Genomic DNA, 57,671 nt, shown 5'->3' on the forward strand with positions numbered 1-57,671 from the left:
GCGGGGGCCGGATTTGAACCGACGACCTTCGGGTTATGAGCCCGACGAGCTACCAGGCTGCTCCACCCCGCGTCCGTGGATGCGCACTATACTCGGATAGGTTTGTGATGCAACCCCTTTTTCACATAAATCATTAACTTTGTATGTAAATTGAACGGCGCTGCGACATTTGGACTATTTTTTGCTCAGAATTTGCCAAAGGGCATGCGATCGCATTTCATTAGCCCTGGCGGTTTGTTATCTTCATCACGCGGAAATGGGCAACTTAAAGACGAGATATAATGAAAGGACGTTGGGCGAAGTATCTGATGACGGGTGCAATGGTAGCCATTCTTGCAGCCTGCTCTTCTAAACCGACCGATCGCGGTCAACAGTATAAAGACGGGAAATTATCCCAGCCTTTCTCCTTAGTTAACCAGCCTGATGCTGTTGGCGCACCGATTAACGCCGGAGATTTCTCCGAGCAGGTCTATCAGATCCGCAATGCGTCACCGCGCCTGTATGGCTCACAAAACAACGTTTACAGCGCAGTACAGGAGTGGCTGCGCGCGGGTGGTGATACGCGCAATATGCGCCAGTTTGGTATTGATGCCTGGCAGATGGAAGGGGCGGATAACTACGGGAACGTCCAGTTCACGGGGTATTACACGCCAGTGATTCAGGCGCGGCACTCTCGCCAGGGCGAATTCCAGTATCCAATTTATCGTATGCCGCCAAAACGCGGCCGCTTGCCGTCCCGTGCGGAAATCTACTCTGGTGCGTTGAGTGAAAACTACGTCCTGGCTTACAGCAATTCACTGATGGATAACTTCATCATGGATGTTCAGGGCAGCGGTTATATTGATTTCGGTGATGGTTCGCCGCTTAACTTCTTCAGCTATTCCGGTAAGAACGGCCATGCTTATCGCAGTATTGGTAAGGTGCTGATCGATCGCGGTGAAGTGAAGAAAGAAGATATGTCGATGCAGGCGATCCGCGAGTGGGGCGAAAAACACAGCGAAGCCGAGGTGCGCGAGCTGCTGGAACAGAACCCGTCGTTTGTCTTCTTTAAACCGCAAAACTTTGCTCCGGTGAAAGGGGCGAGCGCTGTACCGCTGATTGGTCGTGCGTCGGTGGCATCGGATCGTTCAATTATTCCTGCTGGCACTACGCTACTCGCGGAGGTGCCTCTGCTGGATAATAATGGCAAATTTAACGGTCAGTATGAGCTACGTCTGATGGTGGCACTGGATGTGGGTGGGGCGATTAAAGGCCAGCACTTCGATATCTATCAGGGGATTGGTCCGGATGCAGGACACCGTGCCGGCTGGTATAACCACTACGGACGCGTATGGGTGCTCAAAGCAGCATCTGGCACCGGAAACGTATTCAGCGGTTGATTGTGGTATTCTGAGTGCAATACGGATTCATGTTCAGGGTGAGGAGAAACCTCACCCTTTTTACATCTGAGGTTTTATGTCAGTGGTAATCAGCGATGCCTGGCGTCAGCGTTTTGGCGGTACGGCACGTCTCTATGGTGAAAAAGCCCTGCAGCTGTTTGCGGATGCGCATGTCTGCGTCGTGGGTATTGGTGGTGTCGGTTCCTGGGCGGCAGAAGCGCTGGCAAGAACCGGTATTGGCGCAATCACGCTGATTGATATGGATGACGTTTGTGTCACCAACACCAACCGTCAAATCCATGCCCTGCGTGATAACGTCGGTCTGGCAAAATCTGAGGTCATGGCGGAGCGAATTCGTCTGATCAACCCGGAATGCCGGGTGACGGTAATTGACGACTTTGTGACAGCCGACAACGTCGCGGAGTATATGAATAGAGGCTACAGCTATGTGATTGATGCCATTGACAGCGTACGCCCTAAAGCCGCGCTGATCGCTTACTGTCGTCGATACAAGGTTCCTCTGGTTACCACCGGTGGCGCGGGAGGGCAAATCGACCCCACGCAGATCCAGGTGGCCGATCTGGCGAAAACCATTCAGGATCCGCTGGCCGCTAAGCTGCGTGAACGCCTGAAAAGCGACTTCAATGTGGTGAAGAACAGCAAAGGTAAGCTTGGCGTTGACTGCGTGTTTTCTACAGAAGCGCTGGTCTACCCGCAGGCTGATGGTTCTGTCTGTGCGATGAAAAGTACGGCGGAAGGGCCAAAACGTATGGATTGTGCCTCAGGCTTTGGTGCGGCCACCATGGTGACCGCGTCCTTCGGTTTTGTGGCGGTATCCCACGCCCTGAAGAAGATGATGGCGAAGGCAGAACGTCAGGCCTGAGCCTGACGTGCCGCATCCTGCACCGCTTCGCTGAGCGCGATCAGACCCTGGCCGCGTGAGGCGCTAAGCTGCGCCCGCAGCCCAAGCTCATCAAACAGCGCCAGCGGCGAGCGAGTCAGCAACTCCGCCGCGCTTTTCCCCTCGATGGCGGTTAACAGTACCGCCAACAGCCCGCGTACAATACGCCCTTCGCTGTCACCAAAGAAATGCAGCTTCTCGCCAGCAACGCTTACGCCCAGCCAGACGCGGTTCTCGCAGCCAGCGATCTCTTTTGCCTGCGCTTTTAGTTCGTCAGACAAGGTCGGTAACTGTTTACCGAGAAGGATCAACTGGCGATATTTATCTTCCCATTGTGAGAGAGGGGCGAAGGTCTGTTTTAAGGTCTCTTCTGTGATCACCGTGCCAAACGGATGTCCGGCTAAAGCAGCGCTAGTCATTAATCCACCAGTATTTCAAGGGCGCGGTCGACGGCGGCGACCAGCGCATCAACATCGCTTTGCGTATTATAAGGCGCAAACGAGGCACGCAGCGTGCCACTTACCCCCAGCGCCGCCAGAAGCGGTTGGGCGCAATGCTGTCCGGCACGCAGGGCAATACCATACCCGGCCAGCAGCGTCACCATGTCGCTATGATGAACGCCTGCAAAATCGAAGGCGAGCAGGCTCGAGTCTTGCACACGAAATGATCGGAAACCCGGGCGCTTTTTGAGTTCTTCCTCCGCCAGCGTTGCCAGACCGCGGCTCCAGTTTTCAGCCTGAGCAGTGTCTGTTTCAGCAAGCCATTCGAGAGCGGCACTCAGGCCAATGACGCCGGCAACGTTTGGCGTACCGGCTTCAAGGCGATAGGGAATCTCCTGGGTTTTAAAGCCGTCGAAGGTCACTTCGGTAATCATTTTGCCGCCACCGAGCCACGGCGTCATTTGCGCCAGCAGTTCCGGCTTACCGTACAACGCGCCGATGCCGGTTGGGCCGTACAGCTTGTGTGCAGAGAAAGCGTAAAAATCAATATCCAGCTTTTGCACATCAGCAGGGAAATGCACGATCCCTTGTGCGCCATCGACCATCACCACCATGCCGCTGGCATGGGCGATGCGAATGGCCTGAGCCAGATCCGGACATCCCCCCGTGACGTTCGACATCTGCCCGAGTGCCAGAATGCGGCTGCGCGAGGTAATCAACTCAGGCAGATGAGCTACGTCGGGCAGGAGATCTGGTCCCAGTGGGAGTTTCACAATACGGGCCCCCGTTTGCTCGGCCACCATCAACCACGGTACCAGGTTGGCATGGTGCTCTGCCTCACTGACGATGATCTCATCTCCGGGCTGGAGCAACGGACGTGCGTAGCACTGGGCCACCATATTGATGGCTTCGGTAGTGCCCCGCGTCCAGACGATGTTTTTCCCGCTTTCGGCATTGATCAAACGTGCGACCTGATCGCGTGCAGCTTCATAGCGCGCGGTTAAGCGCTGTGCTTGCGCAAACTGACTGCGATGCACGTTACCGGCACTCATGCTGTAAAACTGCTGCGTCGCTTCAATAACCGCCTGTGGCTTCAGGGTGGTGGCAGCGCTATCAAGATAAATACCGGCATCAGCCAGCGCCGGAAACTGTTCGCGAAAATGTGCGGGACTGAAAGCGTTCATGGGATTCCTCATTTCAATAGCAAGATCGTCGCGCAATTTCAGCGGCAGGGCAAGGAGGTTGATATCTATCAGATTCGTCTGCTTATCCTGATGCCCCTGAAAAAGCAGGTTATGCTAAATAGTGTTAGGCGAATGTTTAAGCCTGTTTTAAATCGAGGTTTGAGTAGCATTAATTGCTAAAGGAGAAGAATCATGAAAAAGACAGCTGCAATCATTTCGGCCTGTGTGTTTACCCTTGCTCTGAGCGCCTGTTCCGGTAACAACTACGTGATGCATACCAATGATGGTCGCTCCATCGTTTCGGAAGGGAAACCGTCAACTGATAATGATACCGGGATGATTTCATACAAAGATGCCAACGGGAACAAGCAGCAGATCAACCGAAGCGATGTTAAAGAGATGGTTGAGATTCAGCACTAAGATCGCAGGCGAAAAAAAAGCACCGCAAATTGGCGGTGCTACATTAATCACTATGGACAGACAGGGTAAATGTACAGGAAGTGAAAAATTGGTAGCGTTGCTACCGTGGTCTGAATCGCAGACCAATTGCAAACACAACAACACAACATCACAACCGTAAGCCAAAAGCCCTTCAGAACACGCATTCCAAAAAAAGCTCTTCGTTCCGGCTCAGGAAGTGCCGCCACTATAGGTATTTGCTGGTAGTTCCTCAACGGACAAATTATAATGTCTCAGATAAAAAAAACTAATAGGTTAAACGTTGTTTCCTGTTTGTTAAAATCCGTTAACATCTAAGCCAGATAACCATGTCGAAGCGATTGCCACCCCTTAATGCATTACGTGTTTTTGATGCAGCAGCACGTCACCTGAGCTTTACCCGTGCAGCAGATGAGCTTTTTGTGACACAGGCCGCAGTAAGTCACCAAATCAAGTCCCTGGAGGATTTTCTGGGCCTTAAGCTGTTTCGTCGACGCAACCGTTCGTTGCTGTTGACCGAAGAGGGGCAGAGCTATTTTCAGGATATTAAAGAGATTTTTTCCCAGCTCACGGAGGCCACGCGTAAGCTGCAGGCCCGAAGTGCAAAAGGTGCTCTGACTGTTAGTTTATTGCCCAGTTTTGCCATTCAATGGCTGGTGCCAAGACTCTCAAGCTTTAACTCAGCTTATCCGGGGATCGACGTTCGAATCCAGGCGGTGGATCGTCAGGAAGACAAGCTGGCAGATGACGTAGATGTCGCCATTTTTTATGGTCGCGGTAACTGGCCGGGCTTGCGTGTCGAGAAATTATACGCAGAATATCTCCTGCCGGTCTGTTCGCCTCTGCTATTAACGGGCGAAAAGGCACTGAAAACACCTGCTGACCTGGCGCAACATACACTTTTACATGATGCGTCACGCCGTGACTGGCAAACTTATACCCGTCAATTAGGTCTTACTCATATAAACGTGCAGCAGGGACCCATTTTTAGCCACAGTGCGATGGTGTTACAGGCTGCTATTCACGGGCAGGGCGTAGCGTTGGCGAACAACGTTATGGCGCAGTCCGAAATTGAGGCAGGCCGCCTGGTTTGCCCTTTTAATGATGTTCTGGTCAGCAAGAATGCGTTTTATCTGGTTTGTCATGACAGTCAGGCAGAACTGGGTAAAATAGCCGCTTTCCGGCAGTGGATACTGGCGAAAGCGGCAAGCGAGCAAGAAAAATTCCGCTTCAGGTATGAACAATAACGTTTGTGTGCCGGGCACGCATCAATTCAGGACTTAAACATGACCAGCCGATTCATGCTGATTTTTGCCGCGGTGAGTGGCTTTATTTTTGTTGCACTGGGCGCTTTTGGCGCACATGTATTAAGCAAGTCTTTGGGCGCAATAGAGATGGGCTGGATCCAGACCGGCCTTGAATATCAGGCATTCCACACACTGGCTATTTTTGGGCTGGCGGTGGCGATGCAGCGCCGTATCAGTATCTGGTTTTACTGGAGCAGCGTCTTTATGGCGTTGGGCACCGTGCTTTTCAGTGGCAGTCTCTACTGTCTGGCACTTTCGCATTTGCGCCTGTGGGCGTTTGTTACACCTGTCGGTGGCGTCAGCTTCCTGGCGGGTTGGGTATTAATGTTTATCGGAGCTATCCGTCTGAAACGCAAGGGCGTTGTTCATGAATAAGGTTGTTTTATATTGTCGCCCGGGGTTTGAGAAAGAGTGCGCCGCGGAAATTACCGATAAAGCGGCGAAACGCGAGGTCTTCGGCTTTGCGCGCGTTAAAGAGAATGCAGGCTATGTGGTATTTGAATGCTATCAGCCTGAAGACGCGGATAAGCTGGCGCGTGAACTCCCTTTCAGCTCATTGATCTTTGCCCGCCAGATGTTTGTCGCGGGTGAGTTGCTGAAGGATCTTCCGCCGGAAGATCGCATCACGCCCATTGTCGGCATGCTGCAGGGCGTGGTCGAGAAGGGCGGGGATCTGCGCGTTGAAGTGGCGGATACCAATGAAAGCAAAGAGCTGATGAAGTTCTGCCGCAAATTTACCGTACCGCTGCGTGCGGCACTGCGTGATGCGGGGATTCTGACGAACTATGAAACGCCTAAACGTCCGGTGGTGCATATCTTCTTTATCGCACCGGGCTGCTGCTATACGGGGTATTCATACACCACTAACAACTCTCCCTTCTTTATGGGCATCCCGCGTTTACGCTTCCCGGCCGATGCACCGAGCCGTTCAACGCTGAAGCTGGAAGAAGCCTTCCACGTCTTTATCCCTGCGGATGAGTGGGACGAGCGTCTGGCAAACGGCATGTACGCCGTCGATCTTGGTGCGTGCCCGGGCGGCTGGACCTACCAACTGGTGAAACGCAACATGTGGGTTTCATCTGTTGATAACGGCCCGATGGCACAAAGCCTGATGGATACCGGGCAGGTTACCTGGCTGCGTGAAGATGGTTTCCGTTATCGTCCGAACCGTAACAACATCTCCTGGATGGTGTGCGATATGGTTGAGAAACCGGCAAAAGTGGCCGCGCTGATGGCTTCCTGGCTGGTGAACGGCTGGTGTCGTGAGACGATCTTCAACCTCAAGTTGCCAATGAAAAAGCGCTACGAAGAAGTGTCGCAGAATCTGGCTTATATTCAGCAGCAACTGGATGAGCATGGCATTAACGTGGAGATCCAGGCGCGTCAGCTGTATCACGACCGCGAAGAGGTGACGGTGCATATTCGTCGCTGGTGGGCCGCTGTTGGTGGACGTCGCGACGAGCGATAGTGCGTGCTTTGTTTTGCCCGGTGGCGCTGTGCTTACCGGGCCGACAAATCGCGAAATGTTTTAACGTTCCAGCCTTAACTGCTGCAAATTCCCGTCCAGCTGTAAACTCGTTTGTAACGTCGCTACATCACGGCAGATAAAGGCCATCTCTTTATGTGCTTCAAGCTTCTTGCGCCATTTTTCCGGCACCTCATCCAGCCTGGTGTAAATCCCTTCCAGATTCTGAAAATCCGTCAGCAACTGAGCGGCACTTTTTGGCCCTATACCCGCGACGCCCGGAACCTTCGAGCTGCTGATCCCCGCCAGCCCCCAGTAATCTGGTAGCTGTTCAGGCGAGACGCCAAACTCACTGGCAATGAAAGGGGCATCAAGCCAGCGTTTCTGGAAGTAGTCACGGATGCGGATCGTAGGCGAGAGCAGCTGGCAGTAGCCTTTATCGGTTGAAACAATCGTCGCCTGATGCCCGGCGCTGGCAACTTTAACCGCAAGTGTTGCCGCCAGATCGTCAGCTTCATTGCCATGCGCGCCCCAACAAGGGACACCGCGCTGTTCAAAGGCGGCACGAATGGTGGGCATCTCGGCGTGCAGGTCGTCCGGCATTGGGGCGCGTCCGGCCTTGTAATCAGGAAGGCGCTGGTGACGCCAGCCAGTGTTACGCGCTTCGTCGTCAAACACAGCCACAACATGAGTCGGTTCGCTATGGCGGATAAGTTGCTCCAGTGCATGCAGGCAAGTGTCTTTACAGGGTGTGCCTTGTACCGCATGGATCCGGCGAATCAGGTTGAGTGCGTCGACAATAAGCAAATGAACAGCCACAGAGATTCTCCCTTAAATCTGATGGGTAAAGGGTAACACTGTCGGCAGGATGAAACGAATAGTGTGAGGGGAAACAGGAAGAAGCCTCGCAAAACGAGGCTTCCTGAGAGGCTTAATCGCAGGTAACGATCTTCATCGCCAGACCGCCGCGAGAGGTTTCGCGGTATTTGGCGTTCATATCTTTCCCGGTTTCGTACATGGTTTCGATAACTTTATCGAGACAGACGCGCGGTTCGCTGGTACGACGCAGGGCCATACGTGCTGCGTTCACCGCTTTCACGGAAGCGATCGCGTTACGTTCGATACACGGCACCTGTACCTGTCCGGCAACCGGGTCACAGGTCAGCCCCAGGTTATGTTCCATGCCGATTTCTGCGGCAATGCACACCTGCGTCGGGCTTGCACCCAACAGCTCAGCCAGACCCGCCGCCGCCATAGAGCAAGCCACACCGACTTCACCCTGACAGCCAACTTCCGCACCAGAAATGGACGCGTTCATCTTATACAGGGAACCAATCGCACTGGCGACCAGCAGGTAGCGCGCCAGAGAGTTAGCGTTCACTTCGCGGATAAACTTGTCGTAGTACGCCAGCACGGCCGGAACGATACCGCAGGCACCGTTGGTCGGCGCAGTGACCACGCGGCCACCTGCGGCGTTCTCCTCGTTTACTGCCAGCGCGAACATGTTGATCCAGTCCACTACTGCCATTGGGTCTGTTGTCGTTTTGTCGGTGCTGACCAACATACGGCGCAGCGCTGCTGCACGACGTGGCACGCGAAGCTTGCCAGGCAGAACGCCTTCGGTGGTGATCCCGCGCTCAATACCGCCGCGCATCACTTCCCAGACGTTAGCAAAGTGCTGTTCCAGCTCCGCTTTGCTGTGAAGCGCCAACTCGTTTTTCATCATCAGGCCGGAGAGGGAAAGTCCTGTCTCCTGGCAGTGACGCTGAAGGTCCGCCGCAGTTTTGTACGGATAAGGCACATCGACCGAAGAGTTACTGGTTTGACCAAAGTGGTCTTCGTCGACGATAAAACCGCCGCCGATAGAGTAGTAAGTCTGGCTGTATACCGCTTTGTCGCCGGCCAGCGCAGTGATACGCATACCGTTTTCGTGCAGCGACAGGTTGTCAGCATGGAAATTCATGCAGCGATCAACCGGGAATTCCACTTCATGTTCGCCATTTGCCAGCAGCAGGCGACCGTGGGTATTAACGTCCTGGATGAAGCCAGGGATCGCGTCAATATCAACGGTATCCGGCAGGTTTCCCGCCAGGCCCATAATAATGGCGATATCGGTATGGTGGCCTTTCCCGGTCAGGGAAAGAGAACCGTAAACATCAACAACCACGCGGGTTACGTCGTGCAGGATGCCGCGTGCAATCAAGTCATCCGTGAACTGCTTACCGGCTTTCATTGGTCCGACGGTGTGAGAGCTGGAAGGACCAATACCGATTTTGAAAATATCGAATACGCTAATCATGATGCGTCCATTGCTTTCAGTCAGAGAGGAAGAATGCGCCGCCCGAGGACGGCGCAGGAGGTATTAGCTGAACAGTGAGAAGAAAATCGCGGAGATGGCAATCAGACCCATCACAACAACGAAGACGTTGCTGATGTGGCCGCTGTATTTACGCATCGCAGGCACTTTCTGAATCGCGTACATCGGCATCAGGAACAGAATCATCGCGATAACCGGGCCACCCAGGGTTTCAATCATGCCCAGGATGCTTGGGTTCAGAGTCGCAACTGCCCAGGTGGTGATCAGCATGAACAGAGCTGTGATTTTGTTCAGCTTGCTGATTTCAATGCTCTTGCCTTTACCGCGCAGAGATTTGATCACCATACCGTTGAAGCCTTCACGTGCGCCCAGGTAGTGGCCGAGGAAGGATTTGGTGATGGCGATAATCGCGATGATAGGTGCCATCCACGCAATGACTGGTGCGTTAAAGTGGTTCGCCAGGTAAGACAGAATAGAGATGTTCTGCTCTTTCGCTGCCGCCAGATCCGCCGGGGAGAGGCTCAGTACGCAGCTGAAGACGAAGAACATCACGGTCAGTACCATCATGATGTGCGCACGTGCCAGGATGCTGGAGCATTTCTTCTCTGCACCGTTGCCGTACTCTTCACGCTTCGCTACTGCGAAGGAGGAGATGATTGGGGAGTGGTTGAAGGAGAAGACCATCACCGGAATCGCCAGCCACAGGGTCATCAGCAGGCCGTTACCGGTCGCAGATGCGCTGCTCAGGGACAGGGTTTCCAGTGCTGCACCGTTCCACTGTGGGATCAGGTAGCAGGCCAGTACCATCAGAGCAATCACGAACGGGAAGACCAGTACGCTCATTGCTTTAACAATCATCTGCTCACCGAAGCGCACGATAGTCATCATGCCTACGATCAGGATCAGAGACAGAATTGCACGCGGAGGCGGCGTCATGTGCAACTGGTGCGTCATGAAGCTTTCTACGGTGTTGGTGATCGCCACGCTGTAGACCAGCAGAATTGGGTAAATCGCGAAGAAGTAGAGCAGAGTAATTAATTTACCTGCGCCAATACCGAAGTGCTCTTCAACAACTTCAGTGATGTCTTCGCCCGGGTTTTTACCGGACAGCACGAAGCGGGTCAGACCGCGGTGTGCAAAGAAGGTCATCGGGAAAGCAATGATGGCCATGATGATCAGCGGGATCAGACCGCCGACGCCTGCGTTGATAGGAAGGAACAGTACACCAGCGCCGATTGCTGTGCCGTAAAGGCCAAGCATCCACATGGTATCCGTTTTGCGCCAACCACTTCGGGATTCAATCGAAGCAACGGTGCTGGTTTGAGTGGTTTCCATCTGTATCTCCTGGAGGAAGCGAATTGTCAGGTTTTAAGTCAAATCCGATGAAAAAGTGCCTGACGGTAATATGAAATTCGTTCAGTGACGGTTTTTTAATAATTTTCACCCGTAACTATTGGCGGGCGGAAAGATACATTCTCGTTATGAATCTATCAGTGATCGTGATCTCAAATGCAATAATCCACTTATGATGTGGGCATCTTTAGACCATTTATCTGTTAAAAAAACATCAAATAGAATTTACGGGCGCGAAGGCTACCACCAACAACATGCAGGCTGAAAGAGAGGCCCGTGATATACGAGTCTTACGCTGTAAAGAAATGGGTTTATAGGATTTTATGGCAGGTAAGTTAGATTAAGGCTGATAATTTACGGTTGTAAAATCAAGGTAATCGTTTGCGTTAAGGTGTGATTTGTAAAAGACATAAGCGATCTCTATGAATTATTTCGGTAATAAAAAAGCCGGGACGCGTTGTACGACGACCCGGCTTTTAAGAGTAGACGCTAGGCGTTAAGTGCAGATTTCGTAGCAAGGAATGTAGGCTGAGCCTGGAAGCTTCATGCGGTGTTGGGCGACAAAGCCTTGCAGCATGTCATCCATACGACGCATCATCTCCCGGTCACCGTGAATTTTGTACGGACCATATTGCTCAATTGCGCGGATGCCCATCTCTTTCACGTTCCCCGCCACAATCCCGGAGAAGGCACGACGCAGATCGGCTGCCAGCACTTCCACCGGTTGATCCGGGTAGAGTTTCAGGTTCGCCATATTCTCGTGCGTAGGTTCGAATGGGATCTGCAGGTCCGGAGCAATACGAATTGACCAGTTGAAGCTGTAAGCATCGCCGGTATCACGACGATTCTCTTTCACCAGCGGCATCGCTTTTTTCATCTGACGAGCCACTTCTGCTGCATCATCAATGATGATGCGATAGTGACGACGTGCGGATTCCCCCAGCGTATGCACGATGAACTCGTCCAGTACACGGAAGTAGTCGGCGCTCTCTTTTGGTCCGGTCAGGATCAATGGCAGAACCTGATCTTTGTTGACCGGGTTCATCAAAATGCCCAGCAGATAAAGCAACTCTTCCGCTGTCCCCACGCCGCCCGGGAAGATGATTATGCCGTGGGCGATACGGACAAACGCCTCAAGACGTTTCTCGATATCCGGCATGATAATCAGCTCATTAACCAGCGGGTTAGGTGGCTCAGCAGCGATGATTGACGGTTCGGTCATACCGATAAACCGCCCCTCTTTGTAACGCTGTTGCGCATGCCCAACCGCGGCACCTTTCATTGGCGCTTCCATTGCTCCTGGGCCACAGCCCGTACAGATATTCAGTTCACGCAGGCCGAGTTGCGTTCCCACCCGACGGGCATAAAGATATTCGGTTTCGTTAATGGAGTGACCACCCCAGCAAACGACCATGTTCGGTGCTTCGCCGACGTGCAGGGCACGAGCGTTTCGCAAAATTGAGAACACCAGGTTGGTGATATGGACAGAGCTTTCCAGATCGAGATGCTGGAAACGGCCCGCGTTGTGGATCTGCCCGTTAACAAACAGGATGTCACGCAGCACGGCAAACAGGTTGGCCTGAAGTGAGCGAATAATGCGCCCGTCGACAAAGGCGTCTTCTGGCGGGTTAATCACTTCAAGTTTCACGCCACGCTCACGGCGCAGCACGTTGATATCAAAGCTTTCGAAGCGGGACAGTAGTTCTTTACTATTATCTGTCAGGCTTCCGGAGTTCAGTACGGCAAGTGAACAGTTACGAAACAGTTGATAAAGATCGCTGCTGGCCGTGCGTTTAAGCATGTCCACTTCCAGCTGCGACAACATATCCATTGAGCCAAGCGGGCTAATATGTGTAATCAAGTGAGCTCCTTACGGGACGATTATCGTCTTTCCCTGTTGATTACAATAGCCCTGGCTTATGAGATTTCACAACACTTCGGGCGGAATACCGCCCGCATATTATGAAAATATTTATGTTACTGACGCACCAGACGGCCAGTCGCAGGCACAAAATCGGTATTGGTGCGCCACGGGTTAATATCCAGCCCACCACGGCGGGTATAACGCGCGTAAACACTCAGCGTCTCAGGATGACAGAAACGCTGAATATCATTGAAGATGCGCTCCACGCACTGTTCGTGGAATTCATTGTGATGGCGGAACGACACCAGATAGCGCAGCAGTTTTTCCCGGTCAATTTTCGGGCCTCGATACTCGATCTGCACGGAACCCCAATCCGGCTGATGGGTAATCAGGCAGTTGGACTTCAGCAAATGGCTGACCAGAGTCTCTTCGACCACTTTTCCGCTCGCCGCGTTTTCGAGGTAATCAGTGCTGAATTCGTAGCTGTTCACCTCGATATCCTGATCGTCGATGCAGCTACCGTTGAAGTGGGCAATCGGCTGCCCTTCGAGTTCATCGAGGCGATACAATGAAACGCTCACCTTGCCCTGCGCGCAGGCAGTTAAATCACGTTCCAGGGTGTGCTGAACGTCGTCCCAGCTGTTGAATTTTGTCTGGTTAAAACTGTTGAGATAGAGCTTAAAGCTTTTGGACTCAACGAGATTAACGCTGGCGTAATCCAGCTCAACATGGCCCACCGCCACCTGCGGCAAACCGCGAGCATTTAGCCATGAGAGTTCGTACAGCGTCCAGATATCTCCGCCGACAAACGGCAGTGCATCCGCATGCAAACCCAGAGGATCGCGATTCAGGCTGCGCGGCACACCCTGCAGCAGGCTTGCATCGTAGGTGTCGCGGTAATCGGTCGATTTACCCAACGTTAAGCCGGTTAACGCCTGATGATTTTCGTAAGACATGTTTCATAGCCACTTTACAGGTACACTTATGGCCTGAGTTTATCCTGTCTTACAAGAAGAGAGAAATCGGTGGACATCGAAACTGCAAATGCCCTCACTACCTTCACGACCCGTTATTGCGATGCATGGCATGAAAAGCACGGCACATGGCCGCAAAGTGCTGATTTATACGGCGTGCCATCGCCGTGCATTATCTCTTCTCAGGATGATTACGTGATCTGGCAGCCGAAGCCCAACACCGGTGAGCAAAATGTAAATGCGGTTGAACGGGCAATGGATATTGTGATACAACCTGCCGTTCATGCGTTTTATGCCACGCAATTTGCAGGGGATATGCCTGCACGCTTTGCTGATATTACGTTGACCCTGTTGCAGACCTGGAGTGAAGACGATCTGCAGCGTGTTCAGGAAAACCTGATTGGTCATTTGGTTACGCAAAAGCGCCTTAAGCTTTCTCCGACACTCTTTATTGCCACGCTGGATAGCGAACTGGATGTGATATCCGTCTGCAACCTGTCTGGTGAAGTGGTTAAAGAGACAATCGGAACCCGCAATCGCGAGATCCTCGCCCCCTCTCTTGCGGATTTCCTTACCCGAATTGAGCCACTTCTGTAATCCGTGATGCTACAGCGCGTGTGAGAGATCTCTTACAAGGTTTGTGAGAGATCGCTGGAACATTCAGTATTACCTTATTAAATTAAGATTAATATCACTCTGTTTTTCAATGAATTACTTGTTCATTGCATTACTTATAGTGCTTTCTTACGGCTTACACAGCGGACAGGGTGGGTTGTAAGACGAAGCGGAATAGCGGATTCTATCTCTGTCGACAGGACGCCGACACGAGAAACGAACATCAGGATGATGGCGTTTCTTACTCAGGACACGTCAGGATGGCGCTGCAGGAAGGCTTCAGGATGAAGCAAAAGGATAACGCAGGATGCGTAAGGGACACCTCCAGGAAGGAGAATGAGAGCCGGTCAGGATGAGCGGTGGGTCAGGAAGGCCAGGATGTTTCAGGATGAAACAAACATATCAGGACGATATGTGCAGGATGCATCGGTTTACGGATGACCAGGCCTTCGGGCATCAGGAAAAGTTGTCACGGATGAGCAGGGAGCACGAATTGTAGCTGGAATGCTGCGAAACGAACCGGGAGCACTGTTTTTACAGTGCTCCCTTTTTTTATTTCTGCCTTCCGCAATGCTATGCTGCGCGCCGTTCACTTTTTCAGTTGAGGTTACTATGACGCAACACGATCGCGTTCGTGCCCGGTTGCACGCCATTGAAGCCCTTTTGCGCCAACATCAGCTGTGGCAGGAGACTGCGCCGCAGCCAGAAGCGTTCGCAAGCACCCAGCCATTCTGCCTGGATACACTGGCACCGTTCGAGTGGCTCCAGTGGGTATTAATTCCGCGTATGCACGCACTGCTGGAAGGCGGTCATCCGCTGCCACAGGCGTTTGCTGTCTCTCCCTATTATGAAATGGCGCTGGAGGCGACGCACCCTGCGCGCGACGTGATGCTGGTCGAACTGGAAAAACTGGATGCCCTGTTTGCCGGTGAAGATGCATGACGCTTGAGATCCTCTATCAGGACGAGTGGCTGGTGGCGGTGAATAAACCCTCCGGCTGGCTGGTGCACCGAAGCTGGCTGGATCGCGACGAGAAAGTCGTGGTGATGCAAACCGTGCGCGACCAGATCGGCCAGCATGTTTTTACTGCCCATCGTCTCGACAGGCCGACCTCCGGCGTTCTGCTGATGGGGCTGTCCAGTGAGGCAGGCCGCCTGCTGGCGCAGCAGTTCGAACAGCACCAGATCCAGAAACGCTACCACGCGATTGTCCGTGGCTGGCTGACGGAAAGTGCCACACTGGACTATCCGCTGGTGGAGGAGCTGGACAAAATTGCCGATAAATTTGCTCGTGATGACAAAGGCCCGCAGCCCGCGGTGACGGATTATCGCGGCATGGCGACTACCGAAATGCCGGTGGCAACCAGCAAGTTTCCGACCACACGCTACAGCCTGGTTGAGCTTCTGCCTAAAACCGGGCGTAAGCACCAGCTGCGACGCCATCTTGCACACCTGCGCCACCCGATTATTGGCGACAGCAAACACGGCGATCTGCGCCAGAACCGCAGCGCGGCCGAACACTTTGGTTGCAATCGTCTGATGTTGCACGCCAGCGAGCTAAACCTGACGCACCCGTTTACCGGCGAACCGCTGACTATCCGCGCGGGGCTGGACAACCTCTGGATGCAGGCGCTGTCACAGTTTGGCTGGCTGGGACAACTCCCCGAAAATGAAAGGGTTGAGTTTGTATCGGGCAACGTTCAGGATGAACAGTAAACGCATTCAATATGGGAAAATATCATGGCTGAAGTAGGCATTTTTGTCGGCACAATGTACGGCAACTCGCTGCTGGTAGCGGAAGAAGCTGAGGCAATACTCGCCAGCCAGGGCCACAAAGCCACGGTCTATGAAGACCCGGAACTGGCCGACTGGGAAAAGTATAAGGATAAATACATTCTGGTGGTGACCTCCACCACCGGACAAGGCGATCTCCCGGACAGCATCGTGCCGCTTTTCCAGGGAATTAAAGACCAGCTCGGCTATCAGCCGGACGTTCACTACGGCATCATTGCGCTGGGTGATAGCTCTTATGCCAACTTCTGCGGCGGCGGTAAGCAGTTCGATGCACTCCTGCAGGAACAAAGCGCCCAACGCGTCGGCGAGATGCTGCTGATTGATGCGGGCGAACACCCTGAGCCTGAAAGCGAGTCGAACCCATGGGTTGAACACTGGGCGACGCTCCTTAAATAGTTCTGTATGCCGGGTAAGGCGTAGCCGCCACCCGGCAGTACACCCCGCGCCAAACGCCAATTCCGTGAACCATCTTCCACTCCCCTGGGCTTATGCCATAAACAACCTCTCATACCCCCTTCAATACTGTGTTTTTGCACGGTGAGAGAACGTGTCACTCCTTCATATACTTTTCCGGTCACTACAAAACGGCTTCAGGCCGTACCAAAACGACAAAATACAAATCTCATTCTGATTACCCTACAGGTGCTGTACAGAATGAACCTGGCGAAAGCTATGTTTCAGGAGTGCAACAATGAGTACATTAAGCCAAGCAGCGAGCAGCGCTGAGAAGCGCACCAATGCCCGCTACTGGATAGTGGTGATGCTGTTTATCGTCACGTCCTTTAACTATGGTGACCGCGCCACGCTGTCGATTGCCGGCTCGGAAATGGCAAAAGACATCGGCCTTGATCCGGTGGGCATGGGTTACGTTTTCTCTGCATTCTCATGGGCCTACGTTATCGGGCAAATTCCTGGCGGTTGGCTGCTGGACCGTTTTGGCTCTAAACGCGTCTACTTCTGGTCCATTTTTATCTGGTCTGCTTTTACCCTCTTGCAGGGTTTCGTCGATATCTTCAGCGGCTTCGGCATTATCGTGGCGCTCTTCACGCTGCGCTTCCTGGTGGGCTTAGCGGAATCACCTTCCTTCCCGGGTAATAGCCGCATTGTAGCGGCGTGGTTCCCGGCGCAGGAGAGGGGAACCGCGGTGGCAATTTTTAACTCTGCACAGTACTTCGCAACGGTCATCTTTGCGCCCATCATGGGCTGGCTGACGCATGAAGTGGGCTGGTCGCACGTATTCTTCTTTATGGGCGGGCTTGGGATCGTCATCAGCTTCATCTGGCTGAAAGTGATCCACGAACCGAACCAGCATCCCGGCGTGAACAAGAAAGAGCTGGAGTACATTGCTGAAGGCGGAGCGCTGATCAACATGGATCAAAAATCCGCAAAAGCAAAAGTCCCGTTCAGTCAGAAATGGGCGCAGATCAAACAGCTCGTCGGCTCACGGATGATGATCGGGATCTATCTTGGCCAGTATTGCATCAACGCTTTAACTTACTTCTTTATCACCTGGTTCCCGGTTTATCTGGTGCAGGCGCGTGGTATGTCGATTCTGAAAGCGGGGTTTGTCGCCTCCGTTCCGGCAATCTGCGGCTTCGTTGGGGGTGTGCTCGGCGGAGTGATTTCCGACTGGCTGATGCGCCGTACAGGTTCACTTAATATCGCGCGGAAAACGCCGATTGTGCTCGGCATGCTGCTCTCCATGACCATGGTGTTCTGTAACTATGTGAATACCGAGTGGATGATTATCGGCTTTATGGCGATGGCTTTCTTCGGCAAAGGGATTGGTGCGCTGGGCTGGGCGGTAATGGCGGATACTGCGCCAAAAGAGATCAGTGGTCTGAGCGGCGGTCTGTTCAACATGTTCGGCAACATCTCCGGGATTGTCACTCCTATCGCGATCGGCTACATCGTCGGCACGACGGGCTCTTTCAACGGTGCGCTGATTTACGTGGGGGTTCACGCTCTGGTGGCGGTTCTGAGCTATCTGGTGCTGGTGGGCGATATCAAACGCGTTGAACTTAAACCTGTTGCGGAGCGTGGATGATGACAACGCAATCAAGCCCAATCGTCACTGAGATGAAGGTCATCCCGGTGGCCGGGCAGGACAGTATGCTGCTGAATATTGGCGGCGCACATCACGCCTGGTTTACCCGTAATATCGTTGTGCTGACAGACAGCGCAGGGAATACCGGCGTGGGCGAAGCGCCCGGCGGAGAGGCGATTTATCAGACGCTGGTCGATGCCATTCCTCGGGTGGTGGGTCAGGAGATCGCCCGGCTGAATAAGGTGATCCAGCAGGTGCATAAGGGCAATCAGTCGGCTGATTTTGATACCTTCGGTAAAGGGGCGTGGACGTTTGAACTGCGCGTCAACGCAGTCGCCGCTCTGGAAGCAGCTCTGCTTGATCTGCTTGGTAAGACTCTGCATGTCCCGGTTTGCGAATTGCTGGGGCCTGGTAAACAGCGCGATGCGGTGACAGTGCTCGGCTATCTGTTTTATGTTGGCGACCGCAACAAAACCGACCTGCCTTATCTGGCTCACTCGCCTGGCCGCCACGAGTGGTATCACCTGCGCCATCAGGAAGCGCTCTCCAGCGAAGCAGTGGTCCGTCTGGCGGAGGCGGCGCAGGATCGCTACGGTTTTAAAGATTTCAAGCTTAAAGGCGGTGTGCTGCCTGGTCAGCAGGAGATTGAAACGGCCCGGGCACTGAAAAAACGCTTCCCGGAGGCGCGTATCACCGTTGACCCTAACGGCGCATGGTTGCTGGACGAAGCGATCGCCCTGTGCAAAGGGCTGGGGGATGTCCTGACCTACGCGGAAGATCCGGTTGGAGCTGAACAAGGCTTCTCGGGTCGCGAAGTGATGGCGGAATTCCGACGCGCCACCGGGTTGCCGGTCGCCACGAACATGATCGCCACCAACTGGCGTGAAATGGGTCATGCTGTGATGCTGAACGCTGTCGATATTCCGCTGGCAGACCCACATTTCTGGACGCTTTCAGGTGCAGTCCGTGTCGCGCAACTGTGCGATGACTGGGGGCTAACCTGGGGCTGCCACTCCAACAACCACTTCGATATTTCGCTGGCGATGTTTACTCACGTTGGCGCGGCGGCACCGGGTAACCCCACCGCTATCGACACCCACTGGATTTGGCAGGAGGGTGAAGCTCGCCTGACCAAAAATCCGCTTGAGATCAAAAACGGCAAAATTGCTGTGCCGGATGCGCCGGGACTGGGTGTGGAGCTCGACTGGGATCAGGTTCATAAAGCCCATGAGGCGTATAAAAAATTGCCTGGTGGTGCGCGTAACGACGCAGGCCCGATGCAGTACCTTATCCCCGGCTGGATATTTGACCGTAAGCGCCCTGTTTTCGGACGTCACTGATAAAAGGATTGAACGATGAGTACTTTTTCTACCCCTGTAGTCACTTCCATGCAGATCATTCCGGTTGCGGGCCATGACAGCATGCTGATGAATCTGAGTGGCGCACATGCGCCATTCTTTACCCGCAATATTGTGATTATCAAAGACAACTCCGGCCATACCGGTGTAGGCGAAATCCCTGGTGGGGAGAAGATCCGCACTACGCTGGAAGATGCCATTCCGTTAGTCGTCGGTAAAACACTGGGCGAATACAAAAATGTGCTGAACACCGTGCGCAGTACTTTCGCCGACCGCGATGCGGCTGGACGCGGGCTGCAAACGTTCGATCTGCGTACCACTATCCATGTGGTGACCGGTATCGAAGCGGCAATGCTGGACTTGTTAGGCCAGCACCTGGGCGTTAACGTCGCGTCACTGTTAGGTGATGGCCAGCAGCGTAGTGAAGTGGAAATGCTGGGCTATCTGTTCTTTGTCGGCGACCGCAAGCTGACGCCTCTGCCGTATCAAAGCCAGCCAGATGAACAATGCGACTGGTACCGACTTCGCCACGATGAGGCGATGACCCCGGATGCGGTGGTGCGCCTGGCGGAAGCCGCTTACGAGAAGTACGGCTTCAACGATTTCAAATTGAAGGGGGGCGTGCTGGCGGGCGAAGAAGAGGCGGAAGCCATCTCTGCGCTGGCGAAACGGTTCCCGCAGGCGCGCGTAACGCTCGATCCGAATGGGGCCTGGTCTCTTGATGAAGCGATCCGCATTGGTAAACAGCTGAAAGGCGTGCTGGCCTATGCGGAAGATCCGTGCGGCGCAGAACAAGGTTTCTCCGGCCGCGAAGTGATGGCGGAATTCCGCCGCGCAACAGGTTTGCCAACGGCAACAAACATGATAGCAACCGACTGGCGTCAGATGGGGCATACGCTTTCTCTGCAATCTGTCGATATTCCGCTGGCTGATCCGCACTTCTGGACGATGCAGGGTTCAGTTCGCGTGGCGCAGATGTGTCATGAATTTGGCCTGACCTGGGGTTCGCATTCCAACAACCACTTCGACGTGTCACTGGCAATGTTCACTCATGTCGCCGCTGCCGCGCCGGGCACGATTACCGCAATCGACACACACTGGATCTGGCAGGAAGGCAATCAGCGCCTGACCAAAGAGCCGTTTGAGATCAAAGGGGGCATGGTGCAGGTACCGTCCACTCCAGGGCTGGGTGTTGAGCTGGATATGGACCAGGTCATGAAGGCCCACGAACTTTATCAGAAACACGGTCTGGGCGCGCGCGACGACGCGATGGCGATGCAGTATTTGATCCCGGACTGGACATTCGACAATAAACGTCCGTGCATGGTACGATAAACGCATTGGGACCGCTCCCATGAGTGGTTCTTTACGTGGTGTATGCTTAACGTAACGACTATGCGTAAGGATGGCTTATGAAAATTGTTATCGCACCGGACTCGTATAAGGAAAGTTTGAGTGCGCTTGAGGTTGCGACAGCGATAGAGCGTGGTTTTCGCGAGATCTTCCCTGAGGCGGTTTACGTCAAACTGCCGGTCGCAGATGGTGGCGAAGGGACGGTTGAAGCGATGATAGCGGCAACGCAGGGACGCATTGTGCATGTTCCGGTGACTGGTCCGTTGGGTGAGCGCGTGGAAGGGTTTTATGGCTTATCCGGTGACGAGCAGAGTGCCTTTATTGAAATGGCGGCGGCAAGCGGTCTTGAGCTGGTCACACCTTCGCAACGTAACCCTCTGAGAACCACCTCCTGGGGGACTGGTGAGCTTATCCGTCATGCGCTGGATGCAGGCGTTAAGCATATCATTATTGGCATTGGCGGTAGTGCCACCAATGACGGCGGAGCAGGGATGGTACAAGCGTTGGGGGCTAAGCTACTGGATAACAGTGAACAGCCTCTTAAACCGGGTGGGGGCGAGTTGGGAAAACTCGCGCGTATCGACCTGAGCGGGCTGGATAAACGTCTGGCGGAGTGCCGGATTGAAGTGGCCTGTGATGTGACGAACCCGCTCACCGGAAAGGATGGTGCGTCAGCCGTATTTGGTCCGCAAAAGGGGGCCACACCCGAGATGATTGTCACCCTGGACAACGCGCTTGCTCAGTATGCGCGGGTCATCGCCCGGGATCTGGATATTGATGTGTTGAACCTTGCTGGCGGTGGCGCGGCGGGCGGCATGGGGGCGGCGCTGTATGCCTTTTGCGGTGCGCAGTTACGCCAGGGGATTGAGATCGTGACCGATGCGCTACACCTGGCCGAGCAGGTAGCCGATGCGGATTTGGTGATCACGGGTGAAGGACGCATCGACAGTCAGACGATCCACGGCAAAGTCCCGGTAGGTGTGGCGAAAGTGGCCAAACGCTTTAACAAACCCGTCATCGGTATTGCGGGGAGTCTGACGGCGGATGTTGGCGTGGTACATGAACACGGCATTGATGCGGTGTTTAGCGTGATCTATACCATCTGCTCACTGGAAGACGCGCTGGAAAATGCCAGTGAAAATGTCCAGATGGCCGCAAGGAATATCGCGGCGGTGCTGAAAGTGGGGCAGGCATTTTAGCTGTGATTGCCCGGTAAGGCGAAGCCGCCACCGGGCTTTTAACTCAGCTCCCCAGCACTTTCATCGCTTCCCGCGTCACATTATCCATCTCATCCAGCAGTTCCAGGAATTCCGGTTCAAGCTCAGATTCTGGCGTGCCGGCACGCAGTTGTTGCTCCAGTAACTGGCAAAGATTTTTCAGCCGCGGTACACCGCTGTACCCACAACTACCGTGAAGCTTGTGGATCGCTTCCAGCAGGTCGTCCGGGTTTTCACCCACCAGTTGTTCTTCAACCTTGTTGCGAATTTCCGGTAGAAACGCGACCAGCATTTGCAGCATTTCGCGCGCTAAGTCGGGTTTTCCTGCTGCCTGGCGCAGAGCAAGCTGCCAGTCAAAAGTCGCGTTCTGATTGACGCTAATCTCAACCGGCTCGGCAGATGACGTGTATGTCCCGCCTGTATGCCCAGGTTTATAGCGTAACAACAGGTTATGAAGTTTCTCTTCGTCGATAGGTTTAGCCAGATAATCATTCATCCCGGCACTCAGTAACTTCTCTTTCTGACCGGCCATCGCATGCGCGGTGACCGCAATCACCGGGGTCTGCTGCTGATGCGGGAGTTGATGGATCAGCTCGCAGGCCCGAATGCCATCCATACCAGGCATTTGAATATCCATCAGAATTAAATCGAACTGCATCTGTTTAGCCTGTTCAACCGCCTGCGTTCCACTGGTACACAGTTCAACATGCTGAACCTGGTCTTCAAGCAATACGCCAATGAGCTTCAGGTTGGCCGGGTTATCATCCACAGCCATCACACTCATCGGCAATTTTTGCTCATTGTTAATCAACGGCAGGGCATTCTGGCTAAGACGGCAATATTCCGTCAACGCCGGCAACAGTCGGGTCGCGGTGAGTGGTTTTAGCAGACACGCGGCGGCCCCGTCATTTTTCAACTCTTCTGCATTGAGCTGGGCATGGCACGGGAGCGCCAGCAGAAGATAGTCGGTCATTGACGCGGCCTTCGCCAGCCGCTCCTGCTGCATGGTCAGTTCGCCGGTGAAAGTGACCGGGATCCCCATCAACAGAATGTCGTAGTGTTCAACGGCAAGTGCTGAGAAGGTTGGGCTGTAGACCACTTCCAGCGGCGTGGTGCTTAAAATATCGAGCGCACATTGCGCCGCCGCCGCGTTAGGCTCGACGTAGGCAAGACGCTTACCGTTCAGGCAGTCTGTCACCGGACCATCGGTCAGCGCGTTCGGGTTGAGGTCCAGATTAATGTGGAACCAGAAGGTTGACCCCCGGTTCGGCTGGCTGTGGAAAGAGATATCTCCGCCCATCTCATTCACCAGTCTCTGCGTGATCACCAGCCCGAGACCAGTACCGCCATGACGGCGGGAGATACTGGCGTCCGCCTGACGAAACGCCTGGAACAGCCGTGACTGATCGCGCTCAGGGATACCGATGCCGGTATCGCGGATCTGGACTTCAATCTGAACCTTGTTATTACTGATAGAACGTTTTTCCACCAGAATGTCGATGTTACCGCTTTCGGTGAACTTAATGGCATTTCCGACAAGGTTAGTAATAACCTGCTGCAGGCGTAGTGGGTCGCCAATGACGTTATCCGGCACATCGTTCTTGATGTTAAGTGTCAGCTCCAGCCCTTTATCGTGCGAGGAGTGTGCGAGCAGCGTGACCACCTCATCCAGTGTGCTGCGCAACGGGAATGGGATACTTTCCAGAATAAGCTTGCCGGCTTCCAGCTTCGAGAAGTCCAGCACGTCGTTAATGATCGCTAACAGGTTGTTAGCGGAGCGCTCGATAGTGTGCAGATGATCGCGCTGAGTCGGGTTAAGCTCGCTTTTCAGCGTCAGGCGGGTAAAGCCGATCACACCATTGAGTGGTGTACGCAGCTCATGTGACATATTGGCAAGGAATTCAGATTTAATACGTGCCGCTTCCTGAGCACGCTTTTTCGCCAGATCCAGCTCAACGTTTTGAATCTCCATCTGCTCCAGGGTTTCACGCAAATCAGACGTGGCCTGGTCAACGTTGTGCTGCATCTCTTCGTGATACGCCGCCAGTGACATTGCCATTGAGTTGATGCCATTTTTCAGCATATCCAGCTCGCCCAGCATAAACCCTTCAACGCGGCTGTCGAGCTGACCCCGGCGAATGCGGTCAACTGTGTTGACCATGTTGCGGATGGGCCCCGTCACATCACGCATCAGACGCCAGCCGAAGATCAGAGCAATACCGATGCAGAACAACATCATCACGCCAGAGATGAAAATTTCTTTGTACTGCTGTAGCCGTACCGACTTGAGATCCAGCTCCAGTGCGACATATCCCAGCATATTATTGCTGGATTTGGCGTCGGATTGCGCAGACTCATCGGGTGAATAACTTTCCGAAATGATCGGCGTGCGCAGGATCATGATATCCCCGCGCCGAAGTACAGTGAGCTGGCGCGGGAACGGTGTACCGTCAGGGATTTTCAGGGACGCCGGATCGAGATGAAAATTCGAGGTAACAAACAGACGGTTATGTTCGTCGTAAACGGAAATGGCACGAACAATGTCCGAGTGACGGCGGTGGAGCACGCTGATTAACTGACCAATGGATTCGCGGTTTTGCAGGTTCATCCCATACTCACTGGACACGGCGAGCGGTTCGATGATGCTGGCGCCAGCACCTTCCAGTTGATGCTGCAAATCGTTATAGCGGTGCACCACAAAGAAGATACTCAGCAGCAAACCGATAAGAACGGTGGGGGCGAGGATCAAAATCATCATGCGCGCGCGCAGGCTGTAGTTGGTCATGGCGTTCCGTTATGGGACAATTAAGATAATTATGTTTATGTGAGAAAAATCTCGGCGATGGCGCAATTCTACTCTGCAAAACGACGCGTGACGACGCGTCAAATCATCACTGTTGAAGCTACGGACCTGGATCCTTTTGGCCAGGGGGTCGCTCGACACAATGGTAAGACTCTGTTTATAACAGGTTTGCTGCCAACAGAACGAGCAGAAATTACGCTGACAGAAGATAAACGCCAGTACGCCCGTGGACAGGTGAAGCGTCGCCTCAACGATAGCCCGGAGCGTGTGGAACCTCGTTGCCCGCACTTTGGTGTCTGTGGAGGTTGTCAGCAACAGCATGCGAGCACAGAATTACAGCAAAAAAGCAAAAGCAGTGCCCTGGCGCGTCTGCTTAAACATGACGTTAGCGAGATTATTGCCGATGTTCCCTGGGGTTATCGCCGCCGCGCGCGTCTGAGTCTCAGCTTTCAGCCAAAAACTGAGCGGCTGGAGATGGGGTTTCGCAAAGCAGGCTCCAGCGATATCGTTGATGTGAAGCATTGCCCCGTTTTGGTGCCCCATCTTGAGGCGTTGCTTCCAGAAGTGCGCATTTGTCTCTCCGGGCTGGATGGCGTTCACCACCTTGGGCATGTCGAACTGGTCATGGCAAATAATGGCCCGCTGATGGTTTTGCGCCACACCGCGCCGCTGTCGAAAAAAGATCGCGAAAAACTGGAACACTTTTCGCATTCCCACGACCTGGCGCTTTTCCTGGCACCACAAAGCGAGATACTTGAGCAGGTTACAGGTGACGCGCCCTGGTATGCGTCAAACGGACTACGCTTAACGTTCAGCCCGCGGGATTTCATTCAGGTGAATGATGGCGTTAACCAGCAGATGGTTGAGAAAGCGCTGGCGTGGCTGGATGTTCAGAAAAGCGATCGAGTGCTCGATCTGTTCTGCGGAATGGGTAACTTCACGCTACCGTTGGCGCAAAAAGCCGCGAGCGTCGTCGGCGTGGAAGGTGTTGAGGCGCTGGTGGCTAAAGGGCAGGAGAACGCGGAGCAGAACGGCTTGCAAAATGTGACCTTCTTTCATCAAAATCTTGAGGAAGATGTCACCCAACAGCCGTGGGCGAAGCAGGGCTTTGATAAAATTTTACTCGACCCGGCTCGTGCGGGTGCACCGGGTGTCATGGCACATATTATTAAACTCGCGCCGAAGCGTGTGGTCTATGTTTCCTGTAACCCGGCAACGCTTGCCCGTGACAGTGAGGCATTAATCAGTGCGGGTTACCAGATTCGGCATCTGGCAATGCTGGACATGTTCCCGCACACTGGACATCTGGAATCGATGGTGTTGTTCGAGCACATCTAATTTGTTTGGCTTGTCGACTTCGACAGGCCCTGGTCCCTAAAGGAGAGGACAATGGTTGCGGTAAGAAGTGCACATCTTAATAAAGCTGGGGAATTTGACCCACAAAAATGGATCGCAAGTCTGGGAATTTCCAGCCAGCAGTCGTGTGAACGCTTAACCGAAACCTGGGCCTATTGTCTGCGCACCACGCAGGGGCATCAGGATGCCGATCTTCTCTTATGGCGCGGCGTGGAGATGGTTGAAATCTTATCCATGCTGAACATGGACATCGAAACGCTGCAGGCTGCGCTTCTGTTCCCTCTTGCCGATGCGGACGTCGTCACTGAAGACGTGCTGCGCGAAAGCGTTGGAAAATCGGTAGTGGCGCTGATCCACGGCGTACGCGATATGGCGGCTATCCGCCAGCTTAAGGCTGCGCACACTGATTCTGTCTCTTCAGAACAGGTAGATAACGTTCGCCGCATGCTGCTGGCCATGGTGGATGATTTCCGCTGTGTGGTCATCAAACTTGCTGAGCGTATTGCCCATCTGCGTGAAGTGAAGGATGCACCGGAAGACGAGCGCGTGCTGGCAGCCAAAGAGTGTACAAACATCTATGCGCCGCTCGCGAACCGTTTAGGGATTGGTCAGCTGAAGTGGGAACTGGAAGATTACTGCTTCCGCTATCTGCACCCGGCGGAATATAAACGCATTGCCAAACTGCTGCATGAGCGCCGTATCGACCGCGAGCATTATATCGAGGAGTTTGTCAGCGGGTTGCGTCAGTCAATGAAAGAAGAGAATGTGCGTGCTGAAGTCTACGGTCGACCAAAGCACATCTACAGTATCTGGCGCAAAATGCAGAAGAAACATCTCGCCTTTGACGAGCTGTTTGACGTGCGCGCGGTACGTATCGTGGCGGAGCGTCTGCAGGACTGCTACGCCGCATTGGGGATAGTGCACACTCACTTCCGCCACCTGCCGGATGAGTTCGATGACTATGTCGCGAACCCGAAACCTAACGGCTACCAGTCTATTCATACCGTTGTGCTCGGCCCTGGCGGCAAAACGGTCGAAATTCAGATCCGTACCAAACAGATGCACGAAGACGCCGAACTGGGCGTTGCCGCGCACTGGAAATATAAAGAAGGCACCTCCGGTGGGGCGCGTTCTGGCCATGAAGACCGCATCGCCTGGCTGCGTAAGCTGATTGCGTGGCAAGAAGAGATGGCCGACTCCGGCGAGATGCTTGACGAAGTGCGCAGCCAGGTCTTTGACGACCGGGTGTATGTCTTTACCCCGAAAGGGGATGTCGTTGACCTGCCTGCGGGCTCTACACCGCTCGATTTTGCCTACCATATCCACAGTGATGTGGGGCACCGCTGTATCGGGGCGAAAATCGGCGGGCGCATTGTACCGTTCACCTATCAGTTGCAGATGGGCGACCAGATTGAAATTATCACCCAGAAGCAGCCAAACCCGAGCCGGGACTGGCTGAATCCAAACCTGGGTTACGTGACGACCAGCCGTGGGCGCTCAAAAATCCACGCCTGGTTCCGTAAACAGGATCGTGACAAGAACATCCTTGCTGGTCGCCAGATCCTTGATGACGAGCTGGAGCATATTGGCATCAGCCTGAAAGAGGCGGAGAAGTTCCTGCTGCCGCGCTACAACTTTAACGAGCTTGATGAGCTGTTAGCGGCCATTGGCGGCGGCGATATCCGTCTGAATCAGATGGTGAACTTCCTGCAGGCGCAGTTCAATAAGCCAAGTGCGGCAGAGCAGGATGCAGCAGCGCTGAAACAGCTGCAGCAGAAAACCTACGCACCGCAACAGCGCAGTAAAGACAACGGCCGCGTGGTAGTGGAAGGCGTAGGCAATCTTATGCACCACATTGCCCGCTGCTGCCAGCCTATCCCGGGCGACGATATCGTCGGCTTTATCACGCAGGGGCGCGGGATTTCGATTCACCGCTCCGACTGCGACCAGCTTGCCGAGCTACAGTCGCATGCGCCGGAGCGCATCGTGGAGGCGGTCTGGGGCGAGAGCTATTCCGCGGGTTACTCGCTGGTGGTGCGTGTCACTGCCAACGATCGCAGCGGCCTGCTGCGCGACATTACCACCATTCTTGCTAACGAGAAGGTCAACGTGCTGGGCGTCGCCAGCCGCAGTGATACCCGCGAGCAGCTTGCTACCATCGATATGACCATCGAAATCTATAACCTGCAGGTGCTGGGCCGCGTGCTTGGCAAACTGAACCAGGTGCCGGATGTGATTGACGCGCGTCGTCTGCACGGCGGTTAAACACACTCTTCTGTAAGCCGGGTAAGGCTTTGCCGCCACCCGGCTTGTTTTTTTAATGGAAAACACTATGACTCAAATTGACCGCCTGCTCGGCATCATGAAACGTCTTCGGGACCCGGAAAACGGCTGTCCGTGGGACAAAGAGCAGACTTTCGCTACCATCGCCCCGTACACACTTGAAGAGACCTACGAGGTGCTGGACGCCATCTCTCGTGAAGATTTTGACGACCTGCGCGGCGAGTTGGGCGATCTGCTTTTCCAGGTGGTGTTCTATGCACAAATGGCGCAGGAAGAGGGGCGTTTTAACTTTGACGACATCTGTGCCGCTATTAGCGACAAGCTTGAGCGCCGCCACCCTCATATTTTTGGTGATGCTACTGCGGGGAACAGTGCGGAAGTGCTGGTCCGCTGGGAACAAATCAAAAGCGCCGAACGCGCAGAGAAATCTCAGCACTCCGCGCTGGACGATATTCCTCTGAGTCTGCCCGCACTGATGCGCGCCCATAAAATTCAGAAACGCTGCTCTGCAGTGGGATTTGACTGGACGTCCCTCGGCCCGGTACTGGACAAAGTGCATGAAGAGATCGACGAAGTGATGCACGAAGCTCAGCAGGCAGTGGTGGATGAAGCAAAGCTGGAAGAGGAGATGGGCGATCTGCTGTTTGCGACTGTCAACCTTTCACGCCACCTGGGTGTAAAAGCGGAAACCGCGCTGCAAAAAGCCAACATTAAGTTCGAGCGTCGTTTTCGCGAAGTCGAACGTATTGTGGCCTCGCGTGGCCTGGAAATGACCGGTGTAGACCTCGATGTGATGGAAGAAGTCTGGCAGGAAGTAAAACGCCAGGAATCTGATCTCTAACGGATTTTTGCGATCAAGCGCAATTTGTGTGATTTTTTAAATGACAAGCGCTTGATTTGCGTCAAAAACATTTACCCAAAACGGGCTATTTTCTCACTCCTTATGTTTGTCATGGCCTGGAATGGAGACGGAGAATGAAAGTTTGTGGCGCTCGCCGTGTTCGGGTATACTACTTTCCCGTCCTGGTTATTCCATCGTTTCACCCTAACTTCTCAGGTTCAGCATGACAACGAACTATATTTTTGTGACCGGCGGGGTCGTATCCTCTCTGGGTAAAGGCATTGCCGCAGCCTCCCTCGCAGCCATTCTTGAAGCCCGTGGCCTCAATGTGACCATGATGAAACTGGATCCGTACATCAACGTCGATCCGGGCACCATGAGCCCAACCCAACACGGGGAAGTGTTCGTTACTGAAGACGGCGCTGAAACCGATCTGGATCTTGGCCACTACGAGCGTTTCATCCGCACCAAAATGACCCGTCGTAACAACTTCACGACTGGCCGCATCTATTCCGACGTTCTGCGTAAAGAGCGCCGTGGTGACTACCTGGGCGCGACCGTGCAGGTTATCCCACACATCACGAACGCAATTAAAGAACGTGTTCTTGCCGGTGGCGAAGGGCATGATGTGGTGCTGGTTGAAATCGGCGGTACTGTGGGTGATATCGAATCCTTACCATTCCTGGAAGCGATTCGTCAGCTGGCGGTGGATATTGGTCGTGAACACGCGCTGTTCATGCACCTGACGCTGGTGCCTTACATGGCAGCCGCAGGTGAAGTGAAAACCAAACCGACTCAGCACTCGGTGAAAGAGCTGCTCTCTATTGGTATTCAGCCTGACATCCTGGTTTGCCGTTCTGATCGTGCTATCCCGGCGAACGAACGTGCGAAAATTGCATTGTTCTGTAACGTGCCTGAAAAAGCCGTTATTTCAATGAAAGATGTCGATTCCATTTATAAAATCCCGGGCCTGTTGAAATCACAGGGCCTGGACGATTATATTTGTAAACGATTCAGCTTGAACTGTCCGGAAGCTAACCTGTCTGAATGGGAACAGGTTATTTATGAGGAAGCGAATCCGGCTGGTGAAGTGACTATCGGTATGGTCGGCAAGTATATCGAACTGCCGGATGCCTATAAGTCAGTGATCGAAGCGCTGAAACACGGTGGTCTGAAGAACCGTGTCTCCGTGAATATCAAGCTGATTGATTCGCAGGATGTTGAAACGCGTGGCGTTGAAATCCTGAAAGATCTGGATGCTATTCTGATCCCTGGTGGCTTCGGTTACCGTGGTGTAGAAGGCAAGATCGCCACCGCGCGCTATGCGCGTGAAAACAATATTCCATACCTCGGCATCTGTCTGGGTATGCAGGTTGCGCTGATCGAATTTGCGCGCAACGTAGCGGGAATGGAAAACGCGAACTCTACGGAATTTGTGCCAGACTGTAAGTACCCTGTAGTGGCGCTTATCACAGAATGGCGTGACGAAGACGGTAACGTCGAAGTCCGTACCGAGAAGAGCGATCTGGGTGGCACCATGCGTCTTGGCGCACAGGCCTGCCAGCTGTCTGACGATAGCGTGGTTCGCAAGCTGTATGGCGAGTCAACCATCACCGAACGTCATCGTCACCGCTATGAAGTCAACAACATGTTGTTGAAACAAATTGAAGCCGCGGGTCTGCGTGTTGCGGGCCGCTCCGGGGATGATCAGTTAGTCGAGATCATTGAAGTGCCAAACCATCCGTGGTTTGTCGCCTGCCAGTTCCACCCGGAATTTACTTCAACGCCACGTGACGGGCATCCGCTGTTTGCAGGCTTCGTAAAGGCCGCCAGCGACTACCAGAAGCGTCAGGCGAAGTAAAAAAAGTTAGAACGGCAACGCGTACCTCTGGTACGCGTTGTTTGTCTGGAGTTTTAGTTTAACTTGTACTGAGGAAAATCTAATGTCCAAAATCGTTAAAGTCATCGGTCGTGAAATCATCGACTCCCGTGGTAACCCGACCGTTGAAGCCGAAGTTCATCTGGAAGGTGGTTTCGTCGGTATGGCAGCGGCTCCATCAGGTGCTTCTACTGGTTCCCGCGAAGCGCTGGAACTGCGCGATGGCGACAAATCCCGTTTCATGGGCAAAGGCGTACTGAAAGCGGTTGGCGCTGTAAACGGTCCTATTGCTCAGGCAATCCTTGGCAAAGACGCCAAAGACCAGGCTGGCATCGACAAGATCATGATCGATCTGGACGGTACTGAAAACAAATCTAACTTCGGTGCGAACGCAATCCTGGCTGTTTCCCTGGCGAACGCCAAAGCAGCAGCTGCAGCGAAAGGTATGCCACTGTTCGAACACATTGCTGAACTGAACGGCACCCCAGGCAAATACTCCATGCCAGTACCAATGATGAACATCATCAACGGTGGTGAGCACGCGGACAACAACGTTGATATTCAGGAATTTATGATTCAGCCAGTTGGCGCGAAATCCCTGAAAGAAGCGGTACGCATGGGTTCTGAAGTGTTCCACAACCTGGCTAAAGTTCTGAAAGCTAAAGGTATGAACACTGCTGTTGGTGACGAAGGTGGCTATGCGCCAAACCTGGGTTCTAACGCAGAAGCACTGGCTGTAATCGCAGAAGCAGTTAAAGCTGCTGGCTACGAGCTGGGCAAAGACATCACCCTGGCGATGGACTGTGCAGCATCTGAATTCTACAAAGACGGTAAATACGTTCTGGCTGGCGAAGGCAACAAAGCGTTCACCTCTGAAGAGTTCACTCACTTCCTGGAAGACCTGACCAAACAGTACCCAATCGTTTCTATCGAAGACGGTCTGGACGAATCTGATTGGGCTGGTTTCGCATACCAGACCAAAGTACTGGGCGACAAAATCCAGCTGGTTGGTGACGATCTGTTCGTAACCAACACCAAGATCCTGAAAGAAGGCATCGAGAAAGGCATCGTTAACTCCATCCTGATCAAATTCAACCAGATCGGTTCTCTGACCGAAACTCTGGCTGCGATCAAAATGGCGAAAGACGCTGGCTACACCGCTGTTATCTCTCACCGTTCAGGCGAAACTGAAGACGCTACCATCGCTGACCTGGCTGTTGGTACCGCTGCAGGCCAGATCAAAACGGGTTCTATGAGCCGTTCTGACCGTGTTGCTAAATACAACCAGCTGATTCGTATCGAAGAAGCTCTGGGCGAAAAAGCACCATACAACGGTCGTAAAGAGATCAAAGGCCAGTAATAGCCTTTAAGTCTTAGAATGAAAATGCCAGTCGAATGACTGGCATTTTTTTTGGTTATTTAAAATCGACAGCCATCTGTTCCGGGATTGTCAGCCCCTGAGTCGTCTGTACGCAGCGGGCGATATAGTCAGTAAAACGCGGCGGTTTGGACATGCCCATGCTGAGCAGCTTGTCGTTGCTGAAACGCACGTTAAGCGTGGCAAAGGCACCGTATAAGCGCATTGCTCTCAGCATCAGACGTTCATTGCACGGGCCAAAAATATGTTTCAATTCGCGGCGCATTTTGACCAGCGTTTCGTAGCTGACCTGAGCATACCGATCACCGACGGGGGCTTTCTCCAGCGCCTGCGCCATTGCCTGATCGATATCCGCAAAGCGAACGCTGTTCTCTTCCCCTGCAGAAATATGTACCACTTCTCCCGGACGCGCGTTGCTGGTGAGCAGCATTAACAACGCATCGGCGCAATAATCCACCGGAACAACGTCGATTCTGTCTTCCATTGAGCACATAAACTTCTGCAGCATCAGACCCATGCTAAAGACCCAGAAAATGCTGCTCGACGGCGTGCAGCCGTGACGGGTATGGCCGACGACAATGGACGGGCGAGCGATAAGCAGTGGCAGGTTCGGGCACTCCTGGCGCATCAGTTGCTCGATAGTTGACTTCGAAAACGTGTATTCCACCAGGTGTTCGGCATTTTCTCTGAATTCAGCGCTTTCGGCGACCAGCGAATCCTGTTCCGGCGTGCATGACATTGCCGTGCCCACGTGCAGGAAACGCTGTAAGGTCGTCACTCGTTCCATGCGACGCGCCAGTGCGAGCGTACCCTCGACATTGACCTTCCAGATCAGCGGATTATTACCAAACGACGCAACAGCCGCACAGTTAACGACGTGCGTGACCTGGTCCAGGCGCGGATCGTCCAGAAATGCTTCCGGATGGCTGAGGTCGCCAATGAGGATATTATCCACGCTCAGAGAGGCCAGCTTATTCTCTGGCACATTGAATTTGCGCATGTTCTCTTGCACACGTTCCAGCCCACTTTGCTGATCGCTGGCACGCGCGAGTAAAAGGAGTTTTACGGGGTTGTCGTTGGTCAGTATTTTTTCAAGTACTGCACCGCCCAGAAATCCTGTCACGCCTGTAATCAATAACATCTTCATTAATACCGTCTCATTATGATTGATGAGGCGGATTGTAGGCGCACAAAAGTAAACGGCATTTAAATAATAAAACGCCGAAAATGAAGGCTTCTTAAGCTTATTTTAAGAAAAGGAAATCAGGTGGATGTATTGGACATTGTGGAAAGGTAAAAAATTCAATTTATAAAAATTAATATTTTAACTTAATGATTTTAAGCGTTATTTTTAGTTTTATTCTTATTATTAATAGTTATTCAAAATGTAATAAACAACATACTTTGTTACACCATTCATTTGTCCGGTAAATGATTTAAGTGGAACTGAATATCATAAACCGCAGGCCGTTTTATTTAGCCTGCAGATTATTTTTAGAGCAACAGAGGGAGCGTTGCGCTGGCTGTTTGCTGGCTAACATCACCATAATGACCATCCAGCGCAATCATGGAGGTGGTCAGCAACTCGACCAGCAGCATGACGCCAACTTTAGCATTGAGTGCACCAGCGCTGAGGGGACCCTCTGGCTTGGCGGCAACCAGCTGAATATCGCTCAGGGAAGCCAGCGGGCTACGGGGGGTATTGCTGAGGGCCAACACCTTAACACCGCGCTTGCGTGCAAGTTTCACCACGTGGAGTAAATCCCGCGTTGAACCAGAACTGGAGATGGCCACGACCAGGGTCTCTTTCGAAAGGGTTGTCGCATTCATGGCTGCGCGGTGCATATCGCTAAACAGTTGCGCGGGTTTGCCCAGCCGCAACAGCTTGTAATGCAGGTACTCACCGAGGATCGCGCTGGCTGCAACACCATAAATCTGCACCGATTGCGCCTGATGCAGCGCCAGTGCCGCTTTTTCAAGCAACGCCCGGTCGAGGAGTCTGGCGGTATCCTGCAAAGCCTGTACCGACTCATCGACGACGTTATCAATTTCATCTCCGGCCTGTCGTGCGGGCTGGCCCTGCTGTATATCCAGCGCAAGCGCCATTTTAAATTCGTTATATCCCTTGCAACCCAGCGTACGGCAAAGACGCGTGACGCTGGCCTCGCTGGTGCGACTTTCACGCGCCAGTTCAGTGATCGTCAGGTAGAGCACCCGTGCAGGATCGTTGAGAACAAACTCGCCGAGTTTTTGTTGCGTTGGGCTATACCCGGAAGCCTCTTGGCGTAGCTTCAGCAGCAGGTTTTCATGGTCTGGCATGCTAGATCCTTAGTGCGTTTCTCTGCGACTAGTGTGGCGGAAAGCAGGGGAAAGATGCCAGTCATTTCTAAAAAGTATGATCGTCCTCCTGGTTTTTGATGGTTATTTTCACTAAATGATATTTATATGGTAAAAATTTTCATCACAACATGGGGTAATGAAAAAATGATGCAAATGTTCAGTGGGGCTTCTTCCGGGGGATGGTTTGAAAAAGCGCAGCGCTTTGGCAAATCCTTTATGTTACCTATCGCCGTATTGCCTGCGGCGGGTCTGCTGCTGGGGATAGGTGGCGCGTTATCGAATCCAAATACCCTCGCGGCTTACCCGTTTTTAGATGTGGGCTGGTTACAGGCCATCTTCACCATCATGAGCAGTGCGGGTTCAATTGTGTTTGCGAACCTGTCGGTGCTGTTCGCGGTTGGGGTGGCTGTCGGGCTGGCAAAAAGCGATAAGGGCACGGCAGGGCTGGCGGCGTTGCTTGCTTTTCTGGTGATGAATGCCACCATTAACGCGCTGCTGATCCTCACCGGAAAACTGGCGCATGATAATCCTGGCGCTGTGGGACAGGGTATGACGCTGGGGATTCAGACGCTGGAAACCGGCGTGTTCGGGGGCGTGGTGATCGGCCTTGTGACCTGCGCACTCCATCACCGGTTTAATAAAATTGCGCTTCCGCAATTTCTGGGCTTCTTTGGCGGTTCACGTTTTGTCCCCATTATCAGCTCGCTGGCGGCAATACTCGTAGGGGCCGTCATGACCGTCGTCTGGCCGCATTTCCAGAAACTGATCTTTGGTCTGGGTGGGCTGGTGGATGCGACGGGTTACCTGGGCACGATGCTCTATGGTTTCATTTTGCGTATGCTCGGCCCGTTCGGTTTACATCACATCTTCTATCTTCCTTTCTGGACCACTGCGCTCGGCGGGAGTGAGATCGTCAACGGTCATCTGGTCGAGGGGACTCAGCGGATCTTCTTCGCGCAACTGGCCGATCCTGCGACGCGTCAGTTTTACGAAGGGACGTCGCGTTTCATGTCCGGGCGCTTCATTACGATGATGTTTGGCCTGCTCGGTGCATGTCTGGCGATGTACCACACGGCAAAACCCGAGAACAAAAAACGCGTCGCCGGGCTGCTGCTCTCTGCGGCATTAACCTCTTTCCTGACGGGAATTACGGAACCCATTGAGTTCTCATTCCTGTTCATTGCGCCGGTGTTGTACGTCATTCATGCCGTGTTTGATGGGCTGGCGTTTATGCTCGCGCATATTTTACACATCACCATCGGACAAACCTTCTCCGGCGGTTTTATCGACTTCGTGCTGTTTGGCATTCTTCAGGGTGAGGCCAAAACCCACTGGATGTTCGTACCGCTTGTGGGCGTCCCGTGGTTCTTCCTCTACTACTTCACGTTCCGCTATCTGATTAATCGTTTTGATTTTGCCACGCCGGGTCGTGAAAAAGAGGCGGTGGTGGATGAGGTTACTCTGCCGCAAAGCGAGCGCGCTGCAGCGGTAATCGCCGGGCTGGGTGGAAAAGACAATCTGGACGAGGTGGACTGCTGCGCCACGCGCCTTCGTGTCACGGTGAAAGACGGCAGCAAAGTGAATGACGCTGCATTGAAAGCCACTGGTGCACGCGGCGTCATTGTGCGTGGTAACGGTGTTCAGGTCATTTATGGCCCGCATGTCACGATTATCAAAAACGAAGTTGAAGAGATCTTATCGTAATGAAAACTGTACTGGATAACCTGAAAGGAAAACTGGTCGTCTCTTGTCAGGCGCTGGAGAATGAACCTCTGCATAGCCCATTTATTATGTCCCGGATGGCGCGGGCAGCGTTTCAGGGTGGGGCTGCTGCCATCCGCGCCAACAGCGTGGTGGATATTGTGGCCATTAAACAGGAGGTTTCTTTACCCGTTATCGGCATCATCAAGCGGGAATATCCTGGTAGCGCGGTGTTTATCACTGCCACAATGAAAGAAGTGGATGAGCTGATGAGCGTCTCTCCGGAAATCATTGCACTTGATGCGACTGCGCGCGAGCGTCCTGGCGGTGAATCGCTGAAAACGCTGGTCAGTCACATCCGTACACGTTACCCCGGGATAGTGCTGATGGCGGATATTTCCAGCGTAGAAGAGGCCGTAACCGCGCAGGAGCTGGGCTTTGATTGTGTCGGAACCACGCTTTATGGTTATACGGCGGAAAGCGCGGGTCATGCTTTGCCCGACAATGATTGCGCATTCCTGAAGGATGTACTGGCTGCCGTCACGGTTCCGGTGGTTGCCGAAGGCAACGTCGATACCCCTGAGCGCGCGGCCAGATGCCTGGCGCTGGGAGCGCATATGGTCGTTGTTGGTGGGGCAATCACCCGTCCACAGCAGATCACTGAACGGTTTATAACGGCGATTGGCGCGCAAAGCACCGATCGAGCATGACCATCTGGCAGGGATCTGCGATACTTATCGTTTATCCCCTTTACTGAGATGACTATGCAGTACCCGATTAACGAGATGTTCCAGACCCTGCAAGGCGAGGGTTACTTTACCGGCGTTCCCGCTATCTTTATTCGTTTACAGGGATGCCCGGTTGGCTGTGCCTGGTGTGATACCAAACATACGTGGGATAAGCTCGCAGATCGGGAAGTGTCGCTGTTTAGCATTCTGGCGAAAACCAAAGAGAGCGATAAGTGGGGCGCGGGCAGTTCAGAAGATCTGCTGGCCATTATTGGTCGTCAGGGCTGGACGGCGCGCCATGTGGTGATCACCGGCGGTGAACCCTGCATCCACGATCTGACGCCGCTAACCGAGCTGCTCGAAAAGAACGGTTACAGCTGCCAGATTGAAACCAGCGGTACCCATGAAGTGCGTTGCTCTCACACCACCTGGGTGACGGTATCACCGAAAGTGAATATGCGCGGCGGATACGATGTCCTGTCTCAGGCGCTGGAACGTGCTGATGAGATTAAACACCCGGTAGGACGCGTGCGTGATATTGAAGCGCTGGATGAACTGCTGGCAACGCTCTCGGACGAAAAGCAGCGGGTCATTGCCCTGCAGCCTATCAGCCAGAAAGAGGATGCAACGCGCCTGTGCATTGAAACCTGTATTGCGCGTAACTGGCGTCTGTCGATGCAGACGCACAAGTACCTGAATATTGCCTAAAAAAAGCCCGGTTTAACCGGGCTTTTTTTTACTCGCCGCGATAGACGCAGCCTGCGGTGCAGGTCTCTTTGATCATCACTGCGCTCAGCAGCGGTACCAGCGGTTTCATCTGATCCCAGATCCATTTTGCCAGCACTTCGCTGGTCGGGTTTTCAAGGCCCGGAATATCATTCAGGTAATAGTGATCCAGACGATCGTAAGTTGGCTTAAACGCCGCCTTCAGCTCAGCGAAGTCCATGATCCAACCGGTATGCGGATCGACTTCACCGGTGATCTCAAGACGCACCATAAACGAGTGCCCGTGCAGACGGCCACATTTATGTCCTTCAGGAACATGCGGAAGGTGGTGGGCGGCTTCGAAGGTGAAATCTTTAAACAGTGTGGTGGACATGATCGCTCTCAGTAATGCGGAAAAAACCGCCGCATAGTACCGGAAAGCACAATTTTTAGCATTAACTAAAACGGCTCTGAAGCCTGGACCGCAGGTGGTGGTCATTTTTTGTGATCTTTGTTGTGATATTTCAATCAGTTAATTAATCTGTTTTATCGCTAAGTGTGATAACTAAAACAGGTTAGTCCATTTGGTTATTTATTATTTCCATCCCTTCTTTAATTGTTAGTATCCTCGCCGTTAACCTTATCTTCAGTTTGGATTTATTCGCTTAAAGTCCGCTTGGCTACTGGAACATAACGACGCATGACAACACAGGCCCCACCTTCAAATTTGCTTCCCCTGAACCCGGAGCAACTGGCGCGCCTTCAGGCTGCCACCTCTGATTTTTCTCCCACTCAGCTTGCCTGGGTCTCCGGTTATTTCTGGGGAATGCTCAATCAGCAACCGGGCGCTGTGGCTGCCGCTCCGGCAACGGCCGTAGAAATTCCGGCCATTACGTTGATTTCCGCCTCACAGACGGGCAACGCGCGACGTGTGGCAGAAGCGCTGCGTGACGATCTGCTGGCTGCCAGACTGAACGTGAACCTGGTCAACGCCGGGGATTATAAATTTAAACAGATCGCGTCAGAAAAACTGCTGGTGGTTGTCGCCTCAACGCAGGGGGAAGGTGAACCTGCTGAAGAAGCGGTGGCATTGCATAAGTTCCTGTTCTCGAAAAAAGCGCCAAAACTGGATGGCACGGCCTTTGCCGTGTTTGGTCTGGGCGATACCTCCTATGAATTCTTCTGCCAGTCCGGTAAAGATTTCGACAGCAAGCTGGCTGAACTGGGCGCAGAACGTCTGCTGGACCGCGTCGATGCCGACGTGGAATACCAGACCGCCGCCGCCGAATGGCGTGCCCGCATCGTTGAGGTGCTGAAAGCGCGTGTCCCGAAAGAGACGCAGGCACAGGCCGCGTTTACTGCGACGGGTGCCGTCAACGACATCCATACCAGCCCATACACTAAAGAGGTTCCGCTGGCCGCGAGCCTGTCGGTTAACCAGAAAATTACCGGCCGTGATTCTGAAAAAGATGTGCGCCATATCGAAATCGATCTTGGTGACTCTGGCCTGCGTTATCAGCCGGGCGATGCGTTGGGGATCTGGTATCAGAATGATCCGGCGCTGGTAAAAGAGCTGGTCGAACTGCTGTGGCTGAAAGGTGATGAGCCCGTGACTGTCGAAGGCAAAACGCAATCGCTCTCTGAAGCGTTGCAGTGGCATTTTGAACTGACGGTGAATACCCCGAATATTGTAGAAAATTACGCCACCTTAACCCGCAGCGAATCGCTGCTGCCATTCGTGGGTGATAAGGCTAAGCTGCAGCATTACGCGGCAACAACGCCAATTGTTGATATGGTGCGTTTCTCTCCGGCACAGCTGGATGCCGATGCGCTGATCGGCTTGCTGCGTCCTCTGACCCCGCGTCTGTACTCCATCGCTTCTTCGCAGGCAGAAGTGGAGAGCGAAGTGCATATCACCGTGGGTGTGGTGCGTTATGACATCGAAGGTCGTGCGCGAACGGGTGGGGCGTCAGGGTTCCTGGCTGACCGCGTGGAAGAAGAGGGCGAAGTGCGCGTCTTTATTGAGCACAATGACAACTTCCGTCTACCTGCTAACCCGGAAACGCCGGTCATTATGATTGGCCCAGGCACCGGTATCGCCCCGTTCCGTTCATTCATGCAGCAGCGTGCGGCAGATGAAGCACCGGGTAAAAACTGGCTGTTCTTCGGCAACCCGCACTTTACGGAAGATTTCCTCTACCAGGTTGAGTGGCAGCGCTATGTTAAAGAAGGTGTACTGACCCGCATCGATCTGGCCTGGTCTCGTGACCAGAAAGAAAAAGTATACGTACAAGATAAACTGCGCGAACAGGGCGCAGAGCTGTGGCGCTGGATCAATGACGGTGCCCACATTTATGTCTGCGGCGACGCCAATCGCATGGCGAAAGACGTTGAGCAGGCTTTGCTGGAAGTGATTGCCGAATTCGGTGGTATGGATGCCGAAACGGCAGATGAATATTTAAGTGAGCTGCGCGTTGAGCGCCGTTATCAGCGAGATGTCTACTAATGAGCGAAAAACATCCAGGGCCACTGGTGGTCGAAGGTAAACTGACAGACGCCGAGCGCATGAAGCTGGAAAGCAACTATCTGCGCGGCACCATTGCTGAAGATCTGAATGACGGTCTCACCGGCGGTTTCAAAGGCGACAACTTCCTGCTGATCCGTTTTCACGGTATGTACCAGCAGGACGATCGCGATATCCGCGCCGAGCGTGCTGAGCAGAAGCTGGAGCCGCGTCACGCGATGCTGCTGCGCTGCCGCCTGCCGGGTGGGGTCATCACCACTAAACAGTGGCAGGCGATCGACAAGTTTGCCGGCGAAAATACGATTTATGGCAGCATCCGTCTGACTAACCGTCAGACCTTCCAGTTCCACGGCATTCTGAAGAAGAATGTGAAGCCTGTACACCAGATGCTGCACTCGGTTGGGCTGGACGCGCTGGCGACCGCCAACGACATGAACCGTAACGTGCTCTGCACCTCGAACCCGTATGAGTCCGAGCTGCACGCCGAAGCCTATGAGTGGGCGAAGAAGATCTCTGAGCACCTGCTGCCGCGTACGCGCGCTTATGCGGAGATTTGGCTCGATCAGGAAAAAGTCGCCACCACCGACGAAGAACCAATCCTTGGCCAGACCTATCTGCCGCGTAAGTTCAAAACCACGGTAGTGATCCCGCCGCAGAACGATATCGATCTGCACGCCAACGACATGAACTTCGTGGCAATTGCCGAAAACGGCAAGCTGGTGGGCTTTAACCTGCTGGTGGGGGGCGGTCTGTCCATCGAACACGGTAACAAGAAAACCTATGCCCGTACCGCGAGCGAGTTTGGCTTCCTGCCGCTTGAGCACACGCTGGCGGTGGCAGAAGCGGTGGTAACCACCCAGCGCGACTGGGGTAACCGTACCGACCGTAAAAACGCGAAAACCAAATACACCCTGGAGCGCGTGGGCGTTGAGACGTTTAAAGAAGAAGTGGAACGTCGCGCCGGCATCAAATTTGAGCCGATCCGCCCTTACGAATTCACCGGTCGCGGTGATCGTATCGGCTGGGTCAAAGGTATCGACAACAAATGGCACCTGACGCTGTTTATTGAAAACGGCCGTATTCTGGATTATCCGGGACGTCCACTGAAAACCGGTCTGCTGGAAATAGCGAAGATCCACAAGGGTGAGTTCCGCATTACCGCCAACCAGAACCTGATCATTGCTGGTGTGCCTGAAAACCAGAAGGCGAAGATCGAGAAACTGGCACGCGATCATGGGTTGATGAATGCGGTGAAACCGCAGCGCGAAAACTCGATGGCCTGTGTGTCATTCCCGACCTGTCCGTTGGCGATGGCCGAAGCGGAGCGTTTCCTGCCGTCATTCACTGACAAAGTAGAAGCGATTCTGGAAAAACACGGTATTCCGGACGAGCATATTGTTATGCGCATTACTGGCTGCCCGAACGGCTGCGGCCGCGCAATGCTGGCAGAGATGGGACTGGCTGGTAAAGCGCCAGGCCGTTACAACCTGCATCTGGGCGGCAACCGCATCGGTACGCGTATCCCGCGGATGTACCGTGAAAACATTACTGAATCGGAGATCCTCGATTCGGTCGACGAACTGGTTGGGCGCTGGGCGAAAGAGCGTGAAGCGGGTGAAGGCTTCGGCGACTTTACGGTGCGTGCGGGCATCATTCGCCCGGTGCTCGACCCGGCCCGGGATTTCTGGGAGTAACAACGCGAGGTGATTATGTCCGTACTCGATCTAAACGCCCTGAACGATCTGCCAAAAGTCGAACGCATTCTGGCGCTCGCAGAAACCAACGCCCAACTGGAAAAGCTGGACGCCGAAGGGCGTGTAGCATGGGCGCTGGAAAACCTGCCGGGTGACTATGTGCTTTCGTCGAGCTTTGGTATTCAGGCGGCGGTCAGTTTGCATCTGGTGAATCAAATTCGTCCGGACATTCCGGTGATCCTCACTGATACTGGCTACCTGTTCCCGGAAACCTACCAGTTTATTGACGAGCTGACAGACAAGCTCAAGCTGAACCTGAAAGTTTACCGCGCGACTGAAAGCGCGGCCTGGCAGGAGGCGCGCTACGGTAAACTCTGGGAGCAGGGTGTTGAGGGCATTGAGAAATACAATGAGATCAACAAAGTTGAGCCGATGAACCGGGCGCTGAAAGAGCTTAATGCACAGACCTGGTTTGCAGGGCTACGCCGCGAGCAGTCCGGCAGTCGCGCCACGTTACCCGTACTGGCGGTTCAGCGCGGGGTGTTCAAAGTGCTGCCGATCATCGACTGGGATAACCGAACGGTGTATCAGTACCTGCAAAAGCACGGGCTGAAATACCATCCGCTGTGGGATCAGGGTTACCTGTCGGTGGGGGATACCCACACCACGCGTAAATGGGAACCGGGAATGGCAGAAGAAGAGACGCGATTCTTTGGCCTCAAGCGCGAGTGCGGGTTGCACGAAGGGTGAACCCATTTCCTCCCTCTCCCAACGGGAGAGGGTGAGGTGAGGGCATCAGGCCCACTAAGCCTTATTCGCTTTCGCCAACTCCTTCACCAGCGGGAGCATCACTTTCACCACATCCCGGCTGCGGTGTTCAATCCGTTGCGGTAGTGCGCTATCAATGTGTTGCTGATTATCCAGCATCACGTTATGCCAGCTTGTCCCGTCCGGGAAGGCTTTTGATTTAGCCCGCTGCTGATAGCCATCTTTCTTCCCCAGTGCCCAGTTTGTTGCTTCCACATACAGCACCGGAATACCCGCTTTATCGAACACCTCACCATCGTTACAGCAGCCCGTTCCTCGTGGATAAGCAGGATTGCCGCCTGGGTTACTGGTGGCATAGACCCCATGGCTGCGGGCAATCGCCAGTGCCCGGTCGCGTGTTAATTTTCGCACGGTACCCGGCGTACTTTGTCCGCTGTTGAAATAGAGCTTATCGCCGACGATCAGGTTATCGAGATTGATCACCAGCAGGGTATTTTTCTTCTCTTTGGCGCTCATGCGCTTCAGGAGATTCTCAGCGCCGAGTTTGCCCTCTTCTTCACCACTGGTGGCAATGAAACGAATCCCGTATTTAGTCGGTATATCCTTCATTCGTTCTGCCAGTTCGAGCATCACGCCCAGACCCGCGGCGTTATCATCCATACCTTGTAGTGTCAGACCACCGAGATTGTTATCGGTATCGGTGTCACTCATTGGGGCGTAGGTATCGAGGTGCGCCATAATAATGATCTGCTCATCCGCGCTACCTTCGTGTGCCGCAATAACCGTACTGCCCGTCACGTTATGCCAGTTTTTGGTTTTATTGCGCGAGGTATAGAGATAGCGGCTGTGAAACGTGCGGATATCGCTCTGGTAACCCATGTCGGCAAACTGCTGACGTATATAGTCGGCGGAGAGCATTTCCGCGGGGGAACCCGTCATGCGGCCAGGAAATACGGTGGCAATATGGCGCGCCTGCGTATTCGCGATTTCACCATAAGGTTGATTTTTTGCCTGAGCCGGAAGGATAAAGCAAACGCCGAGCGCCAGGGCAGCAATACAGTGGCGCGTTGCGGAAAACATAGTGAGTCCTTAAAAAACAGAGCAAAATTTTAACCCGCCTAGTATGAAACTGTGATCGTCCATACACAATTTGAATTGCTCTTAAATGCCCGAAATTTCGCGTGTTAAGCACTTTTTGATATTTGCTTTTTCATTGCGTTATTCCATTGAGTAACTACTCATTCCAATTCGTAATTTCATTCGGTCTAAGTCGCCCCCTATAGTCCCTTTATTCCTCGTTGTTAGTGAGTTGCTGCTGTGGACTATCTGCCCTTATTTGCCGCGATTAAAGATAAGCCGGTGCTGGTTGTTGGCACGGGTGAGATTGCCGATCGCAAAATCGTATTTCTGCAGCGCGCAGGGGCGCTGGTGCAGGTCGTTGCAGAGGCGGATTTCGACGAAGCACAAATCGACAGCGTGGTGCTGGTGATTGCGGCGACCGAAGATCGCGAACTTAACCAGCGGATCTCAGACGCAGCCCAGGCGCGTTATCGTCTGGTGAACGTGGTGGACGATCAGCCTTTATGTTCCTTTATCTTCCCGTCGATTGTTGATCGCTCGCCGCTGCTGGTCGCCATCTCCTCCGGCGGTACCGCACCGGTACTGGCGCGCGTATTGCGGGAAAAAATCGAAGCGCTGTTGCCGACCAGCCTCGGACGGATGGCGGAGAAAGCGAGCTACTGGCGCAATCATCTGAAAACCCGCCTGACCAGCGTGACGGAACGTCGTCGCTTCTGGGAACGTGTGTTTCGCGGCCGCTTTGCCAGCCTGATGCATGCCGGTGATGAGAGGGCGGCACAGAAAATCCTCGAAGACGAACTGGATAACCCTGGCAGTACGAGCGGGGAGATCATTCTGGTAGGGGCCGGGCCGGGTGATGCGGGGCTGCTGACCCTGCGTGGTTTACAGGTACTCCAGGATGCGGACGTGGTGTTCTATGACCATCTGGTGACCGACGGCGTGCGCGAACTGATTCGCCGCGATGCAGAACAAATTTGCGTTGGAAAACGAGCAGGGGAGCACTCTGTTCCGCAGCACGACACCAACCAAATGTTGGTTGCGGCCGCCAAAGCGGGCAAAACCGTGGTGCGCCTGAAAGGGGGCGATCCGTTCATTTTCGGTCGTGGCGGCGAAGAACTGCAGGCAGCAGCCGAAGCGGGGGTACCGTTCCAGGTGGTTCCCGGCATCACGGCGGCTTCTGCGGTAACGGCTTATGCTGGTATCCCGCTGACCCACCGCGATTACGCCCAGAGCGTCACCTTTGTGACGGGGCATTACAAGGCGGACAGCACACCGTTCGACTGGTCTCATCTCGCTCAAAGCCGACAGACGTTGGCTATCTATATGGGCACGATGAAGGCGGCGGACATCAGCGAACAACTCATTCAGCACGGTCGCGAGGCGACAACGCCCGTTGCCGTCATTTCTCGCGGCACGCGCATCGATCAGCACGTTGTGACGGGCACGCTGGAACATCTTGCAACCCTGGCGAAAGACGCCCCTATGCCCGCCCTGATTGTGGTGGGGGAAGTGGTTCAGCTACACAGTACGCTCGCCTGGTTTCAGCACACAACCGACACAGAAGGCTTTGGTTCTTCTGTTATAAATTTGGCTTAAGGAACGGTTATGGACCAAAAACGTCTTACTCACCTGCGGCAGCTCGAAGCGGAAAGTATCCATATCATCCGCGAAGTGGCCGCCGAGTTTTCTAACCCGGTGATGATGTACTCCATCGGTAAAGATTCCAGCGTCATGCTGCATCTGGCGCGTAAAGCGTTTTATCCGGGTACGCTGCCGTTCCCGTTGCTGCATGTGGATACCGGCTGGAAATTCCGCGAAATGTACGAATTCCGTGACCGTACCGCCAAAGCCTACGGCTGCGAGCTGCTGGTGCATAAAAACCCGGAAGGCGTAGCGATGGGCATTAACCCGTTCGTGCACGGCAGCGCCAAACACACTGACATCATGAAAACCGAAGGGCTGAAGCAGGCGCTGAACAAATACGGTTTTGATGCGGCCTTCGGTGGCGCGCGTCGTGATGAGGAAAAATCCCGTGCGAAAGAGCGTATCTACTCATTCCGTGACCGCTTCCACCGCTGGGACCCAAAAAACCAGCGCCCGGAGCTGTGGCACAACTACAACGGCCAGATCAACAAAGGCGAAAGCATTCGCGTCTTCCCGCTCTCCAACTGGACCGAGCTGGATATCTGGCAGTACATCTATCTGGAAAATATCGAGATCGTTCCGCTGTATCTGGCCGCTGAGCGTCCGGTACTGGAACGCGACGGGATGCTGATGATGATCGACGACGATCGCATCGACCTGCAGCCTGGTGAAGTGATCAAAAAACAGATGGTGCGTTTCCGTACCCTCGGTTGCTGGCCATTGACTGGTGCGGTGGAATCCAGTGCGCAGACGCTGCCGGAGATCATCGAAGAGATGCTGGTGTCGACCACCAGTGAGCGACAGGGGCGCGTGATTGACCGCGACCAGGCAGGCTCCATGGAGCTGAAGAAACGTCAGGGTTATTTCTAAGGAGCCGCCATGAACACGACCATTGCTCAACAAATTGCCAAAGAAGGCGGCGTAGAAGCTTATCTGCACGCGCAACAACACAAAAGCCTGCTGCGCTTCCTGACCTGCGGCAGTGTGGATGACGGGAAAAGCACCCTGATTGGCCGTCTGCTGCATGACACGCGTCAGATTTACGAAGATCAGCTCTCTTCTCTGCATAACGACAGCAAGCGTCACGGCACCCAGGGTGAAAAACTCGACCTGGCGCTGCTGGTGGATGGCCTGCAGGCGGAGCGCGAGCAGGGCATTACCATTGATGTGGCTTATCGTTACTTCTCCACCGAGAAGCGCAAATTTATTATCGCCGACACCCCGGGGCACGAGCAGTACACCCGTAACATGGCGACCGGCGCCTCCACCTGCGATCTGGCGATCCTGTTGATCGATGCCCGTAAAGGCGTGCTCGATCAAACCCGTCGTCACAGCTTTATTTCCACGCTGCTGGGGATCAAGCACCTGGTGGTGGCGATCAATAAAATGGATCTGGTGAATTTCAGCGAAGAAAAATTCGATGAGATCCGCCAGAGCTACCTGACCTTTGCCGAACAGCTGCCAGGCAACCTGGACATTCGCTTTGTGCCGCTCTCGGCGCTGGAAGGCGATAACGTCGCGTCCCAGAGCACGAACATGCCGTGGTACAGCGGCCCGACGCTACTGGAAGTGCTGGAAACTGTCGACATTCAGCGCGTGGTTGATACCCAACCGATGCGCTTCCCGGTGCAGTACGTTAACCGTCCGAACCTCGATTTCCGCGGTTTCTCCGGCACTATCGCATCTGGTTTTGTGAAAGTGGGTCAGCGCGTCAAAGTGCTGCCATCTGGCGTGGAATCGGCTATTGCCCGTATCGTCACTTTCGATGGTGATCTGCCAGAGGCGGGAGCCGGTGAAGCGGTGACGCTGGTGCTAAAAGATGAGATCGATATCAGCCGGGGCGATCTGCTGGTGGATGCGCACGAAACGCTGGCGGCGGTACAGGGTGCATCCGTGGATGTGGTGTGGATGGCTGAACAGCCGCTGACGGCTGGACAGAGCTACGACATTAAAATTGCGGGCAAGAAAACTCGTGCTCGCGTGGACGGTATTCAGTTCCAGGTAGATATCAACAACCTGACCCAACGTGAGGTCGCTGAGCTGCCGCTGAATGGTATCGGTCTGGTCGATCTGACCTTCGACGAGCCACTGGTGCTGGATCCGTATCAGCAAAACCCGGTCACGGGCGGGCTGATCTTTATCGACCGTCTGACTAACGTCACCGTCGGTGCCGGAATGGTGCGAGAGCCTAACGAACAGGCCGCCGTGGCGTCTGAGTTCAGCGCCTTCGAACTTGAACTGAACGCGCTGGTGCGTAAACACTTCCCGCACTGGGGTGCGCGCGATCTGCTGGGAGGCAAGTAATGGCCGCCCATGATGAGAACGTCGTCTGGCATCCTCATCCGGTCACTGTCGCTCAGCGTGAGCAACTCCACGGTCACCGTGGGGTTGTGCTGTGGTTTACCGGGCTGTCGGGCTCCGGTAAATCCACGGTAGCGGGCGCGCTGGAAGAGGCGCTGTATCAGCAGGGCGTAAGCACGTACCTGCTGGATGGCGACAACGTGCGTCACGGTCTGTGCAGCGATTTAGGCTTCAGCGATGAAGACCGTAAAGAGAATATCCGTCGGGTAGGGGAAGTGGCGAGCCTGATGGCGGATGCCGGGCTGGTGGTTCTTACTGCGTTTATCTCTCCACACCGGGCAGAGCGCCAGATGGTGCGTGAACGCGTTGGCCACAATCGCTTTATCGAAGTGTTTGTCGATACTCCGCTGGAGATTTGCGAAGCGCGCGATCCGAAAGGGCTGTATAAAAAAGCGCGTGCGGGTGAACTGCGAAATTTCACCGGAATAGACTCGGTATACGAAGCGCCTGAATCGCCTGAAATTCACCTGGAAGGCCAACAATTGGTAACAAATTTAGTAAGCCAATTATTAGACCTCCTCAGACGGGACGATATTATCAGATCCTGAGACGGTATCGTTCGGGAGCTTTTCACCCGAGCGATGAGTCATGGTCACAGGATTAGCTATGCGCAACAGTGAAAACTACATTATTACCGCCGGGTCGGAGCCGATAGCAACCGACGACGAGACGACCTGGTCATTTCCTGGGGCCATCGTCGGCTTCGTCTCGTGGTTGCTGGCGCTGGGTATTCCGTTTCTCATTTACGGCGGTAATACGCTGTTCTTCTTCCTCTACACCTGGCCATTCTTCCTGGCGCTGATGCCCGTGGCGGTTGTCGTCGGCATTGCGCTGCATTCGCTACTCAATGGCAAACTCCTTTACAGTGCTGTGGTCACGATTGTGACGGTGGTCCTGATGTTTGGACTGTTATTTTTGTGGCTCATGGGCTAACTTCAGCCATAATTCAAACCGTAACCAACTGTGTGACGATATTGTGCAGGGCGATTCTGCGGAAAAAATGTGGTACATTTGCCCGCGATGTTGCGGCATCTCTGTACCCCCGGCGTAGTGCCCTGGGGGCGTTTTGGGATGATGATGCCGTTTTTCAGGGGGCAGGATGGGTAAACTAACGCTGCTGTTGCTGGCTTTGCTGATCTGGCTGCAATACTCGTTGTGGTTCGGTAAAAACGGGCTGCACGACTATAGCCGGGTGAGCGATGACGTCGCAGCTCAGCAGGCAACAAACGCCAAACTTAAGGCGCGAAACGATCAACTCTTTGCTGAAATTGATGACCTCAATGGCGGGCAAGAGGCGATTGAGGAACGCGCACGCAATGAACTCAGTATGACTAAGCCGGGCGAAACTTTTTATCGTCTGGTTCCGGATGCGTCTAAACGCAATCAGGGCTCAGCACAAAACAATCGATAATCAGGCCCAGGATTACGACATGGCAGTAACTTTTTCGGACGTATGCGCCGTGGTGCCGGCCGCAGGTTTTGGCCGGCGCATGCAGACAGAATGTCCCAAGCAATACCTCTCAATTGGCGATAAAACGATCCTCGAACATGCTGTGGCCGCGCTGCTGGCGCATCCACGGGTGGCGCGGGTGATCATCGCTATCAGCCCGGGTGATGCGCGCTTCGCGCAGTTACCACTGGCCAATCATCCGCAGATTACCGTTGTCGATGGCGGTGCCGAGCGCGCCGATTCCGTGCTGGCGGGCATTCGGGCTGCCGGGGATGCCCGGTGGGTGCTGGTGCATGATGCCGCGCGTCCATGCCTGCATCAGGACGATCTCGCGCGCCTGCTGGCGTTGAGTGAAACCAGCCACACAGGTGGCATTTTGGCCGCACCGGTGCGTGACACCATGAAACGCGCTGAGCCGGGTAAACAGGCTATCGCTCACACCGTTGATCGCGTCGATTTATGGCACGCGCTGACGCCACAATTTTTCCCCCGCGAATTACTCCATGACTGCTTAACGCGTGCGCTTAAAGAAGGTGCGACCATCACGGACGAAGCCTCAGCGCTGGAGTATTGCGGTTTTCACCCTGAGCTTGTTGAAGGACGCGCTGATAATATAAAAGTGACGCGCCCTGAAGATTTACAGCTCGCGGAATTTTATCTTACCCGTTCGACCCATCAGGAGAAGGCATAATGCGAATTGGACACGGTTTTGATGTACACGCCTTTGGCGGAGAAGGCCCAATTATCATTGGCGGCGTACGTATTCCTTATGAAAAAGGGCTGCTGGCGCATTCTGATGGCGACGTGGCATTACATGCTTTAACCGATGCATTGCTCGGTGCTGCTGCGCTGGGTGACATCGGTAAACTCTTTCCTGACACGGATCCGGCCTTCAAAGGTGCGGATAGCCGTGCGTTGCTGCGCGAAGCCTGGCGTCGAATTCAGGCCAAAGGCTACACCCTGGGCAACGTCGATGTGACGATCATCGCTCAGGCACCAAAAATGTTGCCGCACATTCCTCAGATGCGCGTGTTTATTGCTGAAGATCTGGGTTGCCATATGGACGACGTGAATGTCAAAGCAACCACCACGGAGAAACTGGGCTTTACCGGTCGTGGCGAAGGGATCGCCTGTGAAGCCGTGGCACTGCTGGTGAAGGCGAACGCATGACAGACTTCGATAACCTGACATACCTCCACGGTAAACCGCAGGGGAACGGAGTGCTGAAAGCCAGCCCTGAAGACTTTCTCGTGGTCGAGGATCTGGGGTTCGCGCCCGATGGCGAAGGCGAGCATATCCTGGTGCGCATTCTGAAAAATGGCTGCAATACCCGCTTTGTGGCCGATGCGCTGGCAAAATTCCTCAAAATTCATGCTCGTGAAGTGAGCTTTGCCGGGCAGAAAGATAAACACGCAGTCACTGAACAGTGGCTCTGCGCACGCGTTCCCGGCAATACGATGCCTGATTTAAGCAAATTTGAGCTTGAAGGCTGTAAGGTACTGGAGTACGCCCGGCATAAACGCAAATTGCGTCTGGGTGCATTGAAAGGTAACGACTTTACGCTGGTGCTACGCGAAATCACAAACCGTGACGACGTCGAGAAGCGTTTGGCTGCTATCAACGCCCATGGCGTACCGAACTACTTTGGCGCCCAGCGCTTTGGTATTGGCGGCAGCAACCTGCAGGGCGCGTTACGCTGGGCACAGAGTGATGCGCCCGTCCGTGACAGGAATAAACGCAGTTTTTGGTTGTCTGCGGCGCGTAGTGCGTTGTTTAATCAGATTGTGAGCGAAAGGCTGAAAAAACCGGACGCGAATCAAGTTGTTGTTGGCGATGCGCTACAATTAGCGGGACGCGGAAGCTGGTTTGTGGCAACGGCCGAAGAAATGGCCGATGTTCAGTCGCGCGTGGATGCCAAAACGCTGATGATTACCGCCGCGTTGCCCGGTACGGGCGAGTGGGGAACGCAGGGCGATGCGCTGGCTGCGGAGCAGTCTGCCGTTGCGAATGCACAAGAATTACAATCATTGCTGGTGCGGGAAAAAGTCGAAGCAGCACGCCGTGCGATGCTGCTCTATCCGCAGCAGTTAAGCTGGAACTGGTGGGATGACGTAACCGTCGAGTTACGCTTCTGGCTGCCGGCAGGTAGCTTTGCCACCAGTGTGGTCAGGGAACTTATCAACACCTCGGGTGATTATGCGAATATTGCTGAGTAACGATGACGGGATCCACGCGCCGGGCATTCAGACCCTGGCGAAACACCTTCGCGAATTTGCGGATGTGCAGGTCGTGGCCCCCGATCGTAACCGCAGTGGAGCGTCTAACTCATTGACGCTGGAGTCATCGCTTCGCACTTTTACCTTTGAAAATGGCGATATTGCTGTGCAGATGGGCACGCCGACAGACTGCGTATTTCTGGGCGTGAACGCACTAATGCGCCCGCGCCCGGATATCGTCGTCTCCGGTATTAACGCCGGGCCAAATCTCGGCGATGACGTGATTTACTCCGGTACCGTGGCGGCCGCAATGGAAGGACGTCATCTGGGGTTCCCCGCACTGGCGGTCTCGTTAAACGGGCACACGCATTACGACACCGCAGCCGTGGTGACCTGTTCGATCCTGCGCGCGCTCAGCCGTGAGCCGCTGCGCACCGGACGCATCCTCAATATCAACGTGCCGGATCTCCCTCTGAATGAAATTAAAGGCATACGTGTCACGCGATGCGGAAGCCGACATCCGGCTGATCAGGTGATCCCGCAGCAGGATCCTCGCGGTAATACGCTTTACTGGATCGGTCCTCCCGGTGATAAGTGCGATGCGGGCCCAGATACCGACTTTGCCGCTGTAGATGAAGGATATGTTTCGGTTACCCCGTTGCACGTAGATTTAACCGCGTATAGCGCGCATGATGTGGTGTCGGGTTGGCTGGATCGCGCAGGAGTGAACGCGCAATGGTAAACAAACGTGTACAAACTCTTCTGGAACAACTACGCGCGCAGGGGATCCGCGACGAGCACGTGCTTGAAGCGCTTGCCCAGGTTCCGCGTGAGAAATTTGTAGACGAGGCGTTTGAACACAAAGCGTGGGAAAACGTGGCGCTGCCTATCGGGCAGGGCCAGACGATTTCGCAGCCCTACATGGTGGCGCGCATGACGGAACTTCTGGAGCTGACACCCGATTCCCGTGTGCTGGAAATTGGCACCGGCTCGGGGTATCAGACCGCCATCCTGGCGCATCTGGTTCATCATGTGTGCTCCGTTGAGCGTATTAAAGGTTTGCAGTGGCAGGCGCGTCGCCGCCTGAAACAACTTGATTTACATAATGTTTCGACACGACACGGTGATGGATGGCAGGGTTGGAAGGCTCGGGCCCCGTTCGACGCTATCATCGTGACGGCGGCCCCGCCTGAAATTCCGGCAGCCCTGTTGTCGCAGCTGGATGAGGGGGGCATTCTTGTTTTGCCTGTCGGGGACGAGCAGCAGCTTTTGAAGCGCGTTCGTCGTCGTGGCGGCGAGTTTATTATCGACACCGTGGAAGCCGTGCGCTTTGTGCCTCTGGTAAAGGGGGAGTTGGCCTGAGACTCGGAATTATCCAGGGTTATTAAGGCAAATTCAGCGTATGGTGTGGCGCGAAAGATTCGTGTCATCACGGTAAATTTTAAGTCACTGGTAGTTAACACATTCCTGGGGGATAAATGAGCGCGGGAAGCCCTAAATTCACCATCAGCCGTGTTGCGGCATTATCACTGGTTTCGCTCTGGCTGGCAGGCTGTACAAGTTCTAACAATGCGCCTGCGCCCGTCAGTTCCGTCGGCGGAAACAGCGGGTCGGGTAACACGTCCAGCGGAATGTTGATTACACCTCCGCCTAAAATGGGTACGACTTCGGCACAACAAACTCCGGCAATTCAGCCCGTTCAGCGTCCGATGACGCAGCCGACTCAGATTCAGCCAGTGGAACAGCCTGTTCAGACCCAAAATGGACGTATTGTCTATAACCGTCAGTATGGGAACATTCCGAAAGGCAGTTATACCGGTGGCAGCACCTATACCGTGAAGCGCGGCGATACGCTGTTCTACATTGCGTGGATCACCGGGAACGATTTCCGTGATCTCGCCCAGCGTAACAATGTTCAGGCACCTTATGGGCTGGAAGTGGGTCAAACGCTTCAGGTTGGCAACGCTACAGGCACACCACTCACGCCTGGTAACACCGTTTCTGCGGCCGATGTGACTGCACAAAATAACAGCGTTAAACCTGCGCAAAAATCCACCACAGTGGTTGCTTCACAACCTGTAATTACGTATTCTGAAGATTCAGGTGATCAGACTGCTAACAAAATGTTGCCGAATAATAAAGGGACTGCGACTGTTGTCACAGCACCGGTGACGGCACCTGTGATTAGCTCTACTGAACCGACTGCCAGCAGTATGACGTCCAGTTCGCCTATTTCTACATGGCGCTGGCCAACTGACGGTAAGGTTATCGAAAACTTCTCTTCCTCCGAAGGTGGAAATAAAGGGATCGATATCGCAGGGAGTAAGGGACAGGCTATCATCGCGACCGCAGATGGACGTGTTGTATATGCCGGTAACGCTCTGCGCGGTTACGGTAATCTTATTATCATCAAACATAACGATGATTACCTGAGTGCCTACGCCCATAACGACACAATGCTGGTCCGGGAACAACAAGAAGTTAAGGCGGGGCAAAAAATCGCTACCATGGGTAGCACCGGAACCAGTTCTACACGCTTGCATTTTGAAATTCGTTACAAGGGGAAATCCGTAAACCCGCTGCAGTACTTGCCGCAGCGATAATTTGACGGGGCATGCCAGCCAGGGTGTCTCGTTCAGGGATCACGGGTAGGAGCCACCTTATGAGTCAGAATACGCTGAAAGTTCATGATTTAAATGAAGACGCGGAATTTGATGAGAACGGAGTAGAGGCTTTTGACGAAAAAGCCTTAGTAGAAGAGGAACCCAGTGATAACGATTTGGCTGAAGAAGAGCTGTTATCGCAGGGTGCCACACAGCGTGTACTGGACGCGACTCAGCTTTACCTTGGGGAGATTGGTTACTCCCCACTGCTAACGGCCGAAGAAGAAGTCTATTTCGCACGTCGTGCTTTGCGTGGTGATGTTGCCTCGCGCCGTCGCATGATTGAAAGTAACTTGCGCCTGGTCGTGAAAATTGCCCGTCGTTACGGCAATCGTGGTCTGGCTCTGCTGGATCTGATTGAAGAGGGTAACTTAGGCCTCATCCGCGCAGTTGAGAAGTTTGACCCGGAACGCGGGTTCCGTTTCTCAACCTACGCGACCTGGTGGATTCGTCAGACCATCGAACGGGCTATTATGAACCAGACCCGTACGATCCGCCTGCCGATTCACATCGTCAAAGAGTTGAACGTTTATCTGCGCACCGCGCGTGAGTTGTCCCATAAACTGGACCACGAGCCAAGCGCAGAAGAAATTGCCGAACAACTCGACAAACCGGTTGATGACGTAAGCCGTATGCTGCGTCTCAACGAGCGCATTACCTCGGTTGACACCCCGCTGGGTGGCGATTCCGAAAAAGCGCTGCTGGACATCCTGGCCGATGAAAAAGACAACGGCCCGGAAGACACCACGCAGGACGATGACATGAAACAGAGCATCGTCAAATGGCTGTTCGAACTGAACGCCAAACAGCGTGAAGTGCTGGCGCGTCGTTTTGGTTTACTGGGGTATGAAGCTGCAACACTGGAAGACGTCGGCCGCGAAATTGGCCTGACCCGTGAACGTGTTCGTCAGATTCAGGTTGAAGGTCTGCGCCGCCTGCGTGAAATCCTGCAGGGGCAAGGTCTGAATATCGAAGCGCTGTTCCGCGAATAAGCAACCTTTCGTCAAAAAAGGCCCGTCGTGAGACGGGCCTTTTTCTTTTGTTCTATGGCTGTGCCGTTTCGTGCAGCAAACGCCATGAGATCAACTCACCTTCCAGATTAAGCAGGGCGGTTGACCAGCGCACGTTGACCGGGTGATCGGGGCGAGTTTGTGTTTCCCGGTAGTGAAGCACCGCACCGTGGCTCCACGCCTGTCGCGTTGTTAAGTCATCAATGACGATCTTCAGCCTGGGACGACTCCCGCGCTGTTTTTCCAGAAAACTGACAAGACCGTCATAGTCAATATGGGTACCCCCTGGCGGGATCATCAGAAAATCAGGCCGGAAACGGGCGAGTAGCGCGTCGACATCACCTTCGCCATTGCCTAACCAGCTTTCGAGCGCAATGTGGAGGTCGATAATCTCTTGTTCGAAAAGCGTCATGAATTCTCCTGTCGCAGTTGTGTTAGCACCTGCTTATTGTTAAGACGAAAAGCATACAGTACAGGCAATAAGGTGATGCCTGCGGCAAAAATAAACATCCCGTGCCACGCGGCGAGAGGTGTCAGATAAACCTGGGCCAGGTTTAGCATCTGTGCCAGTAGCAGGGCTCCGGCAAAAAAGCTCAACTGGCGATTAAGATTCCACAGGGCGCTGGCGTCCGGCATCTCTTCCCGACGGGTTGTCAAAAAAGCACTACTCTGCGCCGTGCTGCTGCAAAGACTTCCTCCTGCTCCCATCAAAATAAACGCAACAGTGGGTAACAGCGCTGTTGTGGCTGAGTTGACATTGAGCAGCAGCAAAATGCCCTGCGCCTGCAGCAGGCAACCCGTGACAATAAGTGGCCGGGGGCCGATGCGGTTAAAATAGCGGCCCGTCAAGGTGATTGCCATGAATGATGCCAGAGACCATGGAAGCATGAGCATTCCCGTTTCGGCAGGCGTCATGTTCGCTTCGTTCTGAAGATAAAACATACCCGTTACGTTAACCCCAATAAACATGCCGGGTACACATAAATAGACCAGCATGGAAAAACGCAGAAGCGGGTCCAACAGCAAAGGTAGATTTAACAGCCTGGTCGCTTTCATCGGTGGCATTTCGTGTTTCAGCCACAGACAAGCCAAAATAAACGTCACCACCGCAACAGGAAGGGTGGCAAAAAATATCCACCGCCAGCTTAACATCTGCACCAGAACTCCGCCGATAGCAGGTGAGCAAGCGGGAGCAAGCAACGCCACCAGCATGACCGCTGAAGAAAGTCTGGCACGCTCGTGGGGCTTAAACTGTTGCCAGGTCAGCGCCTGTCCGACGGGGATCAATAAGCCACCTCCCACTCCCTGCAGTACTCGCCAGGCAATCAGGCTTTCCAGTGAGGAAGACAAGCCTGCCGCAGCAGAGGTTGCACTGAACAGTAAAAGCGAGAGCAGTATGACGCGCTTTGGCCCGATGCGGCGTGTCAGTACGGTGCTAAAAGGGATCACCAGCGTCAGCCCGGCAATATACCCGTTACTGACCCAGGCAAGCGCTGAAGGCGTGGCGTTAAACGTGTGTGCTATTGCCGGAAAGGCGACACTGGCAATAAACATGTTGATCAAATCAAGAAAAAAGCCCAGCAGATAAACAACGGCGACTTTGCTGCGATACGTCATGGCGGTTCCTCCCGTGAGGTGGCGTATCGTAGCGGTCCGGGAGGTACGGATAAATGCGACAAAGCGAGATATACTGTCAAATATATTTTGACAGTAAAAAGAGTGACGATGATTAATTTACAGCGGACGGCAATGTTTGTAGCGGTAGCGGATACCGGCAGTTTCACTGCGGCAGCCGACGCGATGGGGCTGACAAAAGCTGTGGTTAGCTTCAATATCCGCCAGCTCGAAGCTGAACTGGGCGTCACCCTGTTGTTGCGTTCCACCCGACGTCTCACCTTAACCGAGGCAGGCGTGCTTTTTCATCAACGCAGCGTTGCGCTTCTGAAAGATGCAGAGCAATTGCAGGACGATGTGCGCGCGAATCATGGCGGGCTCACGGGGGAATTGCGGATCACGACAACACCGGAGTATGGCTCACGAGTCGTGGTTCCCTTGCTGGCCAGGTTTAGCCAGCAGCATCCTGATCTTCGCGTGCGACATGTTTCGTCGTCGCTGCATGCCGACCTAATTTCAGAACGCTTTGATGTCGCCATCCGGCTGGGAACGCTCGCCGATTCACGCTATCACGCTGCTGCGATCTCGCACTTCTCCATCCTGCCCGTCGCGACGCCTGAGTGGCTGG

The 57,671-nt window shown here is 53.9% G+C and carries 53 protein-coding genes (1 of these 53 running past the window's edge); 39 read left to right on the forward strand and 14 right to left on the reverse strand.

The window, feature by feature from the left end; all coding sequences use genetic code 11:
• The first annotated feature begins 281 nt into the window (after window positions 1-281).
• Window positions 282-1,379, forward strand: coding sequence for a murein transglycosylase A (mltA, locus tag V6E55_RS10955; RefSeq protein ID WP_114978592.1), 1,098 nt, complete (start codon window positions 282-284; stop codon window positions 1,377-1,379).
• Between the two features lie 76 nt (window positions 1,380-1,455).
• The gene (tcdA, locus tag V6E55_RS10960; protein WP_114978593.1) at window positions 1,456-2,262 is read left to right on the forward strand and encodes a tRNA cyclic N6-threonylcarbamoyladenosine(37) synthase TcdA; all 807 of its coding nucleotides are present in this window, start codon (window positions 1,456-1,458) and stop codon (window positions 2,260-2,262) included.
• On the opposite strand, the gene csdE is transcribed toward tcdA, so the two are convergent.
• Together csdE and csdA are read right to left on the reverse strand one after the other, a co-directional pair.
• On the reverse strand, window positions 2,253-2,699 hold the full coding sequence (gene csdE, locus V6E55_RS10965) for a cysteine desulfurase sulfur acceptor subunit CsdE (protein WP_114978594.1): 447 nt from the start codon (window positions 2,697-2,699) through the stop codon (window positions 2,253-2,255). The two genes, tcdA and csdE, sit on opposite strands and share 10 nt — an antisense overlap.
• Complete coding sequence (gene csdA, locus V6E55_RS10970) at window positions 2,699-3,904, reverse strand: cysteine desulfurase CsdA (RefSeq protein WP_316942803.1); 1,206 nt, start codon at window positions 3,902-3,904, stop codon at window positions 2,699-2,701. The genes csdE and csdA overlap by 1 nt, the downstream gene beginning before the upstream one ends.
• A 192-nt stretch (window positions 3,905-4,096) precedes the next feature.
• Here csdA and V6E55_RS10975 point away from each other — a divergent pair, with 192 nt between their 5' ends.
• From V6E55_RS10975 to rlmM, 4 genes are all read left to right on the forward strand, one after another.
• A complete protein-coding gene (locus tag V6E55_RS10975; protein ID WP_114978596.1) occupies window positions 4,097-4,324 on the forward strand; it encodes a YgdI/YgdR family lipoprotein in 228 nt (75 codons plus the stop codon).
• Window positions 4,325-4,671: 347 nt separating this feature from the next.
• Window positions 4,672-5,589, forward strand: coding sequence for a glycine cleavage system transcriptional regulator GcvA (gcvA, locus tag V6E55_RS10980; protein ID WP_028016898.1), 918 nt, complete (start codon window positions 4,672-4,674; stop codon window positions 5,587-5,589).
• Window positions 5,590-5,628: 39 nt separating this feature from the next.
• Entirely contained in the window at window positions 5,629-6,024 is a 396-nt protein-coding gene (locus V6E55_RS10985) for a DUF423 domain-containing protein (protein WP_248104748.1), read from the forward strand.
• Window positions 6,017-7,117: a 23S rRNA (cytidine(2498)-2'-O)-methyltransferase RlmM gene (gene rlmM / locus V6E55_RS10990; protein ID WP_236920719.1), complete on the forward strand. Its 1,101-nt coding sequence runs from the start codon at window positions 6,017-6,019 to the stop codon at window positions 7,115-7,117. The genes V6E55_RS10985 and rlmM overlap by 8 nt, the downstream gene beginning before the upstream one ends.
• A gap of 60 nt (window positions 7,118-7,177) precedes the next feature.
• Here the strand turns inward: rlmM and xni are convergent, their stop codons facing one another.
• From xni to queF, 5 genes are all read right to left on the reverse strand, one after another.
• The gene (gene xni / locus V6E55_RS10995; protein ID WP_316942804.1) at window positions 7,178-7,933 is read right to left on the reverse strand and encodes a flap endonuclease Xni; all 756 of its coding nucleotides are present in this window, start codon (window positions 7,931-7,933) and stop codon (window positions 7,178-7,180) included.
• A gap of 112 nt (window positions 7,934-8,045) precedes the next feature.
• Window positions 8,046-9,413, reverse strand: a complete 1,368-nt coding sequence (locus tag V6E55_RS11000) for an L-serine ammonia-lyase (RefSeq protein ID WP_028016895.1) — start codon at window positions 9,411-9,413, stop codon at window positions 8,046-8,048.
• Between the two features lie 63 nt (window positions 9,414-9,476).
• Window positions 9,477-10,766: an HAAAP family serine/threonine permease gene (locus tag V6E55_RS11005; RefSeq protein WP_028016894.1), complete on the reverse strand. Its 1,290-nt coding sequence runs from the start codon at window positions 10,764-10,766 to the stop codon at window positions 9,477-9,479.
• 514 nt (window positions 10,767-11,280) lie between these two features.
• Complete coding sequence (ppnN, locus tag V6E55_RS11010) at window positions 11,281-12,645, reverse strand: nucleotide 5'-monophosphate nucleosidase PpnN (protein ID WP_114978600.1); 1,365 nt, start codon at window positions 12,643-12,645, stop codon at window positions 11,281-11,283.
• Window positions 12,646-12,761: 116 nt separating this feature from the next.
• Window positions 12,762-13,604 carry an NADPH-dependent 7-cyano-7-deazaguanine reductase QueF gene (gene queF, locus V6E55_RS11015; RefSeq protein ID WP_129995070.1) on the reverse strand — a complete coding sequence of 281 codons (843 nt, stop codon included), beginning with the start codon at window positions 13,602-13,604 and terminating at the stop codon, window positions 12,762-12,764.
• Between the two features lie 69 nt (window positions 13,605-13,673).
• Here queF and syd point away from each other — a divergent pair, with 69 nt between their 5' ends.
• The 8 genes from syd (at window position 13,674) to V6E55_RS11055 (ending at window position 21,987) form a co-directional block, all read left to right on the forward strand.
• Window positions 13,674-14,219 carry a SecY-interacting protein gene (syd, locus tag V6E55_RS11020; protein WP_316942806.1) on the forward strand — a complete coding sequence of 182 codons (546 nt, stop codon included), beginning with the start codon at window positions 13,674-13,676 and terminating at the stop codon, window positions 14,217-14,219.
• Window positions 14,220-14,849: 630 nt separating this feature from the next.
• Window positions 14,850-15,179 carry a YqcC family protein gene (locus tag V6E55_RS11025; protein ID WP_028016890.1) on the forward strand — a complete coding sequence of 110 codons (330 nt, stop codon included), beginning with the start codon at window positions 14,850-14,852 and terminating at the stop codon, window positions 15,177-15,179.
• The gene (gene truC / locus V6E55_RS11030; protein ID WP_316942808.1) at window positions 15,176-15,952 is read left to right on the forward strand and encodes a tRNA pseudouridine(65) synthase TruC; all 777 of its coding nucleotides are present in this window, start codon (window positions 15,176-15,178) and stop codon (window positions 15,950-15,952) included. The genes V6E55_RS11025 and truC overlap by 4 nt, the downstream gene beginning before the upstream one ends.
• A 24-nt stretch (window positions 15,953-15,976) precedes the next feature.
• Window positions 15,977-16,426 (forward strand): flavodoxin, encoded by a 450-nt coding sequence (locus tag V6E55_RS11035; RefSeq protein WP_029741558.1) that lies wholly within the window; start codon window positions 15,977-15,979, stop codon window positions 16,424-16,426.
• Window positions 16,427-16,721: 295 nt separating this feature from the next.
• Entirely contained in the window at window positions 16,722-18,077 is a 1,356-nt protein-coding gene (gene gudP / locus V6E55_RS11040) for a galactarate/glucarate/glycerate transporter GudP (RefSeq protein ID WP_129995072.1), read from the forward strand.
• Entirely contained in the window at window positions 18,077-19,417 is a 1,341-nt protein-coding gene (locus V6E55_RS11045; RefSeq protein WP_316942872.1) for an enolase C-terminal domain-like protein, read from the forward strand. The genes gudP and V6E55_RS11045 overlap by 1 nt, the downstream gene beginning before the upstream one ends.
• Window positions 19,418-19,432: 15 nt before the next feature.
• A complete protein-coding gene (gudD, locus tag V6E55_RS11050; RefSeq protein ID WP_316942809.1) occupies window positions 19,433-20,770 on the forward strand; it encodes a glucarate dehydratase in 1,338 nt (445 codons plus the stop codon).
• Between the two features lie 77 nt (window positions 20,771-20,847).
• Window positions 20,848-21,987 (forward strand): glycerate kinase, encoded by a 1,140-nt coding sequence (locus V6E55_RS11055; RefSeq protein WP_316942810.1) that lies wholly within the window; start codon window positions 20,848-20,850, stop codon window positions 21,985-21,987.
• Window positions 21,988-22,030: 43 nt separating this feature from the next.
• Here the strand turns inward: V6E55_RS11055 and barA are convergent, their stop codons facing one another.
• Window positions 22,031-24,790 carry a two-component sensor histidine kinase BarA gene (barA, locus tag V6E55_RS11060; RefSeq protein ID WP_316942811.1) on the reverse strand — a complete coding sequence of 920 codons (2,760 nt, stop codon included), beginning with the start codon at window positions 24,788-24,790 and terminating at the stop codon, window positions 22,031-22,033.
• A 57-nt stretch (window positions 24,791-24,847) separates the two neighbouring features.
• On the opposite strand from barA, the gene rlmD reads away from it, so the two are divergent.
• The 5 genes from rlmD to eno all read left to right on the forward strand — a co-directional run bounded on the left by rlmD (window position 24,848) and on the right by eno (window position 32,527).
• Entirely contained in the window at window positions 24,848-26,146 is a 1,299-nt protein-coding gene (gene rlmD / locus V6E55_RS11065; protein WP_316942812.1) for a 23S rRNA (uracil(1939)-C(5))-methyltransferase RlmD, read from the forward strand.
• A 51-nt stretch (window positions 26,147-26,197) separates the two neighbouring features.
• Window positions 26,198-28,429, forward strand: coding sequence for a GTP diphosphokinase (gene relA, locus V6E55_RS11070; protein WP_028016881.1), 2,232 nt, complete (start codon window positions 26,198-26,200; stop codon window positions 28,427-28,429).
• 67 nt (window positions 28,430-28,496) lie between these two features.
• Window positions 28,497-29,288 (forward strand): nucleoside triphosphate pyrophosphohydrolase, encoded by a 792-nt coding sequence (mazG, locus tag V6E55_RS11075; protein ID WP_108091048.1) that lies wholly within the window; start codon window positions 28,497-28,499, stop codon window positions 29,286-29,288.
• A gap of 223 nt (window positions 29,289-29,511) precedes the next feature.
• Window positions 29,512-31,149, forward strand: coding sequence for a glutamine hydrolyzing CTP synthase (pyrG, locus tag V6E55_RS11080; RefSeq protein ID WP_028016879.1), 1,638 nt, complete (start codon window positions 29,512-29,514; stop codon window positions 31,147-31,149).
• Window positions 31,150-31,231: 82 nt separating this feature from the next.
• Window positions 31,232-32,527, forward strand: coding sequence for a phosphopyruvate hydratase (eno, locus tag V6E55_RS11085; RefSeq protein ID WP_028016878.1), 1,296 nt, complete (start codon window positions 31,232-31,234; stop codon window positions 32,525-32,527).
• 55 nt (window positions 32,528-32,582) lie between these two features.
• Here eno and V6E55_RS11090 read toward each other — a convergent pair whose 3' ends face one another.
• The gene (locus V6E55_RS11090) at window positions 32,583-33,692 is read right to left on the reverse strand and encodes an SDR family oxidoreductase (RefSeq protein ID WP_236920712.1); all 1,110 of its coding nucleotides are present in this window, start codon (window positions 33,690-33,692) and stop codon (window positions 32,583-32,585) included.
• A gap of 347 nt (window positions 33,693-34,039) precedes the next feature.
• Entirely contained in the window at window positions 34,040-34,864 is an 825-nt protein-coding gene (locus V6E55_RS11095) for a MurR/RpiR family transcriptional regulator (protein ID WP_114978610.1), read from the reverse strand.
• A gap of 165 nt (window positions 34,865-35,029) precedes the next feature.
• Between V6E55_RS11095 and V6E55_RS11100 the strand changes: the two genes are divergently transcribed.
• The 3 genes from V6E55_RS11100 to queE are packed head-to-tail and all read left to right on the forward strand — an operon-like array spanning window position 35,030 to window position 38,022.
• On the forward strand, window positions 35,030-36,589 hold the full coding sequence (locus tag V6E55_RS11100) for a maltose/glucose-specific PTS transporter subunit IIC (protein ID WP_129995077.1): 1,560 nt from the start codon (window positions 35,030-35,032) through the stop codon (window positions 36,587-36,589).
• Window positions 36,589-37,296, forward strand: coding sequence for an N-acetylmannosamine-6-phosphate 2-epimerase (locus tag V6E55_RS11105; RefSeq protein ID WP_316942813.1), 708 nt, complete (start codon window positions 36,589-36,591; stop codon window positions 37,294-37,296). Before V6E55_RS11100 ends, V6E55_RS11105 begins: the two co-directional genes overlap by 1 nt.
• Window positions 37,297-37,350: 54 nt before the next feature.
• A complete protein-coding gene (gene queE, locus V6E55_RS11110) occupies window positions 37,351-38,022 on the forward strand; it encodes a 7-carboxy-7-deazaguanine synthase QueE (RefSeq protein WP_028016873.1) in 672 nt (223 codons plus the stop codon).
• A gap of 28 nt (window positions 38,023-38,050) precedes the next feature.
• On the opposite strand, the gene queD is transcribed toward queE, so the two are convergent.
• Window positions 38,051-38,413 (reverse strand): 6-carboxytetrahydropterin synthase QueD, encoded by a 363-nt coding sequence (queD, locus tag V6E55_RS11115; RefSeq protein WP_010434567.1) that lies wholly within the window; start codon window positions 38,411-38,413, stop codon window positions 38,051-38,053.
• A gap of 306 nt (window positions 38,414-38,719) precedes the next feature.
• Here queD and cysJ point away from each other — a divergent pair, with 306 nt between their 5' ends.
• The 3 genes from cysJ to cysH are packed head-to-tail and all read left to right on the forward strand — an operon-like array spanning window position 38,720 to window position 42,987.
• Window positions 38,720-40,525, forward strand: a complete 1,806-nt coding sequence (gene cysJ, locus V6E55_RS11120) for an NADPH-dependent assimilatory sulfite reductase flavoprotein subunit (protein WP_316942814.1) — start codon at window positions 38,720-38,722, stop codon at window positions 40,523-40,525.
• On the forward strand, window positions 40,525-42,237 hold the full coding sequence (gene cysI, locus V6E55_RS11125) for an assimilatory sulfite reductase (NADPH) hemoprotein subunit (protein WP_316942815.1): 1,713 nt from the start codon (window positions 40,525-40,527) through the stop codon (window positions 42,235-42,237). The genes cysJ and cysI overlap by 1 nt, the downstream gene beginning before the upstream one ends.
• 15 nt (window positions 42,238-42,252) lie before the next feature.
• A complete protein-coding gene (gene cysH / locus V6E55_RS11130) occupies window positions 42,253-42,987 on the forward strand; it encodes a phosphoadenosine phosphosulfate reductase (protein ID WP_063146470.1) in 735 nt (244 codons plus the stop codon).
• 54 nt (window positions 42,988-43,041) lie between these two features.
• Here cysH and V6E55_RS11135 read toward each other — a convergent pair whose 3' ends face one another.
• Window positions 43,042-44,085: an aminopeptidase gene (locus tag V6E55_RS11135; protein WP_114978615.1), complete on the reverse strand. Its 1,044-nt coding sequence runs from the start codon at window positions 44,083-44,085 to the stop codon at window positions 43,042-43,044.
• 237 nt (window positions 44,086-44,322) lie between these two features.
• Between V6E55_RS11135 and cysG the strand changes: the two genes are divergently transcribed.
• The 13 genes from cysG to rpoS all read left to right on the forward strand — a co-directional run bounded on the left by cysG (window position 44,323) and on the right by rpoS (window position 55,411).
• A complete protein-coding gene (cysG, locus tag V6E55_RS11140) occupies window positions 44,323-45,681 on the forward strand; it encodes a siroheme synthase CysG (protein ID WP_410493450.1) in 1,359 nt (452 codons plus the stop codon).
• Between the two features lie 9 nt (window positions 45,682-45,690).
• Window positions 45,691-46,599 (forward strand): sulfate adenylyltransferase subunit CysD, encoded by a 909-nt coding sequence (gene cysD / locus V6E55_RS11145; RefSeq protein WP_006811770.1) that lies wholly within the window; start codon window positions 45,691-45,693, stop codon window positions 46,597-46,599.
• Window positions 46,600-46,608: 9 nt separating this feature from the next.
• On the forward strand, window positions 46,609-48,033 hold the full coding sequence (cysN, locus tag V6E55_RS11150; RefSeq protein ID WP_114978617.1) for a sulfate adenylyltransferase subunit CysN: 1,425 nt from the start codon (window positions 46,609-46,611) through the stop codon (window positions 48,031-48,033).
• The gene (gene cysC / locus V6E55_RS11155; protein WP_129995081.1) at window positions 48,033-48,638 is read left to right on the forward strand and encodes an adenylyl-sulfate kinase; all 606 of its coding nucleotides are present in this window, start codon (window positions 48,033-48,035) and stop codon (window positions 48,636-48,638) included. The genes cysN and cysC overlap by 1 nt, the downstream gene beginning before the upstream one ends.
• Window positions 48,639-48,696: 58 nt before the next feature.
• Complete coding sequence (locus tag V6E55_RS11160; protein ID WP_114978619.1) at window positions 48,697-49,023, forward strand: DUF3561 family protein; 327 nt, start codon at window positions 48,697-48,699, stop codon at window positions 49,021-49,023.
• A 166-nt stretch (window positions 49,024-49,189) separates the two neighbouring features.
• Window positions 49,190-49,501: a cell division protein FtsB gene (gene ftsB / locus V6E55_RS11165; protein ID WP_008499609.1), complete on the forward strand. Its 312-nt coding sequence runs from the start codon at window positions 49,190-49,192 to the stop codon at window positions 49,499-49,501.
• Window positions 49,502-49,520: 19 nt separating this feature from the next.
• Entirely contained in the window at window positions 49,521-50,231 is a 711-nt protein-coding gene (gene ispD / locus V6E55_RS11170; RefSeq protein WP_316942816.1) for a 2-C-methyl-D-erythritol 4-phosphate cytidylyltransferase, read from the forward strand.
• Entirely contained in the window at window positions 50,231-50,710 is a 480-nt protein-coding gene (gene ispF / locus V6E55_RS11175; RefSeq protein WP_114978621.1) for a 2-C-methyl-D-erythritol 2,4-cyclodiphosphate synthase, read from the forward strand. The genes ispD and ispF overlap by 1 nt, the downstream gene beginning before the upstream one ends.
• The gene (gene truD / locus V6E55_RS11180) at window positions 50,707-51,756 is read left to right on the forward strand and encodes a tRNA pseudouridine(13) synthase TruD (RefSeq protein ID WP_108091039.1); all 1,050 of its coding nucleotides are present in this window, start codon (window positions 50,707-50,709) and stop codon (window positions 51,754-51,756) included. The genes ispF and truD overlap by 4 nt, the downstream gene beginning before the upstream one ends.
• Entirely contained in the window at window positions 51,737-52,498 is a 762-nt protein-coding gene (gene surE, locus V6E55_RS11185; RefSeq protein WP_028016860.1) for a 5'/3'-nucleotidase SurE, read from the forward strand. Before truD ends, surE begins: the two co-directional genes overlap by 20 nt.
• A complete protein-coding gene (locus V6E55_RS11190) occupies window positions 52,492-53,118 on the forward strand; it encodes a protein-L-isoaspartate(D-aspartate) O-methyltransferase (protein WP_023333224.1) in 627 nt (208 codons plus the stop codon). Before surE ends, V6E55_RS11190 begins: the two co-directional genes overlap by 7 nt.
• A gap of 116 nt (window positions 53,119-53,234) precedes the next feature.
• A complete protein-coding gene (gene nlpD / locus V6E55_RS11195; RefSeq protein WP_129995082.1) occupies window positions 53,235-54,359 on the forward strand; it encodes a murein hydrolase activator NlpD in 1,125 nt (374 codons plus the stop codon).
• A 59-nt stretch (window positions 54,360-54,418) separates the two neighbouring features.
• Window positions 54,419-55,411 carry an RNA polymerase sigma factor RpoS gene (gene rpoS, locus V6E55_RS11200; RefSeq protein ID WP_008499600.1) on the forward strand — a complete coding sequence of 331 codons (993 nt, stop codon included), beginning with the start codon at window positions 54,419-54,421 and terminating at the stop codon, window positions 55,409-55,411.
• Window positions 55,412-55,463: 52 nt separating this feature from the next.
• Here the strand turns inward: rpoS and V6E55_RS11205 are convergent, their stop codons facing one another.
• Both V6E55_RS11205 and V6E55_RS11210 read right to left on the reverse strand, forming a co-directional pair.
• Window positions 55,464-55,841 carry a DUF4440 domain-containing protein gene (locus V6E55_RS11205; protein ID WP_316942817.1) on the reverse strand — a complete coding sequence of 126 codons (378 nt, stop codon included), beginning with the start codon at window positions 55,839-55,841 and terminating at the stop codon, window positions 55,464-55,466.
• Complete coding sequence (locus V6E55_RS11210; protein ID WP_316942818.1) at window positions 55,838-57,046, reverse strand: MFS transporter; 1,209 nt, start codon at window positions 57,044-57,046, stop codon at window positions 55,838-55,840. The genes V6E55_RS11205 and V6E55_RS11210 overlap by 4 nt, the downstream gene beginning before the upstream one ends.
• 108 nt (window positions 57,047-57,154) lie before the next feature.
• On the opposite strand from V6E55_RS11210, the gene V6E55_RS11215 reads away from it, so the two are divergent.
• Window positions 57,155-57,671, forward strand: partial view of a LysR family transcriptional regulator gene (locus tag V6E55_RS11215; protein WP_316942819.1) — the 5' portion only. The gene runs 371 nt beyond the window's last position; the window shows 517 of its 888 coding nt (coding positions 1-517); its start codon is at window positions 57,155-57,157; the stop codon falls past the right edge of the window.

It is taken from the genome of Enterobacter sp. 342, assembly GCF_036663495.1.
In the GTDB taxonomy this organism is placed as follows: domain Bacteria; phylum Pseudomonadota; class Gammaproteobacteria; order Enterobacterales; family Enterobacteriaceae; genus Enterobacter.

Excerpts from the sequence above, each read along its gene's own strand:
- V6E55_RS11025 (WP_028016890.1), top strand. The coding sequence starts at position 14,850 with ATGACGCAACACGATCGCGTTCGTGCCCGGTTGCACGCCATTGAAGCC.
- V6E55_RS11210 (WP_316942818.1), bottom strand. The coding sequence starts at position 57,046 with ATGACGTATCGCAGCAAAGTCGCCGTTGTTTATCTGCTGGGCTTTTTT.
- V6E55_RS11205 (WP_316942817.1), bottom strand. The coding sequence starts at position 55,841 with ATGACGCTTTTCGAACAAGAGATTATCGACCTCCACATTGCGCTCGAA.
- V6E55_RS11090 (WP_236920712.1), bottom strand. The coding sequence starts at position 33,692 with ATGAAGATGTTATTGATTACAGGCGTGACAGGATTTCTGGGCGGTGCA.
- V6E55_RS11190 (WP_023333224.1), top strand. The coding sequence starts at position 52,492 with ATGGTAAACAAACGTGTACAAACTCTTCTGGAACAACTACGCGCGCAG.
- V6E55_RS11095 (WP_114978610.1), bottom strand. The coding sequence starts at position 34,864 with ATGCCAGACCATGAAAACCTGCTGCTGAAGCTACGCCAAGAGGCTTCC.
- V6E55_RS11135 (WP_114978615.1), bottom strand. The coding sequence starts at position 44,085 with ATGTTTTCCGCAACGCGCCACTGTATTGCTGCCCTGGCGCTCGGCGTT.
- V6E55_RS10975 (WP_114978596.1), top strand. The coding sequence starts at position 4,097 with ATGAAAAAGACAGCTGCAATCATTTCGGCCTGTGTGTTTACCCTTGCT.
- cysD (WP_006811770.1), top strand. The coding sequence starts at position 45,691 with ATGGACCAAAAACGTCTTACTCACCTGCGGCAGCTCGAAGCGGAAAGT.
- cysH (WP_063146470.1), top strand. The coding sequence starts at position 42,253 with ATGTCCGTACTCGATCTAAACGCCCTGAACGATCTGCCAAAAGTCGAA.
- ispD (WP_316942816.1), top strand. The coding sequence starts at position 49,521 with ATGGCAGTAACTTTTTCGGACGTATGCGCCGTGGTGCCGGCCGCAGGT.
- csdE (WP_114978594.1), bottom strand. The coding sequence starts at position 2,699 with ATGACTAGCGCTGCTTTAGCCGGACATCCGTTTGGCACGGTGATCACA.
- V6E55_RS11100 (WP_129995077.1), top strand. The coding sequence starts at position 35,030 with ATGATGCAAATGTTCAGTGGGGCTTCTTCCGGGGGATGGTTTGAAAAA.
- pyrG (WP_028016879.1), top strand. The coding sequence starts at position 29,512 with ATGACAACGAACTATATTTTTGTGACCGGCGGGGTCGTATCCTCTCTG.
- nlpD (WP_129995082.1), top strand. The coding sequence starts at position 53,235 with ATGAGCGCGGGAAGCCCTAAATTCACCATCAGCCGTGTTGCGGCATTA.
- barA (WP_316942811.1), bottom strand. The coding sequence starts at position 24,790 with ATGACCAACTACAGCCTGCGCGCGCGCATGATGATTTTGATCCTCGCC.
- V6E55_RS11105 (WP_316942813.1), top strand. The coding sequence starts at position 36,589 with ATGAAAACTGTACTGGATAACCTGAAAGGAAAACTGGTCGTCTCTTGT.
- cysI (WP_316942815.1), top strand. The coding sequence starts at position 40,525 with ATGAGCGAAAAACATCCAGGGCCACTGGTGGTCGAAGGTAAACTGACA.
- queE (WP_028016873.1), top strand. The coding sequence starts at position 37,351 with ATGCAGTACCCGATTAACGAGATGTTCCAGACCCTGCAAGGCGAGGGT.
- csdA (WP_316942803.1), bottom strand. The coding sequence starts at position 3,904 with ATGAACGCTTTCAGTCCCGCACATTTTCGCGAACAGTTTCCGGCGCTG.
- V6E55_RS11045 (WP_316942872.1), top strand. The coding sequence starts at position 18,077 with ATGACAACGCAATCAAGCCCAATCGTCACTGAGATGAAGGTCATCCCG.
- V6E55_RS11005 (WP_028016894.1), bottom strand. The coding sequence starts at position 10,766 with ATGGAAACCACTCAAACCAGCACCGTTGCTTCGATTGAATCCCGAAGT.
- cysN (WP_114978617.1), top strand. The coding sequence starts at position 46,609 with ATGAACACGACCATTGCTCAACAAATTGCCAAAGAAGGCGGCGTAGAA.
- gudD (WP_316942809.1), top strand. The coding sequence starts at position 19,433 with ATGAGTACTTTTTCTACCCCTGTAGTCACTTCCATGCAGATCATTCCG.
- mltA (WP_114978592.1), top strand. The coding sequence starts at position 282 with ATGAAAGGACGTTGGGCGAAGTATCTGATGACGGGTGCAATGGTAGCC.
- surE (WP_028016860.1), top strand. The coding sequence starts at position 51,737 with ATGCGAATATTGCTGAGTAACGATGACGGGATCCACGCGCCGGGCATT.
- cysJ (WP_316942814.1), top strand. The coding sequence starts at position 38,720 with ATGACAACACAGGCCCCACCTTCAAATTTGCTTCCCCTGAACCCGGAG.
- V6E55_RS10985 (WP_248104748.1), top strand. The coding sequence starts at position 5,629 with ATGACCAGCCGATTCATGCTGATTTTTGCCGCGGTGAGTGGCTTTATT.
- V6E55_RS11035 (WP_029741558.1), top strand. The coding sequence starts at position 15,977 with ATGGCTGAAGTAGGCATTTTTGTCGGCACAATGTACGGCAACTCGCTG.
- queD (WP_010434567.1), bottom strand. The coding sequence starts at position 38,413 with ATGTCCACCACACTGTTTAAAGATTTCACCTTCGAAGCCGCCCACCAC.
- cysC (WP_129995081.1), top strand. The coding sequence starts at position 48,033 with ATGGCCGCCCATGATGAGAACGTCGTCTGGCATCCTCATCCGGTCACT.
- truC (WP_316942808.1), top strand. The coding sequence starts at position 15,176 with ATGACGCTTGAGATCCTCTATCAGGACGAGTGGCTGGTGGCGGTGAAT.
- mazG (WP_108091048.1), top strand. The coding sequence starts at position 28,497 with ATGACTCAAATTGACCGCCTGCTCGGCATCATGAAACGTCTTCGGGAC.
- rpoS (WP_008499600.1), top strand. The coding sequence starts at position 54,419 with ATGAGTCAGAATACGCTGAAAGTTCATGATTTAAATGAAGACGCGGAA.
- truD (WP_108091039.1), top strand. The coding sequence starts at position 50,707 with ATGACAGACTTCGATAACCTGACATACCTCCACGGTAAACCGCAGGGG.
- ispF (WP_114978621.1), top strand. The coding sequence starts at position 50,231 with ATGCGAATTGGACACGGTTTTGATGTACACGCCTTTGGCGGAGAAGGC.
- relA (WP_028016881.1), top strand. The coding sequence starts at position 26,198 with ATGGTTGCGGTAAGAAGTGCACATCTTAATAAAGCTGGGGAATTTGAC.
- V6E55_RS11055 (WP_316942810.1), top strand. The coding sequence starts at position 20,848 with ATGAAAATTGTTATCGCACCGGACTCGTATAAGGAAAGTTTGAGTGCG.
- rlmD (WP_316942812.1), top strand. The coding sequence starts at position 24,848 with ATGGCGCAATTCTACTCTGCAAAACGACGCGTGACGACGCGTCAAATC.
- ftsB (WP_008499609.1), top strand. The coding sequence starts at position 49,190 with ATGGGTAAACTAACGCTGCTGTTGCTGGCTTTGCTGATCTGGCTGCAA.
- tcdA (WP_114978593.1), top strand. The coding sequence starts at position 1,456 with ATGTCAGTGGTAATCAGCGATGCCTGGCGTCAGCGTTTTGGCGGTACG.
- queF (WP_129995070.1), bottom strand. The coding sequence starts at position 13,604 with ATGTCTTACGAAAATCATCAGGCGTTAACCGGCTTAACGTTGGGTAAA.
- gudP (WP_129995072.1), top strand. The coding sequence starts at position 16,722 with ATGAGTACATTAAGCCAAGCAGCGAGCAGCGCTGAGAAGCGCACCAAT.
- eno (WP_028016878.1), top strand. The coding sequence starts at position 31,232 with ATGTCCAAAATCGTTAAAGTCATCGGTCGTGAAATCATCGACTCCCGT.
- V6E55_RS11160 (WP_114978619.1), top strand. The coding sequence starts at position 48,697 with ATGCGCAACAGTGAAAACTACATTATTACCGCCGGGTCGGAGCCGATA.
- gcvA (WP_028016898.1), top strand. The coding sequence starts at position 4,672 with ATGTCGAAGCGATTGCCACCCCTTAATGCATTACGTGTTTTTGATGCA.
- rlmM (WP_236920719.1), top strand. The coding sequence starts at position 6,017 with ATGAATAAGGTTGTTTTATATTGTCGCCCGGGGTTTGAGAAAGAGTGC.
- V6E55_RS11000 (WP_028016895.1), bottom strand. The coding sequence starts at position 9,413 with ATGATTAGCGTATTCGATATTTTCAAAATCGGTATTGGTCCTTCCAGC.